Below are 48,666 nucleotides of genomic sequence, written 5' to 3'. Positions count from 1 at the left end.
GTAGGGCAGCCGCACCACACGGCGTGACGGCCTCCAGGCCCACCGAACCGCCCCGCACTGCACCCCGCCCCGCATGCCGACGGCCCTGCCGAGCCCGTGCTCGAAGTACTGCCCCTCGGTGCCGGGCTCGTGCTGATCGGGCTGGGCCTGGGCCTCGCCTTCGTCGGTCTCCGGCTGCGGCGCGGCTAGCGGGTGTCCTCCGGGGCCGGGCCCGGTCCGGTGGGCCTGGAGGCCGTCACGCCGTGTGGTGCGGCTGCCCTACGGCGCGACGAGCAGCACCTTGCCCACGTGTCCGCTCTCCTCGACCACCCGGTGGGCCTCGGCCGCCTCGCTCATCGGCAGCTCACGGTCGACGACCGGGCGTACGTGACCGGCGTCCAGCATGGGCCAGACGTGTTCGCGTACGGCCGCGACGATCGCCGCCTTCTCGGCGAGCGGGCGGGCCCGCAGCGAGGTCGCGCTGATGGCGCCGCGCTTGCCCAGGAGCGCGCCGATGTTGAGCTCGCCCTTGATGCCGCCCTGCATGCCGATGATGGCGAGCCGGCCGTTGACGGCGAGGGTCTGGACGTTGCGGTCGAGGTACTTGGCGCCCATGTTGTCGAGGATGACGTCGGCTCCCGCCCCGTCGGTGGCCTTCTTGACCTCGGCGACGAAGTCCTGCTCCCGGTAGTTGACCAGGATCTCGGCGCCCAGCTCGGCGCACCGGTCCAGCTTCTCCTTGCTGCCCGCGGTCACGGCGACCTTGGCGCCGACGGCCTTGGCGAGCTGGATGGCCATGGTGCCGATGCCGCTGGAACCGCCGTGCACGAGCAACGTCTCGCCGGGGCGCAGGTGGGCGACCATGAAGACGTTGGACCACACCGTGCAGACCACCTCGGGCAGCGCGGCGGCCTGCGTCAGGCTCAGGCCCTTGGGCACGGGCAGCAGCTGACCGGCCGGCACGGCGACCTTCTCGGCGTAACCGCCGCCCGCCAGCAGCGCGCACACCTCGTCGCCGACGGCCCAGCCGGAGACGCCGGGGCCGACCTCGGTGATCCGGCCGGAGCACTCCAGGCCGGGGTAGGGGGAGGTGCCGGGCGGCGGGTTGTAGAAGCCCTGCCGTTGCAGGATGTCGGCGCGGTTGACGGCGCCGGCCGCCACCTCGACCAGCACCTCGCCCTCACCGGCCACCGGATCGGGGACCTCGTCCCACACGAGCGCCTCGGGCCCACCAGGTTCGGGAATCGTGATCGCATGCATGGGACGGACGCTACCCCTCGGTCCCACGCCCAAGTCCCTAGGACCTCGTCCTCGTTTCCGCCAGGTCCTTTCGCCCGTTCCCTCGGTCCTTGGACGGGTCCTTCGAAAAATCCCTGTGCGCCACCGATGAGTTTGCGCGACCGTAAATGTCTCCCCATGCGTAGCCCAAGAACGTGGAAGGACCCTCCGGAAGGACCCCGACAGCATGAGCACGCAGACGACGTCCGGTCTCGCCATCGAGACCGCCGGCCTGGTGAAGACATTCGGTGAGACACGGGCCGTCGACGGCGTGGACCTCGCGGTTCCGGCCGGCACGGTCTACGGCGTCCTCGGCCCGAACGGCGCCGGCAAGACCACCACGGTGAAGATGCTCGCCACCCTGCTACGGCCCGACGGCGGCGAGGCCCATGTCTTCGGCCACGACGTCGTCCGCGAGGCCGACGCCGTACGCGGCCGGGTGAGCCTCACCGGCCAGTACGCCTCCGTGGACGAGGACCTCACCGGCACCGAGAACCTGGTCCTGCTGGGCCGCCTCCTCGGACACGGCAAGCAAGCCGCGCGCGAGCGCGCCGGGCAGCTGCTGGAGGCCTTCGGGCTGACGGACGCGGCCGCCAAGCAGGTCAAGAACTACTCCGGCGGCATGCGGCGCCGTATCGACATCGCCGCATCCATCCTGAACACCCCCGACCTGCTCTTCCTCGACGAGCCGACGACCGGCCTGGACCCGCGCAGCCGCAACCAGGTGTGGGACATCGTGCGCGCGGTCGTCTCCCAGGGCACCACCGTGCTGCTGACCACGCAGTACCTCGACGAGGCCGACCAGCTGGCGTCCCGGATCGCCGTCATCGACCGCGGCAAGGTGATCGCCGAGGGGACCAAGGGCGAGCTCAAGGCGTCCGTCGGCGCCGGGTCCGTCCATCTGCGGCTGCGTGACGCGGAGCAGCGGCCCGAGGCCGAGCGGGTGCTGCGGCTGGCCCTGGACGCGGACGTGAAGCTGGAGCCCGACCCCGTGGCCCTCACCGCGCGCGTCGGGTCGGGCGTGGCCAATGGTCAGGGCGCGGCGGAACAGGCCGGCCGCGCGCTCGCCGAGCTGGCCCGCAGCGGCGTCATCGTCGACAACTTCTCGCTGGGCCAGCCCAGCCTGGACGAGGTGTTCCTCGCCCTCACCGGACACGACACCCACAAGACGGATGCCACCAAGGACGAGGTGACGGCATGAGCACCGTGACGCAGACCGAGAGCAAGGACCTCGCCCCCGTCAGCGCCGAGTCGCTCGCCGCGCTGCTGGTCGCGAAGGAGCGCCCGCCGCGGCCGAGCGCCTGGTCGGCCTCCATGACGTTCGGCTGGCGGGCGATCCTGAAGATCAAGCATGTGCCGGAGCAGCTCTTCGACGTCACCGCGTTCCCGATCATGATGGTGCTGATGTACACGTACCTGTTCGGGGGCGCCCTGGCCGGGTCCCCGAAGGAGTACATCCAGTTCCTGCTGCCGGGCATCCTGGTGATGTCGGTCGTGATGATCACGATGTACACGGGCGTCTCGGTGAACACCGACATCGAGAAGGGCGTCTTCGACCGGTTCCGCTCGCTGCCGATCTGGCGGCCGTCGACCATGGTCGGCTATCTGCTGGGCGACGCCCTGCGCTACACCATCGCGTCCGTCGTGATGCTCACCGTCGGCATCATCCTGGGCTTCCGCCCGGACGGCGGCGTGGCCGGAGTGCTCGCCGGGATCGCGCTGCTGGTGGCCTTCTCGTTCGCGTTCTCGTGGATCTGGACGATGTTCGGGCTGATGCTGCGCTCCGAGAAGTCGGTGATGGGCGTCAGCATGATGGTGATCTTCCCGCTCACCTTCCTGTCCAACGTCTTCGTGGACCCGAAGACCATGCCGGGCTGGCTCCAGGCGTTCGTGAACAACAGCCCGATCACTCATCTGGCCTCGGCCGTGCGCGGGTTGATGGCGGGCGACTGGCCGGCGGCCGAGGTCGCCTGGTCGGTGGGCTGGGCGGGCCTGTTCGTGCTGGTCTTCGGGCCGATCACGATGCGGCTGTACAACCGCAAGTAGTGCCTACGGGCACAGCAGGGGCTTCAGTCCTGCTGCAGACGCCGGGCGTCGGGTGCGACCTGCGTGCCCGGCGTCGCCCGCACGATGGTGATGAGCCGGTCCGTCAACTCCAGTGTCCCGACGGCCTGATCGTCGTATCCGAGCACCCGGTGTCCACGGATCACGCTGACCACCAGGTCGTCGGTCTGCCGCGGGGTCTTGCCCACCTCGGCCTTTATGACCGGCCGTTCGACGATGTCGAGCCCGCTGCCCTGGTGGATCAGATCCTCCAGCACCATGCCGGCGGCGGGGCTGAGCACGGACAGGCCCAGCAGCCGTCCGGCCGCGCTGGCGCTGGTGATGACCGCGTCGGCGCCGGACTGCTTCAGCAGCGGTGCGTTCTCCTCCTCGCGCACCGCGGCCACGATCTTCGCGCCTCGATTGAGCTGCCGGGCCGTCAGCGTCACCAGCACGGCCGTGTCGTCCCGCTGGGTGGCGATGATGACCTTCCGGGCCTTGTGCACCTCGGCCCGCTTCAGCACCTCGCTGCGCGTAGCGTCGCCCGTGACCCCGGCGTACCCGTCCGCGACGGCCGCCTCGACCACCTTGGAACTTGAGTCGACGACGATGACCTGGTCTTTCCTCAGGCCCGTCGCGCAGACGGTCTGGATCGCCGAACGCCCCTTCGTGCCGAAGCCGACGACGACGGTGTGGTCACGCAAGGTGGACCTCCAGCGGGTCAGCCGCCATTCCTCCCGGGTCCGTTCGGTGAGGACCTCAAGGGTGGTGCCGACCAGGATGATCAGAAACAGCACACGCATGGGCGTGATGACGAAGATATTGGTGAGCCGGGCGGCGTCACTGACCGGGGTGATGTCGCCGTAACCGGTGGTGGAGAGGCTGACGGTCGCGTAGTAGAAGGCGTCGAGGAGATCGACGGAACCGTCGGAGTTGTCGTTGTAGCCGTCATGGTCGGCGTAGACGATGAGGGCGGCCGCCACAAGCAGCGACAGGGCGATCGTGACCCGCTTGGCCACCTGACGGAACGGATGCTCCACGATCTTCTTCGGGAGCTTCACCCGATAGGTCGCGACCCTCTCGTCCGCCTCACGGGCTATGGCGTCCTGGCCCGGAAGTTTCACGTGAAACACACCTCGATGCCGGCGGACGCCCAGGGCAGATCGAGCAGTTCGGTCTCCTGCCCCGCCCGCGCACCGCCCGGCGGTACGACGGCCACGGCATCGGCGGCCGCCATCCCCCGCAGCATGGCCGGCCCCTGGTAGTGCAGCGGCACGGCATGGTCGCCGCGCAGCACGACGGGGACGAGCCGGGTGTCGTACGGGTGCCCGTGCACCGTCTCCTTCAAGGGCATCGTGTACGACTCCGCGGCGGAGCGCGCCGCGAGGGTGCGCAGCAGGGGTTCGGCGAGCGTGAGCAGGCCGGAGACGGCGGCGAGGGGGTTGCCGGGCAGGCCGACGAGGTGCTGGTCCTCCTTGACGCGGGCCAGCAGCATGGGGTGCCCGGGTCGCACCTTGACGCCGTCCACCAGGAGTTCGGCGTCGATGCGGTGCAGCGTGGGGTGGACATGGTCGCGGGGGCCGGCCGCGGTGCCGCCGGTGGTGACGATGAGGTCGGCGTCGGACTTGGTGAGGGCCTTGTGCAGGGCCTTGGCGTCGTCGCCGAGCCGGCGCACGGCGGTGACATCGGCGCCGAGCGCACGCAGCCAGGGCGGCAGCATCGGGCCGAGGGCATCACGGATGAGCCCGTCGTGCGGGCGCCCTTCGGTGAGCAACTCGTCGCCGAGGACGAGGACTTCGACGCGGGGGCGGGGTACGGCGGTGACGGTGTCGTATCCGGCGGCCGCCGCCAGGCCGAGCACGGCCGGGGTCACGAGGGTGCCGACGGCAAGCAGCTGGTCGCCGTCACGGCACTCCTGGCCGCGCGGGCGGATGTCCTGGCCGGGCTGGATCTCCCGGGTGGCGTGCAGCTGGCCCTTGGTGTCCGTGCGGCCATGCTCGCTGCGCAGAACGGCGGTGGTGTCCAGGGGGATCCGGGCGCCGGTCGCGATACGGACGGCCTCGCCGTCGGTGAGCGGCTCGGGCCGGCCGTGCCCGGCCAGGACGCCCTCCTCCCGTACGGCCCAGGGGCCGGGGCCCGCGACGGCCCAGCCGTCCATCGCCGAGGTGTCGAAGGAGGGCAGGTCGGTGAGAGCGGTGAGAGGGGCGGCCAGGGTGAGGCCGAGCGCGGCGTCGAGGGCTACGGAGACGGGAGCGCGGCGGGCGGCCGTGCCCTTGAGGCTCTGGGGGCGGGCGGCGTGGGCGGCGATCTCGCGGGCTTCGGGCCAGGGGGTGGCCTTGTGGTGGCGGCCGGAGTCGGGGTCCGGCTTGCGGGCGCCCTGGGTGTGCGGGAGAGGTGCGGGCACCTTGTCGCCGGGGGTGCGGTGACCGTTGTCTTCGTTCACGAGGGCGAGCACCTCCTCGACATCGAGGTCCTCGGCGTCCCCGTCGGTCCGGATGCCGCGGGCGGTCATCCGGCGTCCGGGCGGGTGTCGGGCGTGGCGTCGGGGGCCGGGTCGGACTTGGCGGCTGCCTCGTCGGCCCAGCGCAGGGCGAGCGCGGCGGCCTTGCGGGCGGCCTCGGCGACGGCCTCGGGGCCTCCTGAGCCGCTCTTGGCCTGCGCTGCCGCGTATCCGACGAGGAAGGTGGTCAAAGGGGCCGCGGGCCGCGCCACGCCGTGGGCGGCGTCGCGGGCGAGGTCCAGCAGCACCGTGATGTCGACGTCGAGGTCGATGCCCAGTTCGTCCTTGACTGCGGAAATCCATTCATCCAACACGTGCCCATGCTCCCTGATGCGTGCCCTGGCGGTGGCGATGTCGTCCCAGGTGTCGCAGTCGAAGGACGCGACGGGGTCGGGGACGCGGGTGAGGTCGAGCGCACCGGTCAGCCGGCGCAGGGGGAGGCCGGTGAGGCCTTCGTGCTCCTGGGCGAGCGCGGCCAGTTCGCGGCGCAGCGCGGGCGCGCGGTACGCGGCGACGAGGGGCTGGTCACGGCCGTCGGCGTCGGTGAGCAGCGCGCCGTCGGCTCCGGCGGTGTGCAGGGCGGCCAGCAGCCGCCGCACCGTGCCCTCGTCGAGGAACGGCAGATCGGCGGAGAGGACGACGACCGACTCGGCCGTGGTGTGCCGTATCCCGGCGTCGAGGGCGGCCAGCGGGCCGCCGCCGGGCGGGTCCTCGCGCGCCCAGGTCACCGGCCGCGCGGTGGGCCGGGGGTCGGCGACGACGACGGTGGTGCGCGCATCGGCGCAGGCGGCGAGCACCCGGTCGAGCAGCGCACGCCCGCCGACGCGCACGCCGGGTTTGTCCACGCCGCCGAGCCGTCGCGCGGCGCCGCCGGCGAGGACGACGGCGTCGTACGCGACGTCCTGTCCGGCATCGGCGGCGCCCTGCGCGCCCGTCGGTTCCTCGGCGGTCATCCCCCGAGTATGCGGGCCCCGGCGATCACAGGGAACGTGGCGGATGCAACCGGCCGCGACGGCTGTGTCACAGGGTGCGCAGCAGCACCGCCGGCTGTTCCACGCAGTCCGCCACGTACCGCAGGAAGCCGCCTGCCGTGCCGCCGTCGCAGACCCGGTGGTCGAAGGTGAGCGAGAGCTCGACGAGCTGGCGCACCGCCAGCTCGCCCTCGTGCACCCAGGGCTTGGGAATGATGCGGCCGACGCCGAGCATGGCGGCCTCGGGGTGGTTGATGATCGGTGTGGAGCCGTCGACGCCGAACACGCCGTAGTTGTTCAACGTGAAGGTCCCGCCGGTCAGTTCCGCGGGGGTGAGGGTGCCCCCGCGGCTCGCCTCGGTCAGCCGGGCGAACTCCGCGGTCAGCGACTCCGCGTCCCGCGCGTGCGCGTCCCGCACCACCGGGACGACGAGTCCCCGGGGGGTCTGCGCGGCGAATCCGAGGTGCACCTGGTCGAGCTGGACGACCTCCCTGGCCTCCATGTCGACCGTGGAGTTGAGCTCGGGGAACCGGGCCAGGGCCGCGGTGCAGATGCGGGCCAACAGGGCGAGGAGGGAGATCTTCGGTCCCCCTGCGGCGTTCATCGCGGTCCGCGCCCGCATGAGCTCCGTCGCGTCGGCGTCCACCCAGCAGGTCGCGTCCGGGATCTCGCGCCGGCTGCGGGAGAGCTTGTCGGCCACGGCGCCGCGGACGCCCTTGAGGGGGGTGCGGATGCCGCCGACGGGGGCGGAGGAGCGGACCGGGGTCTGCGCGGGCGGGACGGCGGCCGACGGGGCGGCGGCCACCACGCGCGGGTGCGGCTCGGCCACCGCCTGGGCGGTGCGCCCGTGTGCCTGGGCCGCCCGCAGCGCGTATTCGACGTCGGCCCGCAGGATGAGCCCGTCCGGCCCGGAGCCGTGCAGCTCCCGCAGGTCAAGGCCGTTCTCGCGGGCGAGGCGGCGCACGAGCGGGGAGATGACCGGTACGGGTCCCTCCGGCGCCTCCTTCACTGCGGCTGCCCCGTTGGCCGACACCGGTTCCGCCGGGGCCGCGGGCACGGGATCCCCCGGCCGCACCCTTCTGCGCCGGGCCGGTGCCTCCGAGGTGCCGTAGCCCACCAGGACGTTCCCGGAGCCCTCGGTCTCGCCGTCGGCTGCGGGCGCCCCCACCGCCACGGTGATCAGCGGTGCCCCGACGGGCAGTTCGGTGCCCTCCTCGCCGAAGCGGGCCGTGACGACGCCGCCGTAGGGGCAGGGGATGTCGACCATCGCCTTGGCCGTCTCGACCTCGACGACCGGCTGGTCGACGGCGACGACGTCACCGATCTCCACCAGCCAGCGCACGATCTCCGCCCCGGTGAGCCCCTCCCCGAGGTCGGGGAGCTTGAACTCCAGCACCTGTGCCATCAGCTCTCGGCCTCCCACTGCAGACGCCCCACGGCGTCCAGGATCCGGTCCACGCCGGGCAGGTGGTGACGCTCCACCATCGGCGGCGGATAGGGGATGTCGAACCCGGCCACGCGCAGCACCGGCGCCTCCAGGTGGTGGAAGCAGCGCTCCGTGACCCGGGCCGCGATCTCCCCTCCCGGTCCGCCGAACCCGCCCGACTCGTGTACGACTACTGCCCGCCCGGTCCGCCGTACCGAGGCGGTGACCGTCTCGTCGTCGAACGGCACCAGCGAGCGCAGGTCGACGACCTCCAGGTCCCAGCCCTCCTCCCGGGCCGCCTCGGCGGCTTCGAGGCAGACGGGCACGGACGGTCCGTACGTGATGAGCGTGGCGCTCCGGCCGGAGCGCCGCACCACCGCGCGGCCGATCGGTTCAACGGTCTGCGGGTCCTCAGGGTTCCAGGAGTCCTTCGACCAGTACAGCCGCTTGGGCTCCAGGAAGACGACCGGGTCGTCGGAGGCGATGGAGGCGCGCAGCAGCCCGTAGGCGTCGGCGACGGTCGCGGGCGTGACGACATGGAGCCCCGGAGTCGCCATGTAGTACGCCTCGGAGGAGTCGCTGTGGTGCTCGACGCCGCCGATGCCGCCGCCGTAGGGGACGCGGATGGTGATCGGGAGCGGCATCCTGCCGCGGGTGCGGTTGCGCATGCGCGCGACGTGCGAGATCAGCTGCTCGAACGCCGGGTACGCGAAGGCGTCGAACTGCATCTCCACGACCGGGCGCAGTCCGTACATGGCCATGCCGACGGCCGTGCCGAGGATGCCCGCCTCGGCCAGCGGTGTGTCGGTGCAGCGGTCCTCGCCGAACTCCTTGGCGAGCCCGTCGGTGACGCGGAAGACACCGCCGAGGGTGCCGACGTCCTCGCCCATCACATGGACGGCCGGGTCTTGCGCCATGGCGTCGCGCAGCGCGCGCGTGAGGGCCTGCGCCATGGTGGCCGGCTTGACGGCGACGGTGGTCATCGGTGCGACCCTTCCGACTCGGCGTGGAGCTCCGCCTGCAGCTGGGCGCGCTGTTCGCGCAGTTGCTGCGTGGGCTCGGCGTAGACGTGGTCGAACAGGTCCATCGGGTCCAGCACCGGGTCCTGGTTCATGCGTTCACGCAGGTCGGCGGCCATCGTCTCGGCGGCGTCCCGCGCGGCCTGCTTGCCGGCGTCGTCGATCAGGCCCCGCTCGGTCAGCTCGTGCTCCAGGAGGGCGATCGGGTCGTGCCCGCGCCAGGTCTCCACCTCGGAGTCGCCGCGGTAGCGGGTCGCGTCGTCGGCGTTGGTGTGGGCCTCGATGCGGTAGGTGATCGCCTCGATCAGGGTGGGGCCGCCGCCCGCGCGGGCGTGCCGTACGGCGTCGCCGATCACCTCGTGCAGGGCCGCCGCGTCGTTGCCGTCGACCAGGCGGCCGGGCATGCCGTAGCCGACGGCCTTGTGGGCCAGCGACGGGGCGGCGGTCTGCTTGGCGAGCGGGACGGAGATGGCGAAGCCGTTGTTCTGGACCAGGAAGACGACCGGCGCCTGCCAGACGGCGGCGAAGTTCAGCGCCTCGTGGAAGTCGCCCTCGCTGGTGCCGCCGTCGCCGACCATGGCGAGCGCGACCACGTCGTCGCCCTTGAGTCGGGCGGCGTGCGCGAGGCCGACGGCGTGCGGGAGCTGGGTGGCGAGCGGCGTGCACAAGGGGGCCACGCGGTGCTCGTGGGGGTCGTAGCCGGTGTGCCAGTCGCCGCGCAGCAGGGTCAGGGCCTCGACGGGGTCCACCCCCCGTGCGACGGCCGCGAGCGTGTCGCGGTAGCTCGGGAAGAGCCAGTCGCGCTCCTCAAGGGCGAGCGCGGCGGCGACCTCGCAGGCCTCCTGGCCCGTGCTGGACGGGTACACCGCGAGACGACCCTGCTTCGTGAGCGCGGTCGCCTGCGTGTTGTACCGGCGGCCCCGCACCAGCTCGGCGTAGAGCCGTCGCAGCAGGTCCGGGTCGGCCTTCGCCGCGGCCTCGGTGCCGAGGACGCGGTAGGGCTCGGCGTCGGGCAGCAGCGGCGCGGGGTCCATACGGGGCTGCCAGGCGGGCGGCGGCGATGGCCGGTACGCGCCTCGCTGCTCCATGACCGTCATGACGGCACCTCCTCGTGGGAGTGGCTACGGGAGGCGCAGCTCCTGTGAGGCGCCTCACCTACCGATTGTTCGGTCGTCGGCACATTTTGGCTACAGGCCCCCTCAGGCTGTGGACAAACGGTTCTCCACAGCCTCCAATGAACGCAGTACGTCCACGGAAGGAAGGTGGGGGGACATGGCGCCTGAACAAATGGCCGAAAGCCCGGACGACGGCGTCCTCCTGCCGCCGGCCCGTCCGCTCGACGCCATCGATCAGGACATCCTCCAGATGCTCCAGACGGACGGCCGCGCGTCGATACGGTCCGTGGCCGAGCGGGTCCATGTCTCGCGCGCCAACGCCTACGCCCGCATCAACCGCCTCATCGAGGACGGCGTCATCCGAGGATTCGGCGCCCGCGTCAACCACGAACGCGCAGGCCAGGGCACGTCCGCGTACATCACCCTGAAGATCGTCCAGAACTCCTGGCGCACGGTCCGCGAACAGCTCCGCCAGCTCCCGGGCGCCTCCCACATCGCCCTGGTGGGCGGCGACTTCGACGTCCTGCTCCTGGTGCACACCCCCGACAACCGCGCCCTGCGCGAACTGGTCCTCACCCGCCTCCAGGCGATCCCCGAGGTGCTCAGCAGCCGCACGCTGCTGGTGTTCGAGGAGGAGGACCTGGAGCCGCAGGGCTGATCGTCCGCGCCGTTCCTCAGCCCGAGGCCATCACCATGGCCATCAGCATCACCAACAGAAGCGGAAGCACCGCGCACACGAGTCCGGCCACGGCCGCCGTCACGCGCGCCGGCCGCAGGGATCGGCGGTGCGGCAGCGCCCAGGCGAGGGCGAGCAGGCCGAACGCCCAGTAGACGGCTCCGCCCAGCAGACCCAGGGCGTCCTCGGCCCCCAGGAAGACGTACTCCCACACCAGGATCGGCAACCCGGGCACCGTGGCCACCAAGGGCGCCTTCCACCAGGTGGCGTGGTGCCCGTCGCCTCGCGCATCGAAGGCCGTCATGCGCCCCACCCGACCACCGGCGGGCCGGCCGAGGCATCCGCGGCCGTACTCATCCCCGCCACGCGCGTACTCACGCCGCGGCGCGGCCGGCGGGGTCAGCTTGCCTGGCGCAGGCCCCCGAAGACCAGCCGCACCACGGTGTCGGCGACCTCGCGTTCGTTCATGCCCCGGCCGTCCGGGCGGTACCACTCCACGATCGAGTTGACCATGCCGAAGACGAGCCGGGTCGCCAGGCGCACCTCCACGTCGGCGCGGACCTCGCCGTCGGCGGCGGCCGCCTTGAGCAGTGCGGCGACCTGGTGGTCGAAGTCGCGGCGCCGCTCCAGGGCCCAGCGCTCGGTGTCGGTGTTGCCGCGTACGCGCAGCAGCAGCGTCACGTAGGGCAGGTCGGCTATGAGCACCTCGACCATGCGCCGCACGACGTACTCCAGGCGGTCGGCGGCGTGCCCCACGCGTGCGTGCTCCTCGTCGAGGATGCCGAAGAGCCCGTCGAGGGCGCGGCTGACGGCGCGGCGCAGCAGCTCCTCCTTGCCCGTGACGTGGTGGTAGATCGACGACTTGGAGATTCCGGCCGCCCTGGACAGGTGCTCCATGGAGGTGCCGTCGTAGCCGCGTTCGTTGAAGACCCGCACCGCGACCGAGAGCAGCGTCTCCGGGGTGTACGTGTCGCGCTTGGCGGTGGTCATGAGGTGCTGCCCTCCCGCTTGTCGGAGGCGTACGCGTGGCGGTACAGCGCGAGGGACGGCGCGTAGCGACCGGAGGGCTCACGCACGTGCAGTTCCTCCAGGACGTCGTACGCCCAGCCACGGCCGAGCCGGCGGCTCCATTCGAAGGGCCCCATGGGGTAGTTGACGCCGAGCCGCATCGCGGTGTCGATGTCCTCCTCGGTGGCCACGCCCTTGGCGACGGCGTCGTGCGCCAGGTCGACGATCCGGGCGACCGTGCGGGCGACGATCATGCCGGGGACGTCGCCGAGGACGCTGACGTCCTTGCCGAGCGCCTGGAAGAGGCCGATCGCCTCGGTGAGGGTCTGCGGCGAGGTGTCCTGGGAGGCGGACAGGGCGATGCGGGTGGCGCGGCGGTAGTCGAGGGCGAGGTCGAAGTAGACGACGTCCCGGAACTCCACCGACGTCTGTCCGTCGGCGAGCGCCAGCTGGCCCCCGCTGGGCAGCACCAGGCGGGTGCCGTGGTCCTCTTCCTCCTCGCGCACCGGGATGCCCGCCTCGCGGATCAGGGTGAGCAGCTCGGAGGCGGGGCCCAGGTCGCCCTCGGCGACGACGTAGGAGGGCTGCGGCTGCTTGTCCGCGGTGTGCGGCTCGTCCCGCTCGGCGTCCTGCGCGTAGTCGTACCAGCCGTGCCCGCTCTTGCGGCCCAGCCGGCCCGACTCGACCAGGCGGCGCTGGGCGAGCGAGGGCGTGAAGCGCACGTCGTTGAAGAAGGCCTGCCACACGGACCGCGTGACGGACTCGTTGACGTCCTGCCCGATGAGGTCGGTGAGCTCGAAGGCGCCCATCTTGAAGCCGCCGCACTCGCGCAGCACCGCGTCGATGGTGGCCGGGTCGGCTCCTTGCGCCTCATAGACCGCGAAGGCCTCGGCGTAGAAGGGCCGGGCGATGCGGTTGACGATGAAGCCGGGGGTGTCGGCGCAGGCGACCGGCGTCTTGCCCCAGGCGCGCGCCATCTCGTACGCGCGCGTGGCCGACGTGACGTCGGTGGCGAACCCGGAGACGACCTCGACCAGCGGCAGCAGCGGCGCGGGGTTGAAGAAGTGCAGGCCGACGAAGCGGCCGGGGTTGGCCAGGGCGCCGCCGATGGCCGTGACGGACAGGGACGAGGTGTTGGTGGCGAGCAGGCAGTCCTCGCCGACGATGCCCTCCAGCTCGCGCAGCAGCTCCTGTTTGACGTCGAGGCGCTCCAGAACGGCCTCGACGACCAGGGTGCAGTCCGCGAGCTCGGCGAGGGACTCGGCGGGCAGCAGCCGCGCGCGGGCCGCGTCACGGTCGGCGGCGGCGAGCCGGTCCTTCGCCACGAGCCGGTCGAGACGCGCGCCGATCGCGTCGGCCGCGTCCTGGGCCCGGCCGGGCGCGGCGTCGTACAGCCGTACGCAATGGCCGGCGACCAACGCGACCTGGGCGATGCCCTGGCCCATCGTGCCGGTGCCGACGACGGCCACGGGGCTGCTGAGGTCGAGTGCTGTCATGTGCGCGATCCTCCCGCACGGGGTTTTCCACAGATGCGGCGGACCCCCTTGAACCGACCGATCGTTCGGTTACTCTAACTCTGTCTGGCTGTTCCTGCCCATGTTTGTGCCGAGGTCATGAGCTCGACGGAGAGCTCTGGAAACGAGGAGTTGGTCCCGCATGGCCGCCGAACTGACCGCCCACGAGCTGATCGCCAAGCACCGGCCCACCCTCGACCAGGCGCTGGAGGCCATCCGCACCCGCGCGTACTGGTCACCGCACCCCGAGCACCCCAAGGCCTACGGCGAGGCGGGCAGCCTGGACGCGGCGGCGGGCAAGGCCGCTTTCGACGCGCTCCTGGGCGCCCGTCTCGACCTCGGCCAGCCCGGCACCGACGGCTGGGTGGCAGGCGAGACGTCGCCGTACGGCATCGAGCTGGGCGTGGAGTACCCGCACGCGGACATCGACACGCTCCTGCCGGCCATGAGGTCCGGACAGCGCGCGTGGCGCGACGCGGGCGCGGAGATGCGCGCGGTGGTGTGCGTGGAGATCCTCAAGCGGATCAGCGACCGGACGCACGAGTTCGCCCACGCCGTCATGCACACGTCCGGCCAGGCCTTCATGATGGCGTTCCAGGCGGGCGGCCCGCACGCACAGGACCGCGGCCTGGAGGCGGTGGCGTACGCGTATGTCGAGCAGGTCCGCACCCCCGACACCGCGGAGTGGACCAAGCCGCAGGGCAAGCGCGACCCGCTCGCGCTGAACAAGCAGTTCACGCCGGTCCCGCGCGGCATCGCGATGGTCATCGGCTGCAACACCTTCCCGACCTGGAACGGCTACCCGGGCCTGTTCGCCTCCCTCGCCACCGGCAACGCGGTCCTGGTCAAGCCCCACCCGCGCGCGGTGCTGCCGCTCGCGCTCACCGTGCAGGTCGCGCGCCAGGTCCTCACCGAGGCGGGCTTCGACGCGAACCTGGTCGCGCTGGCCGCCGAGCGCCCCGGCGAGGGCATCGCCAAGACCCTGGCCACCCGCCCGGAGATCCGGATCATCGACTACACCGGCTCGACCGCCTTCGGTGACTGGCTGGAGGCCAACGCCCGCCAGGCGCAGGTCTACACGGAGAAGGCCGGCGTCAACACGGTGATCGTCGACTCCACCGACAACTACAAGGGGATGCTGTCCAACCTGGCCTTCTCGCTGTCCCTGTACAGCGGCCAGATGTGCACCACCCCGCAGAACCTGCTCGTCCCCCGCGACGGCATCCGCACCGACGAGGGGCCCAAGACCTTCGACGAGGTCGTCGCCGACCTCGCCCGCGCGGTCGACGGCCTCCTCGGCGACGACGCCCGCGCGAACGCGCTGCTCGGCGCGATCGTCAACCCCGACGTCAAGGCACGGCTGGAGGCCGCGGCCGGACTGGGCGAAGTCGCCCTCGCCTCACGGGAGATCGCGAACCCCGAGTTCCCGGACGCGGTGGTCCGTACGCCGGTGATCGTGAAGCTGGACGGGGCCAAGCCGGACGACGAGGCCGCGTACATGAGCGAGTGCTTCGGACCGGTGTCGTTCGCCGTGGCGATGGACTCGGCCGCCGACGCGGCGGAGCTGCTGCGGCGGACCGTGCGGGAGAAGGGCGCGATGACGGTCGGGGCGTACACCACCGACGACGAGGTCGAGGCTGCGATTCAGGAGGTCTGCCTGGAGGAGGCGGCGCAGTTGTCGCTGAACCTCGCGGGTGGGGTGTACGTGAATCAGACGGCCGCGTTCTCGGACTTCCATGGGTCGGGCGGCAACCCGGCGGCCAACTCGGCGCTGTGCGACGGGGCGTTCGTGGCGAACCGGTTCCGGGTCGTCGAGGTGCGTCGGGAGGCCTAGGCCCGCAATGCGCCCCCGGTGAGACTCCAGTGGTACAGCGTCATCGCCACGCTCGTCGCCAAGTTGTAGCTGGAGACCTGGGGGCGCATCGGCAGGGACAGCAAGTGGTCGGTGCGCGCGCGTAGTTCGGCCGACAGGCCACTGCGCTCCGAACCGAAAGCGAGGACGGCGTCGTCCGGGAGCTTCACGCCCCGGATGTCGTCGCCCTCCGGGTCGAGGGCGAACAGGGGGCCGGGGGGCAGCTCGGCCACCGTCAGCCGCTCCACGACCGTCGCGAAGTGCAGGCCCGCCCCGCCGCGCACGACCGTCGGATGCCAGGGGTCCAGCGTGCCGGTGGTGACCACTCCGGTCGCGCCGAAACCGGCGGCCAGGCGGATCACGGCGCCCGCGTTGCCGAGGTTGCGGGGGTTGTCGAGGACCACGACCGGGGCGGTGCGCGGGGCGTGCGCCAGCGTTTCGAGGTTGGCGGCGCGCGGCGGCCGTACGGCCAGGGCGGCCACCGCGGTGGGGTGCGGGCGCGGCACCAGGGACGTGTACGTGGACTCCGGGACCTCGGTCAGGAGCGTGTCCAGGGCGTCCCGTACATCCGGCGCCAGCTCGTCCGCGAGGGCCAGCGCGGCCTCCCGGTCCACGGCCACCGCGACCGGGACCTCGGCTCCGAAGCGCACGGCGTGCTTGAGGGCGTGGAAGCCGTCGAGCAGGACAGCGGTCCCGGCGAGCCGGTTCCAAGTGGTCACGGTCATGCCGTGAAGCCTACGTGCGCGTGCTCGGGGTTCTCCGGGGTGCGTTGCCCGGGGGGCTTCGAGGGCTCGTCGTCCCGCCGCACCAGACCGGCCAGCCGGGCACGCGTGCGTGCCGCCAGGTCGCCCAGGCGGCGCAGGAACGACGTCGGCAGGAAGACCGCGTCCGCCGCGATCATCGCCAGCGAGAAGAAGGGCAGCCCGAGGACGATCGCGATCACGGCGTGCTCGGTGATCATCGCGGCGAGCAGGACGTTCTTCACCCGCCGGTTGAACAGCGTGAACGGGAAGGCGACCTGCACGATGACCGTGCCGTAGGTGATGAGCATCACCATCGTGCCGCTGGAGGACAGCACGTCGGCGAGCGCGGGCCAGGGCGAGAAGTAGTCGAGGTGCAGCGGGTAGTAGACGGCGGTGCCGTCCTGCCAGCGCGAACCCTGGATCTTGTACCAGCCGGCGGTCGCGTAGATCAGGCACGCCTCGGCCATGATCACCAGCAGGGCGCCGTTGTGCACGACGTTGCCGATGACGTCCAGCAGGATGCGCGGCTGGGCGGTCCGGGCGCGGCGGTCCACGATCCACCACACGGCAAGGGCCAGCCAGACGCCCCACAGGATCACCGGCACGGTGACGTCGCCGTCGAGACGGCCCGCCGCGGTCACCGCGACCAGCGCGAACCCGAGCACGCTCCACAGGGCCGGGCCCACCCGGTCCGGCGCCACGCGCTCGCCACGCGCGCGTGCCGCGCGCTCCCGCCGCGCCCGGCGCTCGTCCAGCGACCAGACCTGACCGCAGCGCGTGAACACGAGGTAGACACACATCAGGTGCAGGACGTTGTCGCCGCCGTCGCCCATGAAGATGGAGCGGTTCTGCAGTGAGAGCACGCCGACCATGAACAGCACGGACATCGTGCGGGTGCGCCAGCCGAGCAGCAGCAGCACGCTGGTCAGGCCGGCGAAGACGTAGACCGTCTCGAACCAGAACCCGCCGCCGGACCAGATCAGCGCGGTGAAGGAGCCGTTCGTCCCGATCAGCTGCTGGGCGAGGTCTATGTCCCAGGGCCCGTCGGGGCCGTACAGCTCCTGGCGGTGCGGGAACTCGCGCAGCAGGAACAGCAGCCAGGTCGCGGTGAAGCCGATGCGGATCACGGCCGTCTGGTACGGGCCGAGGGCGGTCTCCGTGACGCGGGCGATAGCCGTGGAGACGGCGAGCGCGAAGCGGTTCACCGCGCGCCTCCCGTGCCGGTCCCGGCCGCGTCGGCGGCGGCCTGGTCCTCCGGGACCGACCACCAGGGCAGCACGCGCAAGCTCGGCTTGTTCGAGATCTGTTCGTCGCTCCACTTCGGCGGCGGCACATTCGTGGTGCGGGAGCGGACCTGGACGCGTTCGACGACGCCGCCCTCGCCGGCCGCGCCCGCGCGGTCGAGCCGCAGCTCCACTATGCGCCGCAGATAGGTCTCGGACAGGGCGCCCCGCAGTCCCACGGGACGGTTCTCGGCGTCGTGCGTGGCGACGAAGAAGTCCCAGGCCCGGCGCAGCTCGTTCTGCTGGGTGTGGCTGGGCAGCAGATTGCCGTCGATGGCCCGGCCGTCCTGGGCCGACAGGTCGTACCAGCCGGTCGTGCGCGCACCGCCCCCGGCCGTGGCGACCTGGGCCCTGACCTGCACCGCGATGTTCTGCTGCAGCGGGTTGGGGGCGAACAGCTTCCAGTTCTGCTCGAACTCCGGGTATATCCAGTCGTCGATCGCCTGGCCGTGCTTCTTGGTGACCGTGTTCGGCGGGGCGACGTGCAGAAAGACCATCCCGATGTGGACGCATACGGCGATCGCCACGACCGCGACCGCGAGCGCGGCACAGATCTGGTACCGCAGGGAGAGGGCACGGCGTCCGGCGCGACCCCGGCGAACACCCCGCGCGCCGCCTCGGCCGCCGCCTGCTGTTCCTCGGTGAAGGTGAAGTCCACGATCCCTGCCCTTCCACACGCACGGCGATCTGACGGTGCGTCAAGATAGAACAGGTTCTAGAAGAAGGGAATGCTCCCGTCACGACCCCCGTATGGGCTGCGGCACGGGGGGCGGCTCCTCGTCCGGCCCGTGCCGGGCGGCCGAGCCTGCGTCGTACGCGTCCATCCTGCCCCGTTTCCCGATTCCGGTCCGTCCTGCCTCAGCACTCGCACGGGAACGGTACTCAGGCACACCCGCCGGGCACAGCCCCTGTCGGTCCGCCGTTGCCCACACCTTACGGGGGGCCGAGACGGACCATACGGGGGTCGTGACGGGAGCATTCCCTTCTTCTAGAACCTGTTCTATCTTGACGCACCGTCAGATCGCCGTGCGTGTGGAAGGGCAGGGATCGTGGACTTCACCTTCACCGAGGAACAGCAGGCGGCGGCCGAGGCGGCGCGCGGGGTGTTCGCCGGGGTCGCGCCGGACGCCGTGCCCTCTCCCGCGCTCACCCCGGGCGCCGTCGCCGACACCTTCGACCGCCCGCTGTGGAGCCGCCTCGCGGACGCGGACCTGCTGAGCCTGCTGCTCGCGGACGAGTACGGCGGCGCGGGCCTCGACGCCGTCGCACTGTGCCTTGTGCTGCGCGAGTCGGCGAAGGTCCTGGCCCGGGTCCCGCTGCTGGAGAGCAGCGCGGCGACGGCGGCCGTCCAGGCCTACGGCGGCCCGGAGCTGAAGGCGGAGCTGCTGGCGCGCGCGGGACGCGGCGAGGTCGTGCTGACGGTCGCCGCGCACGGCCGCACCGGCCACGACCCGGCCGAGCTCGCCGTGACGGCCCGGCGGGACGGCTCCGGGTGGGTGCTGGACGGGGTGCAGACCGCGGTGCCCTGGGCGTACGACGCCGATCTCGTCGTCGTGCCGGCCCGTACCGACGCCGACCGGACGATCCTCACGCTGGTGCGGCGCGACGCGCACGGGGTCTCGCTCGCCGAGCAGTTCTCGACCAGCGGGGAGCGGCTCGGGGAGCTGCGGCTGGAGTCGGTGCGGCCGGCGGCGCGGGACGTCATCGACACCGAGGGCGCATGGGAGTGGCTGCGGGAGCTGCTGGCCACGGGGACGTGTGCGCTGGCGCTCGGGCTGGGGGAGCGGGTGCTGGGGATGACGTCCGAGTACGCGAGCAAGCGGGAGCAGTTCGGGTATCCGATCGCCACGTTCCAGGCGGTCGCGGTGCAGTGTGCCGACCGCTACATCGACCTGCGCGCGATGGAGGTCGCGCTGTGGCAGGCCGCGTGGCGGATCGCCTCGGGCGCCTCGGGTGCACTGCCCGCCTCCGGGGACGTGGCCGTGGCCAAGATCTGGGCCTCGGAGGGCGTCCGGCGGATCGTGCAGACGGCCCAGCATCTGCACGGCGGCTTCGGAGCCGACGTCGACTATCCGCTGCACCGCTACCACGCCTGGGCCAAGCACCTGGAGCTGGCGCTCGGCCCGGCGGCGGCGCACGAGGAGGCACTGGGGGACCTGCTGGCCGCGCATCCGCTGGGCTGACCCGCGGATTGCCGGGTGCCCTTACAGGACGAAGCCCGGCTGGCCCGGCTGGCCCGCGGATGCCGGGTGCCGTTATCAGGACGAAACCCGGCTGACCCGCGGATTGCCGGGTGCCCTTACAGGACGAAGCCCGGCTGCCCCTCGTCGTTCACCACAGGACGTCCGACCGCCGCCCACACCTGCATGCCGCCGTCGACATTCACGGCGTCGATGCCCTGCTGGACGAGGTACATCGCGACCTGCGCCGAGCGGCCGCCGGAGCGACAGATCACATGGACGCGGGCGTCCTGCGGGGCCGCCTCGGTCAGCTCGCCGTAGCGGGCCACGAAATCGCTGATGGGGATGTGCAGGGCGCCCTCGGCGTGACCGGCCTGCCATTCGTCGGCCTCGCGGACGTCGAGGAGGAAATCGTCGTCCTTGAGGTCGGTGACCTCGACGGTGGGTACGCCTGATCCGAAATGCATGCCACTGACGCTACCTGACAGATGCGGGTGCCTTCAGGCCCCCGCACCCCTTCCAAGGGGCGCACCCCTGCCAAGGGGCGCACCCCTGCCAAGGGGCGCCCCTTCCGGGATGTTCTCGACCCGCTAGCCGAGCAGTGCGGCCAGCTCCGCTTCCCGCTGCGCGACCTGGGCCAGGAGCTGGTCGGCGATCTCGTCGAGGAGGCGGTCGGGGTCGTCGGGGGCGATGCGGAGCATCCCGCCGATCGCGCTCTCCTCCAGGTCCTTCGCGACCAGGGTGAGCATCTCCTTGCGCCGGGCGAGCCATTCGAGGCGGGCGTAGAGCTCCTCGCTGGGAGTCGGGCCCTGCTCCTTGAGCGCCGGTCCCGCGGCCCACTCCTCGGCCAGCTCCCGCAGCAGCGCCTCGTCACCACGGGCGTAGGCGGCGTTGACGCGGGTGATGAACTCCTCGCGCCGGGCCCGCTCGGCCTCTTCCTGGGCGAGGTCGGGGTGGGCCTTGCGGGCCAGCTCGCGATAGAGCTTGCGGGCCTCGTCGCTGGGGCGCACCCGCTGCGGGGGCTGTACCGGCTGGTCCGTGAGCATCGCCGCGGCCTCCGGGAACAGCCCGTCGCCGTCCATCCAGCCGTGGAACAGCTCCTCCACGGCGGGCATCGGCATCACCCGGGCGCGGGCCTCGTCGGCCTTGCGGATGTCCTCGGGGTCGCCGGTGCGGGCGGCGACGGCCTCGGCGATCCGGGCGTCCAGCTCGTCGAGGCGCGTGTACATCGGGCCCAGCTTCTGGTGGTGCAGCCGGGAGAAGTTGTCCACCTCGACGCGGAAGGTCTCCACGGCGATCTCGTACTCGATCAACGCCTGCTCGGCGGCCCGCACGGCCCGCTCCAACCGCGCCTCGGGCCGTTCCTCCCGCGAGCTCTCGGCTTCGCCGGAGGAGGGGCGACCCTCGTCGTCCTCGGCCGTCACCCGTGCCTCACCACCCTGCTCAGCTCCACCGACGGGCTCCTCGGCACCATCCGGCGCCCCCGCACCAGCGGGCTCGGCCTGGGACTGCTCAGCTTCCGGCGTCATCACCCGCCCAGCGTAGGCCACACCGGGCCCGGCCCCTCGATGACCGACGCCACCGCGGGCACCGCGCCGACGACAGGGGCTCGTCCACCGGCCGCTCCCTCGCGGGAGGGGTCCGTCACACCCCCATCTCCGCCTCGATCCGCCCTGCCCGCACCGCCGCCACGAGCTCGGCGTGGTCCGCCTCCGTGCGGTCGGCGTAGGTGACGGCGAACGCGGCGATCGCCTCGTCCAGCTCCTCGTTCTTTCCGCAGTAGCCGGAGATCAGGCGGGGGTCGACGCTGTGGGAGTGGGCGCGGGCCAGGAGGGCGCCGGTCATGCGGGCGTAGTCGTCGATCTGGTCGGCGGCCAGCGCGGCCGGATCGACACTGCCCTTGCGGTTGCGGAACTGGCGCACCTGGAACGGAAGTCCGTCGACCGTCGTCCAGCCCAGCAGGATGTCGCTGACGACCTGCATGCGCTTCTGGCCGAGGACCACGCGCCGGCCCTCGTGGTCCGCCTCCGGCGCCTCGAAACCGGCGGTCACCAGGTGGGGGACCAGGGCCGAGGGGCGGGCCTCCTTCACCTGGAGGACCAGCGACTCGCCACGGTGGTCCAGGAGCAGGACCACGTAGGAGCGGGTGCCCACGCTGCCGGTGCCCACCACGCGGAACGCCACGTCGTGCACCGCGTGCCGGGAGAGGAGCGGGTGGCGGTCCTCGGAGAGGGTCGTGACGTACCCCTCCAGCGACGCCGCCACCGCCGCCGCCTCCTCGTCCGGCACTCGGCGAAGCACCGGCGGCGCGTCGACGAAGCTGCGGCCGCCGTCCTCGGTCGGTGCCGTCGACTTGGCCGCGAAGCGCCCGCTGGTGTTGGCCCGCGCCTTCTCCGCGACCCGCTCCAGCGTGCCGAGCAGGTCATGGGCGTCGGTGTGGGAGACCAGCTCCTCGTCCGCGATCGCGTTCCACGCGTCCAGCACCGGGAGCTTGGCCAACAGCCGCATGGTGCGACGGTAGGAACCGACGGTGTCGTGCGCCGCCTTCCGGCACTTGTCCTCGTCGGCGCCCGCCTCGCGCCCCGCGAGCACGAGCGAGGTGGCGAGCCGCTTGAGGTCCCACTCCCAGGGGCCGTACAGCGTCTCGTCGAAGTCGTTCAGATCGATGACCAGGCCGCCGCGCGCGTCGGCGTACAGGCCGAAGTTCGCCGCGTGCGCGTCGCCGCAGATCTGGGCGCGGATCCGGGTCATGGGGGTGCGGGCGAGGTCGTAGGCCATGAGCCCCGCGGAGCCGCGCAGGAACGCGAAGGGCGTCGCCGCCATCCGGCCGACCCTTATCGGGGTGAGCTCGGGGATCCGGCCGAGGTTGGACTCCTCGACGGCGGCCACCGCGCCGGGGCGGGAGGCGTCCAGATCGAACACCGCGTGCTCAGCGCGCGGCACCCGCCTGCGCAGCGCCTTGCCCTCCTCCTTCGGCGACCCACCGCCGGGCCACTCGGCGAACCCCTGCACGCGGGGGAGCCGACGCGACGCGGAGCGCGCCCCGGACTCCGACGCCACCACAGCGGCCTCCGCCGCCACAGCCTCGGCACCGACCTCGGTCATCCCGACCGCCTCCCCCGCTCACGCACGAACATCAACTCGTGCCGACGTTACAACCGGTGGCCGGAACTCGTCAGACCCTGTGGACAACTCCACGGTTGTGGAAAACCCGGATGGAGCCGGCAGGCAGCCCGACGTGACATGCGGGCCCGCCCGAACAACCCCGACGTGACAGCGGGCGGCCCGCCCGAACAACCCCGATGTGACAGCGGGCGACCCGCCCGAACAACAACGACGCTCAGCAGCCCTCCGGCCGCTCCCCGTCCGGCAGGTACTCCTTCGCCCACCCGCCCAGCTCCTTCAGCGCGGGCTCCAGCGCGGCCCCCGCCTCCGTCAGCCGGTACATCACCCGCAGCGGCGGCCCTTCATAGACCTCGCGCACCACCAGTCCCGCCGTGGCCAGTTCGGTGAGCCGGTCGGAGAGCATGCGCTCGCTGATGCCGGGGACGGCCCGGCGCAGGGCGACGAAATACGCGGGACCCGAGGTCAGTACGGACACGATCGGGCCGGTCCAGCGCTTTCCGAGCAGCTGAAAGACGCGGCTGATCCCCTCGTCGACCTGTTTGCACGCTGCCACGTCGTGACTCTGCTCACCCGCCATGCCCTTCAGAGTACTGCCCTGCGGTACGGGGGTAAAAAAAAGTAAGTGACTGTGCTATCCATAGTTGAGTACGAACTTTCAGTTCCTGCGAACAGGTACGTCCTGGACGCAGATGCCCCCTGCCCGCTCCCGTCCCTTCCGGAGAGACCCCATGGCAACGCTGCTGCACATCGACTCCTCGGTCTTCTCGACCGACGCCTCCTCCTCCCGCGCCGTCACCGACGCCTTCCGCCGCACCTGGCAGGAACAGCACCCCGAGGGCACGGTGATCCACCGCGACCTGGCCTCGCACCCCGTGCCGCACATCAGCGCCCACGCCCACACCGCCGGCTTCTCCGATCCGGCGACGCACACCCCGGAGCAGGCGGCCGCCTTCGCCGAGCGCGTGAAGCTGATCGAGGAGCTGGAGAGCGCGGACGCCGTGCTGATCGGCGCCCCGATGTACAACCTGACGATCCCGTCGACCCTGAAGGCCTGGCTGGACAACGTGGTCCTGATGGGCCGCACCGCGGGCGACGTCCAGTCGGTCAAGGGCACCCCGGTCACCGTCGTCGCCAGCCGCGGCGGCGCGTACGGTCCGGGCACTCCGCGCGAGGGTTACGAGTACGTGCAGAACTACCTGTCGGCGGTCCTGGCCGACTTCCTCGGCACCGACCTCGACTTCATCGTCCCGGAGCTCACGATGGCTCCGGCCAACCCGCAGATGTCCGACCTGGTCCCCCTCTTCGAGGCCTCCCGGGAGCGCGCCCTCGGTGAGGCCGCCACGAAGGCGAAGCAGCTGGCCGAGAAGCTCGCGGCGTAGCGCGGATCAACAGCGGCACCAGCGGCGCGCACGCGAGCAGCACACACGCGTGGAGCCCCCTGCCGACGCTTCGGGGCTCCACGCACGCGTGGCGGACGGTCGGGTGGTCAAGGCGTCGGGCCACCGAGACCTCCCCGCACCCCGGACACCGCAGTCGAGGACCCGGCCGGACTCCCCGGCGCCCGCCCCACCGGATGCTCCCCCGCCGACGGCAGACACAGCGCCACGACCAGCTGCTTCGCCTTCGTGGCGGCCTCACCGAGGGCGCGCTCCCGGGAGGCCTCGAAGAGGGGGACCAGGTCGACGTGCTGTTCTGGCTCGGCTGCGCGGTCTTAGCGCTGGTGCTGGCGCTGGTCACCACCCTCACCCCGCCCCGCAACCCCCCGGCACAATCACTGCATGCATGCGATCTCTGTCGTCCTCGTCGCCCTCGTGGCGCTGCTGCACGCCTACATCCTGGTGCTGGAGATGTTCCTGTGGCAGCGCGGCCCGGGCCGCGGCCTCTCCGGCTTCGACGCCGAGATGGCCCGTGCCACCGCGCCGCTGGCGGCCAACCAGGGCCTGTACAACGGCTTCCTGGCCGCGGGCCTGGTCTGGGGGCTGATCGCCGACGACCCGACCGGTCGCCAGGTCCAGATCTTCTTCCTGTCCTGCGTGATCGTCGCCGGCGTCTACGGCGCGGCCACCGCGAACCGCCGCATCCTCTTCGTCCAGGCCCTCCCCGCCGCCGTGACGCTCGCCACGGTCGTCGCGGCAGGCTGACGGCCTCGGCCCGTGCCGTGACCTGAGAGCTTCATCACAGGTCACGGCACCCAAGACGGTGCGCGTGACGGTGATGGACGGCACAACGTGGCGAACACAACAGAAGAGGCGGCATCGTGTCTACGATGCCGCCTCTTCGAGCGTGCGCGAGGGGGGAGTTGAACCCCCACGCCCTTGCGGGCACTGGAACCTGAATCCAGCGCGTCTGCCTATTCCGCCACCCGCGCATTGGGTGTGTCCTCGGGGCTTTTCCTTGCGGTCCGGCGCCTTCCGACACCCAGAACATTAGCACGGCGGCCAGGGTGGGTTCACATCCCTTATCCCCAGGCAGCCGCTGTGCAGCCGCCCACCAGCGCAGTCCGCGCGAGCCGTCCCGAAGTGACCGATCCGCGCCGCCGCGCGCTCCGTATCAAGGAGTACCTGTTCACGTATCAACCTCGTACCGGTCCTGGGCATCTCCCCAGGAGCAGGTCGGGGTCCACAGTCAGGTGCGGGACACTGGTTTGCGGCCGCCTCTACGATCCATGGCAAGACTGTGTCCGTGAGGAGTTCGAAGGGGAGCTCCGAAGGGAACTTCGAGGGCGTCGACACCCGTCGACCGGGCCGACAGGGGGAACCAGCCGATTTACCGGCGCGTGGATACGATCAGTAAGCAGTACCAGGTAAGGCAGTACCCGCCCGGCGGGATGCAGGACGAAGCAGGCTACGGAGGAGGTGCCCCATGGGAGTCCTGAAGAAGTTCGAGCAGCGCCTCGAAGGTCTGGTCAACGGCACCTTCGCCAAGGTGTTCAAGTCCGAGGTCCAGCCCGTGGAGATCGCCGGCGCGCTTCAGCGCGAGTGCGACAACAACGCGACGATCTGGAACCGCGACCGGACCGTCGTCCCCAATGACTTCATCGTGGAGCTGAGCACACCGGACTTCGAGCGGCTCAGCCCGTACTCCGGCCAGCTGGGCGACGAGCTCGCCGGCATGGTCCGCGACTACGCCAAGCAGCAGCGCTACACCTTCATGGGCCCGATCAAGGTCCATCTGGAGAAGGCCGACGATCTCGACACCGGCCTGTACCGCGTGCGCAGCCGTACGCTCGCCGGCTCCACGGACCAGCAGGGCCAGCAGGCCTCCGCACCCGCCGCCCCGGCCGGGCGGCCCGGCGGCGCCCAGGGCGGCTACGGCTATCCGCAGCCCGCCGCGCCCGCCGGCGCCCCGCCCATGCCGCCGTCGCCGCCGCCCGGCGGACGCCCCGGCGGCTACGGCTACCCGCAGCCCGCGGGCGGCCAGCGTCCTCCCGCCGCACCCGCGGCCGGCGGCCGCACCCGCTACTGGATCGAGATCAACGGCACCCGCCATCAGATCTCCCGCGCGACGCTCGTGCTGGGCCGCAGCACCGAGGCCGACGTGCGGATCGACGACCCCGGCGTCTCGCGCCGGCACTGCGAGATCCGGACCGGAACGCCCTCGACGATCCAGGATCTCGGGTCCACCAACGGCATCGTGGTGGACGGGCAGCACACCACCCGCGCTACGCTCCGCGACGGCTCGCGGATCGTCGTGGGCAGCAGCACCATCATTTACCGGCAAGCCGAAGGGTGAAGCGGGGGCAATGTCAGAGCTGACCCTCACGGTCATGCGGCTGGGTTTCCTGGCCGTACTGTGGCTGTTCGTGATCGTGGCCGTGCAGGTCATCCGCAGCGACCTGTTCGGTACGCGCGTCACCCAGCGCGGGTCCAGGCGGGAAGCCGGACGCCAGCAGCAGGCCGCGCGGCAGGCTGCGCCACCGCAGCAGCGCGGCCAACAGAGCGGCGGGCGCCAGCGCCGTAACGCTCCCTCCAAGCTGGTCGTGTCCGAAGGCACCCTCACCGGCACCACCGTCGCGCTCCAGGGCCAGACCATCACCCTGGGCAGGGCGCACGACAGCACGATCGTGCTGGACGACGACTACGCCTCCAGCCGGCATGCCAGGATCTACCCGGACCGCGACGGCCAGTGGATCGTCGAGGACCTGGGCTCCACCAACGGCACGTACCTCGACCGAACGCGGCTCACGACCCCGACACCGATTCCGCTGGGCGCGCCGATCCGCATCGGCAAGACCGTCATCGAGCTGCGGAAGTAGTACGACAATGAGCGAGCGGAGCGAGCACGCAGCGGCGGCCCACACCACGGGCCCCGGCGCGCTCCCGACCGGAGGGTGGGCACCGTGCGGATGTACCCGGAGCCAACGGGCGAGGTGCGCATGAGTCTGTCACTGCGCTTTGCCGCCGGATCGCACAAAGGCATGATCCGGGAGGGCAACGAGGACTCCGGATACGCCGGACCGCGCCTGCTCGCCATCGCCGACGGCATGGGTGGCGCGGCCGCGGGCGAGGTCGCCTCGTCGGAGGCCATCTCGACGATCGTCGCCCTCGACGACGACATCCCCGGCTCGGACATCCTCACCTCGCTCGGCACCGCCGTACAGCGTGCCAACGACCAGCTGCGCTCGATGGTCGACGAGGACCCGCAGCTGGAGGGCATGGGCACCACGCTCACGGCCCTGCTGTGGACCGGGCAGCGCCTCGGCCTCGTGCACGTCGGCGACTCGCGCGCCTACCTGCTGCGCGACGGCGTCCTCACGCAGATCACGCAGGACCACACCTGGGTGCAGCGCCTCGTCGACGAGGGCCGCATCACCGAGGAGGAGGCGACCACGCATCCGCAGCGGTCCCTCCTGATGCGCGCGCTGGGCAGCGGCGACCATGTCGAGCCCGACCTGTCCATCCGTGAAGTCCGCGCCGGCGACCGGTACTTGATCTGCTCCGACGGCCTCTCCGGCGTCGTGTCCCACCAGACCCTCGAGGACACCCTCGCCAGCTACCAGGGCCCGCAGGAGACCGTCCAGGAGCTCATCCAGCTCGCGCTGCGCGGCGGCGGCCCCGACAACATCACCGTGATCATCGCCGACGTCCTCGACCTGGACACCGGCGACACCCTGGCCGGGCAGCTGTCCGACACCCCGGTCGTGGTCGGCGCGGTCGCGGAGAACCAGCAGCACCACCCGCACGACAACGGCATCATGCAGACCCCGGCCGGCCGCGCCTCCGGGCTGGGCCGCCAGGTGCCCGGMCAGGGCGGCGGGGGCGGCGAGTTCGGCCCGCCCGGCTCCGGCGACACCACCGGTTACGCCCCGGCGGGCGGCTTCGGCGACTACACCGACGACGACTTCGTCAAGCCCCGCAGGGGCCGCAAGTGGCTGAAGAGATCCTTCTACTCGGCCCTGGCGCTCGCCGTCATCGGCGGCGGGCTGTACGGCGGCTGGCGCTGGACGCAGACGCAGTACTACGTCGGCACGAACGAGGGACACGTCGCCCTGTACCGCGGGATCAGCCAGGACCTGGCCTGGGTCTCGCTCTCGAAGGTGGAGAAGGACCACCCCGAGATCGAACTCAAGTACCTGCCGCCGTACCAGCAGAAGCTGGTCGAGGCGACCATCACCGAGGGCGGTCTGAAGGACGCCCAGGCGAAGGTCGACGAGCTGGCCCTGCAGGCCTCCGCGTGCAAGAAGCGGTCCGACCAGCAGGCCGCCCAGAGCGAGCAGAACGCCAAGACGGGCGAGGGCGAGGCCGGAGGCACCACGGGAACCACCCGTACCTCCCTTACGTCCAAGGCGACACCGACACCGAATCCCTCGGCGTCCACCAAGTCCCCGCCCCCGAACTCCTCCACCTCCCCGTCACCGACTGCGACGCCAAGCCCCGGACCCACGCTCTCGGAGGAAGAGCAGAAGGTCGTCACGAACTGCGGCACGCAGTAGGCAAGCCGTGAGAGGCCCCGTCACACCATGAGCAGTACTTCGAACTCGTCGACACACCACACGTCCACGATCGGCGCGATCGGCGCGCCGAGCAGGCGCAACACCGAGCTCGCGCTGCTGGTGTTCGCGGTTGTCATCCCGGTTTTCGCCTACGCGAACGTGGGGTTGGCGATCAATGACCAAGTGCCGCCCGGGCTGCTGAGCTACGGCGTCGGGCTCGGCCTGCTCGCGGGCATCGGCCACCTGGCCGTGCGGAAGTTCGCGCCGTACGCCGACCCCCTGATGCTGCCGCTGGCCACCCTGCTGAACGGCATCGGCCTGGTCGTGATCTGGCGTCTGGACCAGTCGAAGAAACTGCAGCAGAGCGACGCCTTCGTGCAGGCGGCACCGCGCCAGCTGCTGTACTCCGCGATGGGCGTCGCCCTGCTCGTGGCCGTGCTGATCTTCCTCAAGGACCACCGGGTCCTGCAGCGCTACACGTACATCTCGATGGCCGCCGCGCTGTTCCTGCTGATCCTGCCGCTCGTGCCCGGACTCGGCGCCAACATCTACGGCGCCAAGATCTGGATCAAGATCCCCGGCCTCGGCACGCTCCAGCCCGGCGAGTTCGCGAAGATCATCCTCGCCGTCTTCTTCGCCGGCTACCTGATGGTCAAGAGGGACGCCCTGGCCCTGGCCAGCCGTCGCTTCATGGGGCTGTACCTGCCGCGCGGACGCGACCTCGGTCCGATCCTCGTCGTCTGGGTGATCTCGATCCTCATCCTGGTCTTCGAGACCGACCTCGGTACGTCGCTGCTGTTCTTCGGAATGTTCGTCATCATGCTGTACGTCGCCACCGAGCGGACCAGCTGGATCGTCTTCGGTCTGCTGATGTCCGCGGTCGGCGCCGTAGGTGTGGCGAGCTTCGAGTCCCACATCCAGACGCGTGTGCAGGCCTGGCTCGACCCGGCGCGCGAGTTCCAGCTCAGCCGCTCCGGTATCAGCGACGGCGTCGTCCACTCCGAGCAGGCCATGCAGGCCCTGTGGGCCTTCGGCTCCGGCGGCACCCTCGGCACCGGTCTCGGCCAGGGCAACTCCGACCTCATCGGCTTCGCCGCCAACTCCGACTTCATCCTCGCCACGTTCGGCGAGGAGCTGGGCCTGGCGGGCGTCATGGCGATCCTGCTGCTCTACGGGCTGATCGTGGAACGCGGCGTGCGCACGGCACTCGCGGCCCGCGACCCGTTCGGCAAGCTGCTGGCCGTCGGCCTGTCCGGCGCCTTCGCCCTCCAGGTCTTCGTCGTGGCCGGCGGTGTCATGGGCCTCATCCCGCTGACCGGTATGACGCTTCCCTTCGTGGCGTACGGCGGTTCCTCCGTCATCGCCAACTGGGCCCTGATCGGCATCCTGCTCCGCATCAGCGACACGGCCCGCCGCCCCGCGCCCGCCCCCGCGCCCAACCCCGACGCCGAGATGACCCAGGTGGTCCGTCCGTGAACAAGCCCCTACGCCGGATCGCGATCTTCTGCGGACTGCTCGTCCTGGCTCTGCTCATCCGGGACAACTGGATCCAGTACGTCCAGGCCGACGAGCTCAGGACCGACAAGAGCAACCGCCGCGTCACCATCGAGCGCTACGGCACCCCCCGCGGCAACATCATCGTCGACGGCAAGGCGATCACCGGCTCGCAGGAGACCTCCGGCAGCGACTTCAAGTTCAAGCGCACCTATACGAACGGCCCCATGTGGGCGCCCGTCACCGGGTACGCCTCGCAGGCCTTCGGCGCCAACCAGCTGGAGTCCATCGAGGACGGCATCCTCACCGGCAACGACGACCGGCTGTTCTTCCGCAACACCCTCGACATGCTCACAGGCGAGGAGAAGGAGGGCGGCAACGTGGTCACCACCCTCAACGGCGCCGCGCAGAAGGCCGCCTACGACGGTCTGAAGCGCCAGGGCGGCAAGGGTGCCGTCGCGGCCATCGAGCCGTCCACCGGCAAGATCCTCGCGCTGGCGTCCTTCCCGTCGTACGACCCCGCGTCCTTCGCCGGCAACTCCACGACGACCGACACCGACGCGTGGCAGAAGCTCCAGAAGAAGACCAACCCGGACGACCCGATGCTCAACCGGGCGCTGCGCGAGGTCTACCCGCCCGGCTCCACCTTCAAGGTGGTCACCGCGGCCGCGGCGCTGGAGCACGGCCTGTACACGGAAGCGGACGAGAAGACGAAGACGCCGCTGCCGTGGACCATGCCGGAGACCACGACCGTGCTGAAGAACGAGGGCAATATCCCCTGCAAGAACGCGACGCTCCGGGTCGCCCTGCAGTATTCCTGCAACACCGTGTTCGGCAAGGTCGGCTCCGACCTGGGCAACGACAAGATGCTGGAGACGGCCAAGAAGTTCGGCTTCACCGAGGAGCAGTTCACGCCGATCCGCACCAGCGCCTCGGTCTTCTCCGACGACATGAACCCCTCGCAGACCGCGCTGTCCTCCATCGGCCAGTTCAACACCGCCGCCAGCCCGCTGCAGATGGCCATGGTCGCCTCGGCCGTCGCCAACAACGGCACGCTGATGAAGCCGTACATGGTCGACGAGCTCCAGACCAACAACCTCGACGCCATCGAGAAGACGGACCCCGAGGAGATGAGCAAGCCGCTGTCGCCGGACAACGCGCAGATCCTCCAGGACATGATGGAGACGGTCGTCGAGGAGGGCACCGGCAAGAACGCGCAGATCGACGGCGTGAAGGTGGGCGGCAAGACCGGTACCGCCCAGCACGGTGTGGACAACAGCGAGAACCCCTACGCGTGGTTCATCTCCTACGCCAAGGCCGAGGACGGCAGCTCGCCGGTGGCCGTGGCCGTCGTGATCGAGGACGAGAACGCCGTCCGCGACGACATCTCCGGTGGCGGTCTCGCCGCACCCATCGCCAAGAGCGTCATGGAGGCGGTCATCAACAGCAAGAAGTGAACCTGCTCACGTCCCCTTCACATCGGTGCACGTTGCGATACCGGTCCTGTATCGGGTTACGGGCTTGGCCAGGTCACACAAGATGAGCCGGGTACGGTATGCCCGGACGGCAGGCCGCCCCACCCACAAGGGTGAGGTCGGGACCGACGGAGAGGGCTGGTAGGTAGCTTATGGAAGAGCCGCGTCGCCTCGGCGGCCGGTACGAGCTGGGCCAGGTGCTCGGTCGTGGTGGCATGGCGGAGGTCTACCTCGCGCATGACACCCGGCTCGGCCGCACCGTGGCGGTGAAGACGCTGCGCGCGGACCTCGCGCGCGACCCGTCCTTCCAGGCCCGCTTCCGCCGGGAGGCCCAGTCGGCCGCCTCGCTCAACCATCCCGCGATCGTGGCGGTCTACGACACGGGCGAGGACTACATCGACAACGTGTCGATCCCGTACATCGTCATGGAGTACGTCGACGGCTCCACGCTTCGTGAGCTGCTCCACAGTGGCCGCAAGCTGCTGCCGGAGCGCGCCATGGAGATGACCATCGGCATCCTCCAGGCCCTGGAGTACTCCCACCGCAACGGCATCGTCCACCGCGACATCAAGCCCGCGAACGTCATGCTGACGCGCAACGGCCAGGTCAAGGTCATGGACTTCGGCATCGCCCGCGCCATGGGCGACTCCGGCATGACGATGACGCAGACGTCGGCGGTCATCGGCACCGCCCAGTACCTCTCGCCGGAGCAGGCGAAGGGCGAGCAGGTCGACAACCGGTCCGACCTGTACTCGACCGGCTGCCTGCTCTACGAGCTGCTGACGGTGAGGCCCCCCTTCGTGGGCGACTCCCCGGTCGCGGTCGCGTACCAGCACGTACGGGAAGAGCCCCAGGCCCCCTCGGTCTTCGACCCGGAGATCACGCCCGAGATGGACGCGATCGTCCTGAAGGCGCTGACCAAGGACCCCAACTACCGCTACCAGTCGGCCGACGAGATGCGTGCCGACATCGAGGCGTGCCTCGACGGCCAGCCCGTCGCCGCCACGGCGGCCATGGGCTCGGTGGGCTACGGCGGCTACCCGGACGACCAGCCGACCACGGCCCTGCGCTCCGCGGACGCCGGCGCCACGTCGATGCTGCCGCCGATGAACCCGGACGACGGCGGCTACGGCTACGACGACCGCCCGGACCGGCGCCGCCAGAAGAAGTCGAACACCTCGACGATCCTGCTGGCCGTCGCGGCCATCCTGGTCCTCGTCGGCGCGATCCTGATCGGCAAGTGGGTCTTCGACGGCAAGAGCGCGAGCAACTCCCAGGTGCCGGTCCCGTCGCTCGTGGGCGAGACCCAGGCCAGCGCGAAGGACCTGCTGACCAACAGCGATCTCAAGCTGGGGCAGGTCACGCAGAAGGAGTGCGAGGACCAGCCCAAGGGCAACATCTGCGAGCAGAACCCCGAGCCCAAGACCGAGGTCGACAAGGGCTCCGCGGTCGACATCGTGGTGTCGAAGGGCGCTCCGAAGGTCACGGTGCCGAGCGTGATCGGCCTGGACCTGGACGAGGCGAAGGACAAGCTTGAGGGTGACGACTACCAGCTGAAGGTGAAGACGGAGTTCCGGGAGTCCCCGGACGAGGAGAACACCGTCCTCGACCAGGACCCCGTCAAGGGCGAGGAAGTCGAGAAGGGTTCGGAGGTCACCCTCACCGTCGCCAAGGCGGAGGAGAAGTCCACCGTCCCGGACGTCCTCAACCAGACCTGCGACGCCGCCAAGGCCCAGATGACGGCCAACAACCTGGTCGGTAACTGCGTCGAGGTCGACACCCAGGACCCGAACCAGGTCGGCAAGGTCATCGGGACGTCGCCGCAGGCCGGCAGCGAGGCCGACAAGAACTCCACGGTGACCATCCAGATCGGCAAGCAGGCCAAGCAGAAGACCCCGGTGCCGAGCGTCGTGGGTCAGACGGTGGGCCAGGCCAAGCAGACTCTGGCGGCGGCCGGCTTCACCAACATCCAGTTCGCCAACGGCAGTGACCAGAGCGACACGGCCTTCGTCACGGACCAGGACCCGAAGGGCAACCAACAGGTCGATGACCCGGCGAACACCCAGGTCACGCTGACCACCGTCGGCTTCGGCCAAAACGGCGGGAACAACAACGGCGGGAACGACGGCGGCATCTTCGGCTGACGGAAGAGTTTCCGAGATCACAAGAAGGCCCCGGCACCCTSATSAGGGTGCCGGGGCCGACTCGTACGACGCTCCGGTCAGCGCATCGGTCAGCGCAGTTCCTCGGGCAACGTCCGCTCCTCGTCCACCTTCTCCACGCGCTCCAGCTCGCCCCACACCACATACCGGTACCGGCTCGTGTACACCGGCGTGCAGGTCGTCAGCGTGATGTAGTGGCCCGCCTTGGTCTTTCCCGATTCCTTCGGGACCGAGGAAAGGACCTGGACGTTGTACTTCGAGGTCTCGGCCAGGACGGCGTAGACCTTGTAGACGTACCACTTGTCCTTCGTCTCGAAGACGATCGGGTCGCCCTTCTCGAGCTTGTGGATGTTGTGGAACTTCGCGCCGTGGCCGTCCCGGTGCGCGGCGAGGGAGAAGTTGCCCTTCTTGTCCGACATCGGCAAGGTCGCCTTGACGGGGTCGGTGTAGTAGCCGGCGACGCCGTCGTTGAGGATCGACGACGTCGTGCCCTTCTCGACGAGGATGTCGCCCTTCGTCATCGCGGGGACGTGCAGGAAGCCGATGCCGTTCTTGGCGTCGAACTCGGCGGGACGGCCGGAGTCCTCGTCCTGGTGGGCCCAGATGTCACGGACCTTGTCGGCCTGTTTGTCCGCCGCCCGGTCGGCGATGACGTTCGTCCACCACAGTGAGTAGACGACGAACAGGCCCAGCACCAGGCCCGCCGTGATGAGGAGTTCGCCGAAGACGCTGACCGCCATCGCGATCCGGCCCATACCCCGGCGGCGAGCCGGGGGGCGTCGTGAGGCGGGCGCGGACGTGTGGTCTTCCGTGCCCTCGGTGGTCGCTGCCACGTTTCATCTGCCCTTAACTGACGAGCGCATCCGGCTTGCCCTTGCTGCGCGGCCGTTCCTCGACCATCTTGCCCCAGACGATCAACCGGTACTTACTGGTGAACTCCGGCGTGCACGTCGTGAGTGTGATGTAGCGGCCCGGCCCGGTGAAACCGGACCCCGGCGGAACCGGATCCAGCACGCTCACATTGCTCGGCGACGTCACCGGCAGGATCGACGCCATCTTGTACACGAAGTATTTGTCCTGCGTCTCCACGACGATCGCGTCGCCCTGGGCGAGCCGGTTGATGTAGCGGAACGGTTCGCCGTGGGTGTTGCGATGGCCGGCCAGGCCGAAGTTGCCGGTCTTGGCGTCCGGCATCGGCGTCTTCAGCTTGCCCTCGCCGTAGTGGCCGACCATGCCCCGGTCGAGCACCTTCTTGTTGCTGATGCCCTCCGCGATCGGGACGACGACGTCCAGCTTCGGGATGTGCAGGAGGGCGAAGCCCTGCCCCGGCTCGAAGGTCCCCGGGTTGCCCTTGCCGCTCGCCCAGTCCTCCTGGAGGCTGCTGGCTTCCTTGTCCGCCTGTGCGTGCGCCCGGACGTTGGTCCACCACAGCTGGTAGCTCACGAACAGCAGCATCAGCACGCCGGTGGTGATGAACACCTCACCGATCGCCCGGCTGGCGACGGTTGCCGGGCTGGGCCTGCGCGCCTTGGCCTGCCGGCGGGCCTCCATGCGGGACAGGGGGGCGCCGGAGCTCTCCGAGCCCGCCTCGTCGGCCTCCGGCAGCGGGCGGGAGCCGCCATGACGCCCATGACGCCGCTTGGCGGCCTTCCTGCGGGCCGCACGGCCGCCCGTCGGGGTGGAAGAGGCGGAAGTGGCGGAAGAGGCGGGAGAGGGCCGTAGGGCCTCGCCGGGGGGCGGCGGATCCGCGATCCGCAGGGCTACGGTCTCGTCGTCCGGCGGAGGTATGTACGGCTCCGCGTACGGCTCCTGGACGGCGGCCGCGGGCGGCACTTCGCCGCCGTAGCCCTGACTGCCGTACTCCTCGGCTCCGTAGTTCTCCCCGCCGTACCACTCCCCGAGCGCACCGGACCCCTCGTACGGCTGCTGCCCGTACGAGGTTCCCTGGTCGCCGGCGTCGCCGTAGGAGTCCGTGAAGGACTCCCCGTACGCGGCGCCGGACTCGCGCTCAGGGCGCAGGGCGGTCACGCCGAGGCCCTGCCCACCACCGGGGCGAGCCCCGCCGACCTCGCCACCGCACCCTGGTCGCCGCACTCCACCAGCCAGTTGGCCAGCATCCGGTGCCCGTGCTCGGTCAGCACCGACTCGGGGTGGAACTGCACGCCCTCGACCGGGAGTTCGCGGTGGCGCAGGCCCATGATGATGCCGTCATGGGTGCGCGCGGTGACCTCCAGGTCGGCCGGGACCGTCGCCGGCTCCGCCGCCAGGGAGTGGTAGCGGGTCGCCGTGAACGGCGTCGGCAGGCCCGCGAAGACGCCCTTGCCCTCGTGCTCGACCAGCGAGGTCTTGCCGTGCAGCAGCTCCGGCGCACGGTCCACGACACCGCCGTACGCCACCTGCATCGACTGCATGCCGAGACAGACACCGAAGACCGGCACCCCGGTCGAGGCGCAGTGCCGGACCATGTCCACGCACACGCCCGCCTCCTCCGGCGTCCCCGGGCCCGGCGACAGCAGTACGCCGTCGAAGCCGTCCTGGGCGTGCGTCGTCGACACCTCGTCGTTGCGCAGCACCTCGCACTCGGCGCCCAGCTGGTAGAGGTACTGGACCAGGTTGAAGACGAAGCTGTCGTAGTTGTCCACGACCAGAATGCGCGCGCTCACTGGTTGTCCACCGTCACATCGTTGAAGGGCAGGAGCGGTTCGGCCCACGGGAAGACGTAGTTGAACAAGACGTAGACGACGGCCATGGCCAGCGCGAGCGAGAGCAGCGCCTTCACCCACGCATTGCCCGGCAGATGCCGCCAGATCCAGCCGTACATGCCGTCCCTTCCGTCGCACCACGGCACCCAGACTCACGCCGTACAGCCAACAGACTAACGGCGCAACGCCTCCGGTTTCCCGGCCTCCACGGGCTGGGTGGAATCCAGGTGAGCCCACACGATGAGCCGATGACTGTGCCCCCACTCGGGATCGCACGTGGTCAGCGTCAGATACCGGCCTTCACGCGTGTACCCCGAGTTACGGGGCACAGGGTCAATCACCTCAACGTCCGTGGGCAGGGTTTTGTAGGGGCCTTTGTCGATCCGATACGTGAACCAGGTCGTTCCGTCGGTCAGCACCACCGCGTCACCGGGCCGCAGCCTGGGGAAGTCCTTGAAGGGATCGCCGTAGGTGCGCCGATGACCGGCGACCGAGAAGTTGCCCTTCTGACCGAGCTGGGCGGTGCTCGCGTAGTGGCCGAGGCCCTTCTTCAGGGTCTTGGTGGCCGTGCTTTCGAGGACCGGCTTGTTCCACGTGAAACCAAGACGCGGGATGTACATGATCGCGAAGGGCTTGTCCGCCGCGTACGGCGCCGGCTTCGGCGGACTCGCGCTCGCTCCCGGACTCGCCGCACCGCCCGGAGCCGCGTCCGTCGGGCCCACGGCCCCCTGCGCCCACTGCTCCTGCAACTGATCGATCTGGTCGTCCATGACGGTGTCGGCCTTCACACCGGTCCAGAACAGGACGTAGACGACGAAAAGGACGATCACGGCGCCGACGGTGATGCACAGTTCGCTGACGGTCCTCACGACGACGCGCACCGGCAGCTCCAGGGAAGATCACTCCACGGGCTTGGCGTACTGCAGATCCACTGTGCCCGAGTAGCCGGGCAGAGTCACCGTCCCGTCCTCGGTGACTTTCCAGCCGAGGCCGTAGACGTTGACGTAGACCATGTAGTTCTGGATCGCCTTCGAGGCAGCGAGCGCCTGCTGCATCTTCTCCGGATCCCCGACCGCCGTGATCTTGTACGGCGGTGAGTAGACCCGGCCCTGGAGGATCAGGGTGTTGCCCACGCAGCGCACGGCGCTGGTGGAGATCAGCCGCTGGTCCATGACCTTGATGCCCTTGGCGCCGCTCTGCCACAGCGCGTTGACCACGGCCTGGAGGTCCTGCTGGTGGATCACCAGGTAGTCCGGCTGCGGCTCGGGATACCCCGGGAGCTTGGCGGTGGCGTCCGGCGGGGCGTCATTGAGCGTGACCGTGATGGCCTCACCCGTGAGCTTCTGGGTCCCGGCACTGTGCTCCAGCCCGGCCAGCTTCTCGTCCTCCGCCTTGGTGCTGCCGTCGTCCCGCTCGGCGAGTGCCTCCACGTCGTCACGCAGGGACGCGTTCGCCTCGCCCAGCTCACCGTTCCCACGACTACGCTCATGAATGAGGTCCGAAAGCTTCAGCAGCGAGGCATCCGTGCGGATATTGGTGCCCTTGGCCGTGTTGAAACTGGTGAAGAAAATGAGCCCGGCGAGAGCGAAGACCGCCGCGGTGAGCACCCGCACCGGCCGGAAACGGCCGCGGGCAGGGCTGGATCCCGTAGGGGGAGAGTCGGCAGAATTGCTCAACGTACCCTTATCTCCTTCGGCGCCGCGGAAGCACTACGCTAACGGACGCCCGGGGGAGCAATCAGAGTCCCCTTGTACGCTGCCCCGAGCCCGACCAAGTTCCCTGCGCGGCCACGCAGCGCATCGACAGGAGAGACCCTCGTGCCGAAGTCACGTATCCGCAAGAAGGCCGACTACACGCCGCCGCAGTCGAAGCAGGCGACCGCCATCAAGCTGACCAGCCGCGCCTGGGTCGCACCTGTGATGCTGGCCATGTTCATCCTCGGTCTGGCATGGATCGTCGTTTTCTACGTGACCGACGGTTCGCTGCCCATCGAGGCGCTGGGCAACTGGAACATCGTGGTGGGCTTCGGCTTCATCGCCGCCGGATTCGGCGTCTCCACCCAGTGGAAGTAGCACCCGAACCCTCGGCCACGTCGCGGTGAACGCAGCTCTGCCCAGGACTATCCGCTGAGTTATCCACAGCCTTGCAGCAATTTCCACAAGCTGACTGGGGAAAAGACGACGATCTGTGGATAACCCATCGGACGTTGACGCCGGTATGACTGCCACACCGGTCACCCGAAGGCATTCCGAACACATGTACGCCCCCTGTCTGACCTGCGATAACACGGGTCGAAGGCAGGGGGCGTGACCGTTCCCGCACGGTACGCACAAGATCCGCCACACGCTGTGGACAACAGGGCCGCTCACGTGGATAACGTCCTGGCTCAGGTGAGCTGGGCCGTCCTCAGCACGGTCATGATGACGACAACGGCCAGGACCAGCGCACATGTGCCGTACTGGACCAGTGCCCGACGCTCACGCGGGGCATGGACCATCGCGTAGCCGATGACGACGCCGGCGACCAGGCCGCCGATGTGGGCCTGCCAGGAGATGTTGAATCCTGGGCTGAAGGTGAAGATCAGGTTGATCACCAGCAGCGCGATGATCGGCCGCAGGTCGTAGTTGAGGCGCCGCATGAGGACGGCTGTCGCGCCGAAGAGGCCGAAGATGGCGCCGGAGGCGCCGAGCGTGGCCGTGGTCGGGGAGGCCAGCAGATAGGCCAGGGCGCTGCCCGCGAGGCCCGAGCAGAAGTAGACCGCGAGATAGCGGGCGCGGCCGAGGGCGGCTTCGAGAGGGCCGCCGAGCCACCACAGGCTGAGCATGTTGAAGGCGAAGTGCCAGATGGCCTCATGGGTGAACATCGAGGTCACCAGGCGCCACCATTCGCCCTCGGCGACACCCTCGGTGGGGTTGAAGGGGGCGGGCGGCCAGGAGCCGATGAGGACGACGTCGTTCAGGAACGTCGTGCTGGCCTGGACCGCGATGAAGACCGCGAGATTGATCCCGATCAGGATCTTGGTGACCAGTCGCGGGTCGGCGGCGATGGTGCCGCCCGCGATCGTGCGGGGCTGGGCGGCGGTGGGGGCGTGTCCGGTGCCGGAGCCGCTGCGGACGCAGTCGGGGCACTGGAAGCCGACCGAGGCGCTGACCATGCATTCGGGGCAGATGGGCCGCTCGCAGCGGGTGCAGCGGATGCCGGTCTCGCGGTCCGGATGGCGGTAGCAGCCGGGCGGGCTCTGGGCGTCCTGCGGGCTGCCTGCCTGCTGGTCCATGAGGTCCCCTTGGTCGTCGTGCGCGATGCACGTCCTCATGCACCGCCCCGCTCATCCTTACGGACGAGCGGGGCGTTTGGTTCCCCGTGCGAGGTGTCGCTCAGCCCTCGCGGGTCTCCACGACGACCGACTCGATGACGACGTCCTTGAGGGGACGGTCGGTGCGCGGGTTCGTCTGCGCGGTGGCGATGGCGTCGATGACCTTCTGGCTGGCGCCGTCGCTGACCTCGCCGAAGATCGTGTGCTTGCGGTTCAGCCACGTCGTCGGGGAAACGGTGATGAAGAACTGCGAGCCGTTGGTACCGGGGCCGGCGTTGGCCATGGCCAGCAGGTAGGGCTTGTCGAAGCCGAGGTCCGGGTGGAACTCGTCCTGGAACTGGTAACCGGGACCGCCGGTGCCGTTGCCCAGCGGGTCACCGCCCTGAATCATGAAGCCGCTGATGACCCGGTGGAAGACCGTGCCGTCGTAGAGCTTGGCCGTCGACTTCTCGCCGGTGGCGGGGTTCGTCCACTCACGCTCGCCCTGAGCGAGTTCGACGAAGTTCTTGACCGTGATCGGCGCGTGGTTCGGGAGGAGCCGGACCTCGATGTCGCCGTGGTTGGTCTTCAGGGTGGCGTAAAGCTGCTCAGCCACGATCTGCCTTCCGTTGTCTTCCTGTGACTCCCCGATCCTCGCATGGACTGCGGCGTCCGTCGCCCGGCACTCGTTCACCGGCACGCAACCGGGCGCTTCTCTCGCAGATCTCTCGCAGATCTCTCGCAGAAAAGTGGGCGAGTGGGTCCGCGGCGGGGGCGCGAGGCGGCGAACCGTGGCATTGTCGACGACAAGCCACCGTTGCACCGCATTGGTCCGCTAGTGCGTTTGATCAAGCTCATCGGCACCCATATGCCCGCCCTCACATGCCGCGGAGCGTTCCGACAGGCATGATCCGTAAAAGGGTGGAAAGTCGAATTACCGTACGCCACCGAGGAGGAGGATCCCGTGACCCGCATCGACAGCGTGCGCGCCGCAACCGGCTCGGCGAAGGACAGCGTGCTGCACGCCGCGGAAGTGGTGGCGCCCTACGCCGACACCGCCAAGGACAGGGCCGCACTGTATGCGCACGAGGCACGCGTACGGCTGGCGCCGATGATGTCGCAGGCCACCGAGCAGGCCCGCGCACAAGCCCGTCTCCAGTACGACGCGTATCTGGCACCGCGGCTGGAGCAGGCCCTTACCCATGTGCCGCCGAAGGTCGACCAAGCCGCTCACGAAGCAGCCATCCGTACGCGCAAGGCGGCACGGCAGGCCGCCGACTACTCCAAGCCGAGGATCGAGCAGGCGGTCGCCGCGGCCGGGCCCGTGCGGGACGAGGCCACCGCGCGCGGTGCCGCCGCACTGGCCGCGCTGCGCGGTCAGGTCTCGCCGCAGGAGATCCAGCGACTGGTCCGCAAGCACGAACGGCGTGCCAGGGCCGGCCGCGCGGTGAAGATGGTGGCCGTGCTGTGCGTCCTCGCCGGCGGCGCCGTCGCCGTGTGGAAGTGGTGGGACAAGCAGGCCAACCCGGACTGGCTGGTCGAGCCGCCGGCCGCGACGGAAGTACCCGAGTCGAGCCGCCTCACGTCCGTGGACGGCAGCGGTCAGTCGGACCTGGACCCCGAGGTCCAGGCGAAGGAGGCCGAGGAGGAAGCCGCACGGCGGGACGACGGCCGGTGACGGGGGAGAGACGGTGGCAGAGGAGAGCCGGTGACCGACGAGGGCCGGTGATCTGAGGGCCTTCCCCTACGGCTTCTCACGTATGGCATCTCACGGCCTCAAGTGCCGTCGGAGACGACAAAGTGGTGTGCGCCCTCGTGCGGTGGGCGCACACCACTTTGTGGTCTCTACGTCTTTACAGCCTTCGTCGCCTCTGTCGAGTGACGGGGCGCTGGTTCCGGGCCTGGCCGAGGTCGTCGACCACTTCACGCTGAACGGCGAGAATTCATGGAACGTTTCTGCTCGCAAGCCCGTCAGAGCGGGCGGCAGGCCACGTTCCCGCCGAGGTCGGAATCTGGGAATCTGCAGGGATCCATGACCGTGGGGATCCCGGGGCTGCCGCGGCGGCACCCAGTTCCTGGCTGCGGTCGCTCGTGCCTCCGCTTCCGATGCCGTTCGCACCCCCAGAGAACAGGCCATGAGCAGAACCGATCACCGCACCCCGAACGACCGGCTGCGCGAGCTGATCCGCGAGTCGGACTGGACGTACGAGGCGCTGGCCCGCACCGTCAACACCCTCGGCGCTTCGTCCGGGCTCCGGCTGCGCTACGACCGGACGGCCGTCGCCCAGTGGGTCCGGGGCGTCCGTCCCCGGCCGCCCGTCCCCGAATTGGCCGCAGAGGCGCTCTCGCGCAAGCTCGGCCGGACCGTCACCGTCACGGACACCGGACTGGCGCCTCCGGACATGCCCGGAGCCGCATTGCCGGGATCCCCCGATCCCTTGGTGAGGCTCGGAGAACTCAGAGAGGCTTATCTCGATCCCGTGCTCAGGGAGTCGATGCGCCGGAACCTCCTGGCCGGCGACTGGCCGTCGCCGGACTGGGCGGACGACGACAGCGCGGGCGGCACCGGCCTGCGTGGTCCGGTGCAACGGCCGTCCACCGGAGGTCCGCCCTGGCGGATCGGGATGAGTGAGGTCGACGCCCTGGAGGCCATGGGCCGGTTCTACAACGAGGTCTGGGATGCGTTCGGCGGCGGCCACGGCACCAGCGCTCTCGCCGCCTGCCTCGCGGACGACGTGGCCGTCTGGCTGCGCTCCCCCATGGCCGACGGAGTTCGTACGGCCCTCATGTCCAGGGCCGCGGAACTGACGCTGCGGCTGGCGCTGATGTACTTCGAGGACGGCCACTACGGTTTCACCCAGCGCTATCTGGGCATCGCGGCGCAGCTGGCCCGGGGCGCGGACGACCGGACGATGTACGTCACGGTACTGGCCAGGTCGGCCACGGTGGCGCGCGATCTGGGCCAGTACCGCAAGGCGGCCCACCTGGCCGACGCGGCCCAGGTTCTGCTCACCGCCTGCGCTCCGGACACGGTCTCCTTCGCCCAGGGCGAGTTCGCGATAGCGTACGCGGCCGTCGATGACATGCGGGCCGCCCAGCGGTGCCTGGACAACGCCGAGCAGAACCTGTCCCGGTGCACCGGTTCATCCGCCACCACTGAGGTGCGGCTGTACACATACCACTGGCAGCGGGCCGGGGTCCTTGTCTTCCAAAACCGGCCCGGCGACGTGGTGCCGGCGATGCTCACATCGCTGCGGCACGTCCCGCAGGGGAACCGCCGCTCCCGCGTCGCCGTCGTGGCGGGCACGGCCAATGCCCAGCTCCGGCTGGGGCTCCTGGACGAAGCATGTGCCACGCTCCAGCAGCTCCTCCCCGACTTCTCCCGGCTCCGCAGCGCCGACATGGCAGGCTTTCTGGGCGAGTTGTTGCGCAAGGTCGGCGCCTTCGGCCGGGCCAGGCCGGCCGCCGACCTGCTGCAGCAGACGCAGGGCCTGCTGCCACGGGGCCCGGTGCCCGCGCGCCCCTACGGACATTGATGGGGGTTCCCTGCGCTCGTTGAGACGCACCCGGAAGTTCAACGTTCAACACGTTCAACACAGGACTTGCCGGCACCCCTGGCGGTGCTTCCGGAGGCCTGAGGTAATGGCGCGACCCCAAGATCAGCCTCACCAGGGARCCCCCCACTGTTCCCACACCCTGAGCCCACGCCCCGCGTCACCCGCCCGTCGAAGGGCCCCGAGAACGCCTCCCCCCATCCGTCCGAACCGCCCACCGGTGGTCGGCTGTGCGCCGCCCGGCAGCAACTGTTCGCGGCTCTCACCGGTGAACAGAGATTGCACCGTCGCGATCTGGAACAACTGGCGGCGGCCGCGTGCTGGCCGCTGCCCCAGTCCGTGCAGGTGGTCGTTTCCCGAGACGTCCGTACGAGCATCCATGTCCCGGGCGGCTGTCGAGTGCTACCGCAGGTGTCCGCGAACCGGGTGCGTGTGCTCGTCGCCGAAACCGGCTCCGCCCCCGGCCGCAACGCGGCCACCGCGCTCGGCGCCGCCTTCTGCGGCTCCCCGGCCGTCGTCGGCCCGAGCGTTCCCCTCGCGCTCGCCGGACCGTCGTTGCGCTGGGCGGAGTATGTCCTGACGGAGCTGGGGCGCAATGCGCGCGGCGTCCACCGCGCCGTGGACCATCCGGCCGGCTGGATCCTGGCGAACAACCGGCAGGTGGCGGACTCACTCGCCGCGGCCCTGCTGGAGCCGCTGAACCGGTGCACTCCGCTGCGCAGGGAGCAGTTGGAGACCACGCTGTTGGCGTGGCTTCAGTGGCGTGCTGCGCCGGAGGTCGCCCGGGCGCTGAACGTTCACCCGCAGACGGTGCGCTACCGCATGCGCCGACTGCATGCCCTGTTCGGGCAGGCACTGTCCGAACCGGACATCTGCCTCGCACTGGAACTGGCCCTGCGCGGCCGCCGATTCCGGCCGCCGCAGCCGTAACTGCCCGAAGACACTTTCGTCGCGACCGGAATCCCCTTCAGGGCCGACGAGCCGAACCGTTCGTCGGCGCTTTGCTCCCTGCGTCAGGACAGCGAGCCCCGCCCGGCGGGGCACCGTATGCGCAGGAGGAAGCAGTGAGTCGTCGAGCGTATCGACCCGTCAACAGGAAGAAGTGGATTGCGGCCTCGGCGGTGGCCGTGGTCGCGGCAGGAGCACTGGCGCTGCCCGGCGCCTTCGCCGACGAGCCCGGCGCCACAAGCAGCGCCGAGGCCTCGGCGGGCCCGGGCGGTGCGGTGTCCGTCGACTGCTCGGCGTGGCCGCAAACGACCCCGGTCGGCGGGGCGACGGTCACGCCGGAAACCCAGGCACCCACGACCTTGCCGGCCCCGGCCGCCCCGAACCCGGAGCGGACCGCGCCGAGTTCTGAGGGCTCCGGTCCCAGCTACCAGGCCGAGGGACACATGTCCGCGGGAGCCACCGAGAGTTCCCCGGCCGATTCCCCGGGGGGAGTGGCCGAGGACTGCGCGGGCAGCGGCATCGGCGGCGGGGAGGAGGCGTCGGCGGTGGCGAGCCGGCTCGTGCAGGTCCAGCGGGAGCTGGCGGGGGACCCCGAGCGGGTCAAGACGCTGAGCACTGCGGACCTCGAGGTGCTGTGGGCGAACCGCGACGCGTCTCTCAAGTGGGCCATGCAGCAGGAGCATCGCGGCGGGCGGGCGCTGTGGGGCAACGAGGCACCGCGGCTCGACAACGACGGCGCTGTGGCCCCGGATGCCGGTCACCCCGGGTCGGTGTTCTCCCGGGCACTCTTCGACAGGCTCAAGAAGGCGCCCCTGTCCGAGTTTCTGCAGATCCGGAAGGCCGCGCTGAGCGCGTCGTCGGCCGGCACGCAGGACCAGCGTCTCAGGAACAGCTTCTACGCCAACGGCTGCACGGGGATCGGCCAGGTCATGAACCTCCCACAGGAGATCGTCGACGCGTGCATCCGGCACGACTTCGCGTACACGGTGGGCCCCAACATCGCGGCCCGGACCCAGCAGGACCCGTCCGCGCTGCGCCGCGAAGCCGATGACCAGCTGTGGGATGACCTCAAGGCCTCGGGGCACCCTTACGCGGCCACGGTCTTCTGGGCCGGGCTCCGCGCCGGCGGCTGGATGAACTTCGCCGCGACGCCCGAGGAAGGTGACGAGATCGACTCGCTTGCGTCCGGCCGGCCCACCGACTAGCGGATCGGCGGGACCACAACGCCCTTGGGCCAGGAGCGCACGGCAACGGCAGACGCCGCAGCCGTGCGCTCCTGCGCTGCGCGTTTGCGCCCGTCACGCTGTGCGCGGCGGCGGCCCGAGCGGTTGGTCGAGCAGGCCAGCGGTGCAGGCCAGCGTGGCCGCCTGTACCCGGTTGCTCAGCTCCAGCACCCTCAGCAGGTGGCTCACCTCGCCTTTGACACGGGACTCGGTCATGCCCAGGCTCTGTCCGATCCGGGCGTTGGACATGCCATGTGCGATCAGCGCGAGGAGATATCGCTGGCCGGGGGTCAGAAACCGGATCCGCTCCCGGGCCTGACCGCCGCGTGCGCTGGTGGAGTGGGTGTAGCGCTCGATGAGGCCGCGGGTCATCGCGGGCGAGATCAACGCGTCTCCGGCCACGACGGTGCGGATGGCGGCGATGAGTTCCTGTGGGGCGATGTCCTTGAGGATGAAACCGTCGGCGCCGGCGCTCAGTGCGGCGTACAGGTGGTCGTCCAGGGCGTGTGCGGTCAGCATCACGACGCGGGGCCGGCCCGGCATTTGGGCCATCCCGCGGATGGCGGTGAGCCCGTCGACGCGGGGCATGTTGACGTCGATGACGACGACGTCGGGTCGGTGCAGCCGCACGAGATGGCCGATGCCGGAGCCGTCGGCGGCCTCGCCCACCACCGTGATGTCGTCGACGGACTCGAGCACCAGGCGGATCCCCTGGCGGACCAGCGTCTCGTCGTCCACGAGAAGCACTCGGATCAAGGCCCCTTCCCCTCTTCCGTTCTTCCGTGCGGTCATTCGTACCGCCGGTCTGGCTTGTCGTGGGGTCAGGCCGCCTGGCGTTCGGCATGCGCCGGGATGCTCACGTGCATCCGGAAGCCCCCGTCGGGGGTGCGCGCCCAGCTCAGGTGGCCACCGAGTTCGTTGACGCGCTCCAGCGCTCCGGCAAGGCCGCGCCCGCCGCTGGGCAGCCGGGCCGCCGCAGTGGGAGCGGCCGGTGGTCCGTTGCGCACGGTCAGCTCCAGCCTGTTCCGGTCACCGGTCACCTCCAGTCGGATCCAGGAGCCGGAAGCGTGCCGCATCGCGTTGGAAAGGCCCTCCTGGGCGGCTCGGTAAAGCGTCTTGTAGGCGGCAGCCCCCGCGTCCGGCAGTTCTCCGGTCGTCCGCCAGGAGACGTCGACCCCTGCCTGGCGGACGCGTTCCACCAGCTCCGCAACGTCCCTCAACCACCGCCCGCCGGCGCAATTGCGGCTGTCGGCGGCCGGATCACGCAGTACGTCGACCAGGTCCCGAAGCTCTGTCATGGCCCGGCGCCCCAGGCCGCCGATCAGGGCGCCGGTCCGCTCTCCGGCGGCCTGTGCGCCGACTTCCAGCGCCCCTGCCTGGATCACGATGAGGCCGATGTAGTGGGCCACCACGTCGTGCAGGTCCCGGGCCAGCCGGACCCGCTCTTTCAGGGCCGCGTTGTACGCCAGCAGCTCCTGCTCGCGCTTGAGCCGCTGCGCCTGGTCGTGCAGCACGCTGATGTGCAGCCGATGGCCGCGTACCGCCCAGGCGACCAGGAGGGGTACGCCCACCATGATCAGGGAGTGCGTTGTCCTGCTCACGAGCACCGCGACCCACGGCGCATCGGCGGGGAACCTACCGAAGAGGGGCGACAACGGAAGCCAGGGCAGCACCAGCCCGGCGGTCACGGCGACCGCGGCCCAGCGGCGCCGACTGTGCATGACGAGGGTGTAGACGCTGGCGGGGAGGAGGATGCTGGATCCCTGCAGCGCCGTGTCCGCCACCGCCAGCGCGGCGGGCACGAGCGGTCTCGACCTGCGCACCGCTTCGCTCAGAGAACCGAGCACCGCCACCGCAACGATCACGGTCAGCCGGTGTCCGGTAGGCACGTCCAGTGCGGGGTCGGCCGCGTGCGCCGTGGGCAGGACGACGAGCAGCATGAGCAGGTTGAAGCCGGCTGACCCGACGGCGAGTGCGACGTCGTAGCAGCGCCGGCGTCTGGTCGGCCGCGGGCTCGGCCGGCGCCGCCGGTGCCGTTGCCGCGGGTGCGGCCGCGAGAGGCCGTCTCCCTGCCGTTCGCCACGGGGGCGGATCGTCCGGCGTCGGGCGGAACGCGCCGGCTGCCCGTCCTTTTCACAGGTCACGGCGACGCTGCCGCCGCGGGTCGCGCCCCCGACCTGTCCCCCGGAACTCAATCTCATGTGTTCTCCAACGGCCAGTGAGGGTGTGTGGCGTGGAGTACGCCCGGTGTCGGCACGCCACTCAGCGGCTTGACCCTGTTGAGCCGTGTCTTGTCGAAATCTGACAAACCAGCAGGGCTCCCGTCCGGCGTCCCCTCCCTCGCACCAAGCCCGACTTCCGGGCCGGGCCGACCCGCCCTCAGGTGGATGCGTCGGACTTCCGTCGCCGGTGTGATGCGGGTGTGGCCGGAGGTCCTTCCACCGGCCGTTCCTCCGACTCCCCACCCTTGAGGAGACCCCCATGACCTGGGTCGACAGCTACCTGCACGCGCCGCTCACCGGCGCGGACTACATCGACGACAGAGATCTGTACGAGCCCCCGTACGCTGTCGTCGAGGAGTCGGTCCGTCATACGTTCGTGGAGCCGACCCCCGAGTTCGATGCCGCCGTCCGGCAGCGCGTCGCCCGTCTCTACCGGCATGCGACCGCCGGTCGGCGCCCGTGACACCGCGGCAGCCCAAGCGACTCGGGCTATGCCCGCGTCCACCCCCGTGGAGCACACGCAGCCCGACATGCCCGTCACCGAGCACAGTCGCTCGGTGACGGGCATCGTCCTGCTCGGGCCCGTACTCGTCCCGCCGACGCGGAGGTTTTCCGCAAACGCACGAAGAGCTGCTCCGGCGGATGAGACGAACATCCGCCGGAGCAGCTCTTCACCATGCCCGGCTCAGCCGAACGGCCCTACCGGGAACCCCGGATCACCTGGGAACCCCTGGGGACCACCCGGGAACCCCGGACCGTCCGGGAACCCCGGATCACCGGGAAACCCCGGACCATCGGGACCACCCGGCAGTTGAAACAGCTGGACACCAGGGTGCTGCCGGCACAGGACTGCCCCGGGATCAAGGGAGGTGGGGAGTTGTGCTTCGCCGGCACCCCGACGGACACGGCCTGCTACGGGGACTCCGGCGGTCCGGCAGTGGTGCAGGAC

Annotated in this window: 47 protein-coding genes and 1 tRNA gene; 20 read left to right on the top strand and 28 right to left on the bottom strand. The window is 70.5% G+C overall.

The features are described 5' to 3' along the window. Window positions 1-258: 258 nt before the first annotated feature. Window positions 259-1,239: an NAD(P)H-quinone oxidoreductase gene (locus EAO75_RS42840; protein WP_148000392.1), complete on the bottom strand. Its 981-nt coding sequence runs from the start codon at window positions 1,237-1,239 to the stop codon at window positions 259-261. 205 nt (window positions 1,240-1,444) lie between these two features. On the opposite strand from EAO75_RS42840, the gene EAO75_RS42835 reads away from it, so the two are divergent. Then, on the top strand, window positions 1,445-2,458 hold the full coding sequence (locus tag EAO75_RS42835; protein WP_148000391.1) for an ATP-binding cassette domain-containing protein: 1,014 nt from the start codon (window positions 1,445-1,447) through the stop codon (window positions 2,456-2,458). Next, a complete protein-coding gene (locus tag EAO75_RS42830; RefSeq protein ID WP_148000390.1) occupies window positions 2,455-3,303 on the top strand; it encodes an ABC transporter permease in 849 nt (282 codons plus the stop codon). The genes EAO75_RS42835 and EAO75_RS42830 overlap by 4 nt, the downstream gene beginning before the upstream one ends. Window positions 3,304-3,326: 23 nt before the next feature. On the opposite strand, the gene EAO75_RS42825 is transcribed toward EAO75_RS42830, so the two are convergent. The 6 genes from EAO75_RS42825 to pdhA all read right to left on the bottom strand — a co-directional run bounded on the left by EAO75_RS42825 (window position 3,327) and on the right by pdhA (window position 10,313). Continuing rightward, the gene (locus tag EAO75_RS42825; RefSeq protein WP_148000389.1) at window positions 3,327-4,424 is read right to left on the bottom strand and encodes a potassium channel family protein; all 1,098 of its coding nucleotides are present in this window, start codon (window positions 4,422-4,424) and stop codon (window positions 3,327-3,329) included. Next, window positions 4,421-5,812 carry a molybdopterin molybdotransferase MoeA gene (locus EAO75_RS42820; RefSeq protein WP_148000388.1) on the bottom strand — a complete coding sequence of 464 codons (1,392 nt, stop codon included), beginning with the start codon at window positions 5,810-5,812 and terminating at the stop codon, window positions 4,421-4,423. The genes EAO75_RS42825 and EAO75_RS42820 overlap by 4 nt, the downstream gene beginning before the upstream one ends. Further along, the gene (locus EAO75_RS42815) at window positions 5,809-6,753 is read right to left on the bottom strand and encodes an NTP transferase domain-containing protein (protein WP_148000387.1); all 945 of its coding nucleotides are present in this window, start codon (window positions 6,751-6,753) and stop codon (window positions 5,809-5,811) included. Before EAO75_RS42815 ends, EAO75_RS42820 begins: the two co-directional genes overlap by 4 nt. A 67-nt stretch (window positions 6,754-6,820) precedes the next feature. Beyond that, window positions 6,821-8,176 (bottom strand): dihydrolipoamide acetyltransferase family protein, encoded by a 1,356-nt coding sequence (locus EAO75_RS42810; RefSeq protein ID WP_148000386.1) that lies wholly within the window; start codon window positions 8,174-8,176, stop codon window positions 6,821-6,823. After that, entirely contained in the window at window positions 8,176-9,180 is a 1,005-nt protein-coding gene (locus EAO75_RS42805) for an alpha-ketoacid dehydrogenase subunit beta (protein WP_148000385.1), read from the bottom strand. The genes EAO75_RS42810 and EAO75_RS42805 overlap by 1 nt, the downstream gene beginning before the upstream one ends. After that, window positions 9,177-10,313 (bottom strand): pyruvate dehydrogenase (acetyl-transferring) E1 component subunit alpha, encoded by a 1,137-nt coding sequence (gene pdhA, locus EAO75_RS42800; RefSeq protein WP_148000384.1) that lies wholly within the window; start codon window positions 10,311-10,313, stop codon window positions 9,177-9,179. The genes EAO75_RS42805 and pdhA overlap by 4 nt, the downstream gene beginning before the upstream one ends. A gap of 190 nt (window positions 10,314-10,503) precedes the next feature. Here pdhA and EAO75_RS42795 point away from each other — a divergent pair, with 190 nt between their 5' ends. Continuing rightward, a complete protein-coding gene (locus EAO75_RS42795) occupies window positions 10,504-10,989 on the top strand; it encodes an Lrp/AsnC family transcriptional regulator (RefSeq protein ID WP_148000615.1) in 486 nt (161 codons plus the stop codon). A gap of 16 nt (window positions 10,990-11,005) precedes the next feature. Here EAO75_RS42795 and EAO75_RS42790 read toward each other — a convergent pair whose 3' ends face one another. From EAO75_RS42790 to EAO75_RS42780, 3 genes are all read right to left on the bottom strand, one after another. Further along, complete coding sequence (locus tag EAO75_RS42790; protein ID WP_148000383.1) at window positions 11,006-11,311, bottom strand: hypothetical protein; 306 nt, start codon at window positions 11,309-11,311, stop codon at window positions 11,006-11,008. Between the two features lie 95 nt (window positions 11,312-11,406). After that, complete coding sequence (locus tag EAO75_RS42785) at window positions 11,407-11,997, bottom strand: TetR/AcrR family transcriptional regulator (RefSeq protein WP_148000382.1); 591 nt, start codon at window positions 11,995-11,997, stop codon at window positions 11,407-11,409. Next, a complete protein-coding gene (locus EAO75_RS42780) occupies window positions 11,994-13,511 on the bottom strand; it encodes a 3-hydroxyacyl-CoA dehydrogenase (RefSeq protein WP_148000381.1) in 1,518 nt (505 codons plus the stop codon). The genes EAO75_RS42785 and EAO75_RS42780 overlap by 4 nt, the downstream gene beginning before the upstream one ends. Before the next feature lie 160 nt (window positions 13,512-13,671). Here EAO75_RS42780 and paaN point away from each other — a divergent pair, with 160 nt between their 5' ends. Next, window positions 13,672-15,363, top strand: coding sequence for a phenylacetic acid degradation protein PaaN (paaN, locus tag EAO75_RS42775; RefSeq protein ID WP_148000380.1), 1,692 nt, complete (start codon window positions 13,672-13,674; stop codon window positions 15,361-15,363). Here paaN and EAO75_RS42770 read toward each other — a convergent pair. From EAO75_RS42770 to EAO75_RS42760, 3 genes are read right to left on the bottom strand one after another with little or no spacing between them, the layout of a single operon-like run. Beyond that, on the bottom strand, window positions 15,360-16,106 hold the full coding sequence (locus tag EAO75_RS42770; RefSeq protein ID WP_148000379.1) for a TrmH family RNA methyltransferase: 747 nt from the start codon (window positions 16,104-16,106) through the stop codon (window positions 15,360-15,362). The genes paaN and EAO75_RS42770 overlap by 4 nt on opposite strands. After that, complete coding sequence (locus tag EAO75_RS42765; RefSeq protein WP_148000378.1) at window positions 16,103-17,329, bottom strand: HTTM domain-containing protein; 1,227 nt, start codon at window positions 17,327-17,329, stop codon at window positions 16,103-16,105. The genes EAO75_RS42770 and EAO75_RS42765 overlap by 4 nt, the downstream gene beginning before the upstream one ends. Then, window positions 17,326-17,934, bottom strand: a complete 609-nt coding sequence (locus EAO75_RS42760; protein ID WP_410092812.1) for a DUF5819 family protein — start codon at window positions 17,932-17,934, stop codon at window positions 17,326-17,328. The genes EAO75_RS42765 and EAO75_RS42760 overlap by 4 nt, the downstream gene beginning before the upstream one ends. 522 nt (window positions 17,935-18,456) lie before the next feature. On the opposite strand from EAO75_RS42760, the gene EAO75_RS42755 reads away from it, so the two are divergent. Next, on the top strand, window positions 18,457-19,590 hold the full coding sequence (locus EAO75_RS42755; RefSeq protein WP_148000377.1) for an acyl-CoA dehydrogenase family protein: 1,134 nt from the start codon (window positions 18,457-18,459) through the stop codon (window positions 19,588-19,590). Window positions 19,591-19,706: 116 nt separating this feature from the next. Here the strand turns inward: EAO75_RS42755 and EAO75_RS42750 are convergent, their stop codons facing one another. The 4 genes from EAO75_RS42750 to EAO75_RS42735 all read right to left on the bottom strand — a co-directional run bounded on the left by EAO75_RS42750 (window position 19,707) and on the right by EAO75_RS42735 (window position 23,290). Then, complete coding sequence (locus tag EAO75_RS42750; RefSeq protein WP_148000376.1) at window positions 19,707-20,054, bottom strand: rhodanese-like domain-containing protein; 348 nt, start codon at window positions 20,052-20,054, stop codon at window positions 19,707-19,709. 123 nt (window positions 20,055-20,177) lie between these two features. After that, window positions 20,178-21,119 (bottom strand): hypothetical protein, encoded by a 942-nt coding sequence (locus EAO75_RS42745; RefSeq protein WP_148000375.1) that lies wholly within the window; start codon window positions 21,117-21,119, stop codon window positions 20,178-20,180. A gap of 112 nt (window positions 21,120-21,231) precedes the next feature. After that, complete coding sequence (locus EAO75_RS42740; RefSeq protein ID WP_148000374.1) at window positions 21,232-22,692, bottom strand: DUF2252 domain-containing protein; 1,461 nt, start codon at window positions 22,690-22,692, stop codon at window positions 21,232-21,234. A gap of 235 nt (window positions 22,693-22,927) precedes the next feature. Beyond that, window positions 22,928-23,290: a winged helix-turn-helix transcriptional regulator gene (locus tag EAO75_RS42735; RefSeq protein WP_148000373.1), complete on the bottom strand. Its 363-nt coding sequence runs from the start codon at window positions 23,288-23,290 to the stop codon at window positions 22,928-22,930. A 151-nt stretch (window positions 23,291-23,441) separates the two neighbouring features. Between EAO75_RS42735 and EAO75_RS42730 the strand changes: the two genes are divergently transcribed. Both EAO75_RS42730 and EAO75_RS42720 read left to right on the top strand, forming a co-directional pair. Further along, window positions 23,442-24,092, top strand: a complete 651-nt coding sequence (locus tag EAO75_RS42730; RefSeq protein ID WP_148000372.1) for an FMN-dependent NADH-azoreductase — start codon at window positions 23,442-23,444, stop codon at window positions 24,090-24,092. Window positions 24,093-24,491: 399 nt separating this feature from the next. Beyond that, window positions 24,492-24,854 (top strand): DUF1304 domain-containing protein, encoded by a 363-nt coding sequence (locus tag EAO75_RS42720; RefSeq protein WP_148000371.1) that lies wholly within the window; start codon window positions 24,492-24,494, stop codon window positions 24,852-24,854. Window positions 24,855-24,997: 143 nt separating this feature from the next. Here EAO75_RS42720 and EAO75_RS42715 read toward each other — a convergent pair. Beyond that, a tRNA-Leu gene (locus tag EAO75_RS42715) sits at window positions 24,998-25,081 on the bottom strand. A 494-nt stretch (window positions 25,082-25,575) separates the two neighbouring features. Here EAO75_RS42715 and EAO75_RS42710 point away from each other — a divergent pair. From EAO75_RS42710 to pknB, 6 genes are all read left to right on the top strand, one after another. Continuing rightward, the gene (locus EAO75_RS42710) at window positions 25,576-26,445 is read left to right on the top strand and encodes an FhaA domain-containing protein (RefSeq protein WP_148000370.1); all 870 of its coding nucleotides are present in this window, start codon (window positions 25,576-25,578) and stop codon (window positions 26,443-26,445) included. 10 nt (window positions 26,446-26,455) lie between these two features. Then, a complete protein-coding gene (locus EAO75_RS42705; RefSeq protein WP_148000369.1) occupies window positions 26,456-26,968 on the top strand; it encodes an FHA domain-containing protein in 513 nt (170 codons plus the stop codon). A gap of 90 nt (window positions 26,969-27,058) precedes the next feature. Then, the gene (locus EAO75_RS42700) at window positions 27,059-28,645 is read left to right on the top strand and encodes a Stp1/IreP family PP2C-type Ser/Thr phosphatase (RefSeq protein ID WP_148000613.1); all 1,587 of its coding nucleotides are present in this window, start codon (window positions 27,059-27,061) and stop codon (window positions 28,643-28,645) included. A gap of 27 nt (window positions 28,646-28,672) precedes the next feature. Further along, the gene (locus EAO75_RS42695; protein ID WP_148000368.1) at window positions 28,673-30,121 is read left to right on the top strand and encodes an FtsW/RodA/SpoVE family cell cycle protein; all 1,449 of its coding nucleotides are present in this window, start codon (window positions 28,673-28,675) and stop codon (window positions 30,119-30,121) included. Beyond that, window positions 30,118-31,596 (top strand): peptidoglycan D,D-transpeptidase FtsI family protein, encoded by a 1,479-nt coding sequence (locus EAO75_RS42690; RefSeq protein WP_148000367.1) that lies wholly within the window; start codon window positions 30,118-30,120, stop codon window positions 31,594-31,596. The genes EAO75_RS42695 and EAO75_RS42690 overlap by 4 nt, the downstream gene beginning before the upstream one ends. Before the next feature lie 170 nt (window positions 31,597-31,766). Beyond that, a complete protein-coding gene (gene pknB, locus EAO75_RS42680; protein ID WP_148000366.1) occupies window positions 31,767-33,758 on the top strand; it encodes a Stk1 family PASTA domain-containing Ser/Thr kinase in 1,992 nt (663 codons plus the stop codon). 89 nt (window positions 33,759-33,847) lie between these two features. Here pknB and EAO75_RS42675 read toward each other — a convergent pair whose 3' ends face one another. Genes EAO75_RS42675 through EAO75_RS42650 form a run of 6 tightly spaced genes read right to left on the bottom strand, consistent with a single transcriptional unit; the run spans window position 33,848 to window position 38,154 of the window. Beyond that, entirely contained in the window at window positions 33,848-34,609 is a 762-nt protein-coding gene (locus tag EAO75_RS42675; protein ID WP_148000365.1) for a class E sortase, read from the bottom strand. Window positions 34,610-34,622: 13 nt separating this feature from the next. Beyond that, entirely contained in the window at window positions 34,623-35,804 is a 1,182-nt protein-coding gene (locus tag EAO75_RS42670) for a class E sortase (protein ID WP_148000364.1), read from the bottom strand. Further along, window positions 35,801-36,439, bottom strand: coding sequence for an aminodeoxychorismate/anthranilate synthase component II (locus tag EAO75_RS42665; RefSeq protein WP_148000363.1), 639 nt, complete (start codon window positions 36,437-36,439; stop codon window positions 35,801-35,803). The genes EAO75_RS42670 and EAO75_RS42665 overlap by 4 nt, the downstream gene beginning before the upstream one ends. Beyond that, window positions 36,436-36,597: a hypothetical protein gene (locus EAO75_RS42660; protein WP_030945481.1), complete on the bottom strand. Its 162-nt coding sequence runs from the start codon at window positions 36,595-36,597 to the stop codon at window positions 36,436-36,438. Before EAO75_RS42660 ends, EAO75_RS42665 begins: the two co-directional genes overlap by 4 nt. Window positions 36,598-36,651: 54 nt before the next feature. Continuing rightward, window positions 36,652-37,359 carry a class E sortase gene (locus EAO75_RS42655; RefSeq protein WP_148000362.1) on the bottom strand — a complete coding sequence of 236 codons (708 nt, stop codon included), beginning with the start codon at window positions 37,357-37,359 and terminating at the stop codon, window positions 36,652-36,654. 18 nt (window positions 37,360-37,377) lie between these two features. Continuing rightward, the gene (locus EAO75_RS42650; RefSeq protein ID WP_148000361.1) at window positions 37,378-38,154 is read right to left on the bottom strand and encodes a DUF881 domain-containing protein; all 777 of its coding nucleotides are present in this window, start codon (window positions 38,152-38,154) and stop codon (window positions 37,378-37,380) included. 141 nt (window positions 38,155-38,295) lie between these two features. Between EAO75_RS42650 and crgA the strand changes: the two genes are divergently transcribed. Further along, on the top strand, window positions 38,296-38,550 hold the full coding sequence (crgA, locus tag EAO75_RS42645; RefSeq protein WP_148000360.1) for a cell division protein CrgA: 255 nt from the start codon (window positions 38,296-38,298) through the stop codon (window positions 38,548-38,550). 314 nt (window positions 38,551-38,864) lie between these two features. Here the strand turns inward: crgA and EAO75_RS42640 are convergent, their stop codons facing one another. Together EAO75_RS42640 and EAO75_RS42635 are read right to left on the bottom strand one after the other, a co-directional pair. Next, the gene (locus EAO75_RS42640; protein ID WP_148000359.1) at window positions 38,865-39,752 is read right to left on the bottom strand and encodes a rhomboid family intramembrane serine protease; all 888 of its coding nucleotides are present in this window, start codon (window positions 39,750-39,752) and stop codon (window positions 38,865-38,867) included. A gap of 100 nt (window positions 39,753-39,852) precedes the next feature. Next, window positions 39,853-40,386, bottom strand: coding sequence for a peptidylprolyl isomerase (locus EAO75_RS42635; protein ID WP_148000358.1), 534 nt, complete (start codon window positions 40,384-40,386; stop codon window positions 39,853-39,855). A 348-nt stretch (window positions 40,387-40,734) separates the two neighbouring features. Between EAO75_RS42635 and EAO75_RS42630 the strand changes: the two genes are divergently transcribed. From EAO75_RS42630 to EAO75_RS42615, 4 genes are all read left to right on the top strand, one after another. Beyond that, window positions 40,735-41,448 carry a DUF5324 family protein gene (locus tag EAO75_RS42630; protein ID WP_148000357.1) on the top strand — a complete coding sequence of 238 codons (714 nt, stop codon included), beginning with the start codon at window positions 40,735-40,737 and terminating at the stop codon, window positions 41,446-41,448. A gap of 457 nt (window positions 41,449-41,905) precedes the next feature. Then, the gene (locus tag EAO75_RS42625) at window positions 41,906-43,306 is read left to right on the top strand and encodes a hypothetical protein (protein ID WP_148000356.1); all 1,401 of its coding nucleotides are present in this window, start codon (window positions 41,906-41,908) and stop codon (window positions 43,304-43,306) included. Window positions 43,307-43,735: 429 nt separating this feature from the next. Continuing rightward, window positions 43,736-44,254, top strand: coding sequence for a helix-turn-helix domain-containing protein (locus EAO75_RS46305; protein ID WP_187284795.1), 519 nt, complete (start codon window positions 43,736-43,738; stop codon window positions 44,252-44,254). Between the two features lie 134 nt (window positions 44,255-44,388). Continuing rightward, entirely contained in the window at window positions 44,389-45,477 is a 1,089-nt protein-coding gene (locus EAO75_RS42615) for a hypothetical protein (RefSeq protein ID WP_148000354.1), read from the top strand. 93 nt (window positions 45,478-45,570) lie between these two features. Here EAO75_RS42615 and EAO75_RS42610 read toward each other — a convergent pair whose 3' ends face one another. Both EAO75_RS42610 and EAO75_RS42605 read right to left on the bottom strand, forming a co-directional pair. Then, complete coding sequence (locus EAO75_RS42610) at window positions 45,571-46,242, bottom strand: response regulator (RefSeq protein ID WP_261989677.1); 672 nt, start codon at window positions 46,240-46,242, stop codon at window positions 45,571-45,573. A gap of 74 nt (window positions 46,243-46,316) precedes the next feature. Continuing rightward, window positions 46,317-47,435, bottom strand: coding sequence for a sensor histidine kinase (locus tag EAO75_RS42605; protein WP_187284794.1), 1,119 nt, complete (start codon window positions 47,433-47,435; stop codon window positions 46,317-46,319). A gap of 541 nt (window positions 47,436-47,976) precedes the next feature. On the opposite strand from EAO75_RS42605, the gene EAO75_RS42600 reads away from it, so the two are divergent. Continuing rightward, on the top strand, window positions 47,977-48,180 hold the full coding sequence (locus tag EAO75_RS42600) for a hypothetical protein (protein WP_148000351.1): 204 nt from the start codon (window positions 47,977-47,979) through the stop codon (window positions 48,178-48,180). Between the two features lie 213 nt (window positions 48,181-48,393). Then, window positions 48,394-48,666: trypsin-like serine protease (locus tag EAO75_RS42595; RefSeq protein ID WP_148000612.1), on the top strand; the 273-nt coding region annotated here is incomplete at its 3' end.

Origin of the sequence: Streptomyces sp. UW30 (genome assembly GCF_008042075.1) — a bacterium.
GTDB lineage: Bacteria > Actinomycetota > Actinomycetes > Streptomycetales > Streptomycetaceae > Streptomyces.
The sequence above is the reverse complement of the archived record's forward strand: the minus strand, read 5'-3'. Positions and strand labels throughout refer to the sequence as shown.

Bases quoted from the DNA above. Each gene is read 5' to 3' on its own strand.
- EAO75_RS42840 (WP_148000392.1), bottom strand. From the start codon at position 1,239: ATGCATGCGATCACGATTCCCGAACCTGGTGGGCCCGAGGCGCTCGTG.
- EAO75_RS42835 (WP_148000391.1), top strand. From the start codon at position 1,445: ATGAGCACGCAGACGACGTCCGGTCTCGCCATCGAGACCGCCGGCCTG.
- EAO75_RS42830 (WP_148000390.1), top strand. From the start codon at position 2,455: ATGAGCACCGTGACGCAGACCGAGAGCAAGGACCTCGCCCCCGTCAGC.
- EAO75_RS42820 (WP_148000388.1), bottom strand. From the start codon at position 5,812: ATGACCGCCCGCGGCATCCGGACCGACGGGGACGCCGAGGACCTCGAT.
- EAO75_RS42815 (WP_148000387.1), bottom strand. From the start codon at position 6,753: ATGACCGCCGAGGAACCGACGGGCGCGCAGGGCGCCGCCGATGCCGGA.
- EAO75_RS42810 (WP_148000386.1), bottom strand. From the start codon at position 8,176: ATGGCACAGGTGCTGGAGTTCAAGCTCCCCGACCTCGGGGAGGGGCTC.
- EAO75_RS42805 (WP_148000385.1), bottom strand. From the start codon at position 9,180: ATGACCACCGTCGCCGTCAAGCCGGCCACCATGGCGCAGGCCCTCACG.
- pdhA (WP_148000384.1), bottom strand. From the start codon at position 10,313: ATGACGGTCATGGAGCAGCGAGGCGCGTACCGGCCATCGCCGCCGCCC.
- EAO75_RS42795 (WP_148000615.1), top strand. From the start codon at position 10,504: ATGGCCGAAAGCCCGGACGACGGCGTCCTCCTGCCGCCGGCCCGTCCG.
- EAO75_RS42790 (WP_148000383.1), bottom strand. From the start codon at position 11,311: ATGACGGCCTTCGATGCGCGAGGCGACGGGCACCACGCCACCTGGTGG.
- EAO75_RS42785 (WP_148000382.1), bottom strand. From the start codon at position 11,997: ATGACCACCGCCAAGCGCGACACGTACACCCCGGAGACGCTGCTCTCG.
- EAO75_RS42780 (WP_148000381.1), bottom strand. From the start codon at position 13,511: ATGACAGCACTCGACCTCAGCAGCCCCGTGGCCGTCGTCGGCACCGGC.
- paaN (WP_148000380.1), top strand. From the start codon at position 13,672: ATGGCCGCCGAACTGACCGCCCACGAGCTGATCGCCAAGCACCGGCCC.
- EAO75_RS42770 (WP_148000379.1), bottom strand. From the start codon at position 16,106: ATGACCGTGACCACTTGGAACCGGCTCGCCGGGACCGCTGTCCTGCTC.
- EAO75_RS42750 (WP_148000376.1), bottom strand. From the start codon at position 20,054: ATGCATTTCGGATCAGGCGTACCCACCGTCGAGGTCACCGACCTCAAG.
- EAO75_RS42740 (WP_148000374.1), bottom strand. From the start codon at position 22,692: ATGACCGAGGTCGGTGCCGAGGCTGTGGCGGCGGAGGCCGCTGTGGTG.
- EAO75_RS42735 (WP_148000373.1), bottom strand. From the start codon at position 23,290: ATGGCGGGTGAGCAGAGTCACGACGTGGCAGCGTGCAAACAGGTCGAC.
- EAO75_RS42730 (WP_148000372.1), top strand. From the start codon at position 23,442: ATGGCAACGCTGCTGCACATCGACTCCTCGGTCTTCTCGACCGACGCC.
- EAO75_RS42720 (WP_148000371.1), top strand. From the start codon at position 24,492: ATGCATGCGATCTCTGTCGTCCTCGTCGCCCTCGTGGCGCTGCTGCAC.
- EAO75_RS42710 (WP_148000370.1), top strand. From the start codon at position 25,576: ATGGGAGTCCTGAAGAAGTTCGAGCAGCGCCTCGAAGGTCTGGTCAAC.
- EAO75_RS42705 (WP_148000369.1), top strand. From the start codon at position 26,456: ATGTCAGAGCTGACCCTCACGGTCATGCGGCTGGGTTTCCTGGCCGTA.
- EAO75_RS42695 (WP_148000368.1), top strand. From the start codon at position 28,673: ATGAGCAGTACTTCGAACTCGTCGACACACCACACGTCCACGATCGGC.
- pknB (WP_148000366.1), top strand. From the start codon at position 31,767: ATGGAAGAGCCGCGTCGCCTCGGCGGCCGGTACGAGCTGGGCCAGGTG.
- EAO75_RS42660 (WP_030945481.1), bottom strand. From the start codon at position 36,597: ATGTACGGCTGGATCTGGCGGCATCTGCCGGGCAATGCGTGGGTGAAG.
- EAO75_RS42640 (WP_148000359.1), bottom strand. From the start codon at position 39,752: ATGGACCAGCAGGCAGGCAGCCCGCAGGACGCCCAGAGCCCGCCCGGC.
- EAO75_RS42625 (WP_148000356.1), top strand. From the start codon at position 41,906: ATGAGCAGAACCGATCACCGCACCCCGAACGACCGGCTGCGCGAGCTG.
- EAO75_RS42605 (WP_187284794.1), bottom strand. From the start codon at position 47,435: ATGCTGCTCGTCGTCCTGCCCACGGCGCACGCGGCCGACCCCGCACTG.
- EAO75_RS42600 (WP_148000351.1), top strand. From the start codon at position 47,977: ATGACCTGGGTCGACAGCTACCTGCACGCGCCGCTCACCGGCGCGGAC.